The 57671-nt window shown below is 63.2% G+C and carries 51 protein-coding genes (2 of these 51 running past the window's edge); 28 read left to right on the top strand and 23 right to left on the bottom strand.

The window, feature by feature from the left end; genetic code table 11:
- Both BLV04_RS15975 and BLV04_RS15970 read right to left on the bottom strand, forming a co-directional pair.
- Window positions 1-569: the 5' end (the start) of an N-acetylglutaminylglutamine amidotransferase gene (locus BLV04_RS15975; RefSeq protein ID WP_093034307.1), read on the bottom strand. It extends 1216 nt beyond the left edge of the window; 569 of the gene's 1785 nt are visible here — the first part of the coding sequence; the start codon lies at window positions 567-569; the stop codon falls past the left edge of the window.
- Window positions 570-662: 93 nt separating this feature from the next.
- On the bottom strand, window positions 663-2222 hold the full coding sequence (locus BLV04_RS15970; protein ID WP_093034303.1) for a hydantoinase B/oxoprolinase family protein: 1560 nt from the start codon (window positions 2220-2222) through the stop codon (window positions 663-665).
- Between the two features lie 177 nt (window positions 2223-2399).
- Here BLV04_RS15970 and BLV04_RS15965 point away from each other — a divergent pair, with 177 nt between their 5' ends.
- Window positions 2400-2981, top strand: a complete 582-nt coding sequence (locus BLV04_RS15965) for a superoxide dismutase (protein WP_093034300.1) — start codon at window positions 2400-2402, stop codon at window positions 2979-2981.
- A gap of 290 nt (window positions 2982-3271) precedes the next feature.
- On the opposite strand, the gene BLV04_RS15960 is transcribed toward BLV04_RS15965, so the two are convergent.
- The 7 genes from BLV04_RS15960 to rpmH form a co-directional block, all read right to left on the bottom strand.
- Window positions 3272-3739, bottom strand: a complete 468-nt coding sequence (locus BLV04_RS15960; protein WP_093034296.1) for a type II toxin-antitoxin system VapC family toxin — start codon at window positions 3737-3739, stop codon at window positions 3272-3274.
- A complete protein-coding gene (locus BLV04_RS15955; RefSeq protein ID WP_093034293.1) occupies window positions 3736-3966 on the bottom strand; it encodes a hypothetical protein in 231 nt (76 codons plus the stop codon). Before BLV04_RS15955 ends, BLV04_RS15960 begins: the two co-directional genes overlap by 4 nt.
- A 313-nt stretch (window positions 3967-4279) precedes the next feature.
- Complete coding sequence (gene mnmE, locus BLV04_RS15950; protein WP_093034290.1) at window positions 4280-5617, bottom strand: tRNA uridine-5-carboxymethylaminomethyl(34) synthesis GTPase MnmE; 1338 nt, start codon at window positions 5615-5617, stop codon at window positions 4280-4282.
- Between the two features lie 19 nt (window positions 5618-5636).
- Entirely contained in the window at window positions 5637-7328 is a 1692-nt protein-coding gene (gene yidC / locus BLV04_RS15945; RefSeq protein WP_093034287.1) for a membrane protein insertase YidC, read from the bottom strand.
- Entirely contained in the window at window positions 7321-7557 is a 237-nt protein-coding gene (yidD, locus tag BLV04_RS15940) for a membrane protein insertion efficiency factor YidD (RefSeq protein ID WP_093034284.1), read from the bottom strand. The genes yidC and yidD overlap by 8 nt, the downstream gene beginning before the upstream one ends.
- The gene (rnpA, locus tag BLV04_RS15935; protein ID WP_093034281.1) at window positions 7542-7940 is read right to left on the bottom strand and encodes a ribonuclease P protein component; all 399 of its coding nucleotides are present in this window, start codon (window positions 7938-7940) and stop codon (window positions 7542-7544) included. The genes yidD and rnpA overlap by 16 nt, the downstream gene beginning before the upstream one ends.
- The gene (rpmH, locus tag BLV04_RS15930; RefSeq protein WP_093034278.1) at window positions 7937-8071 is read right to left on the bottom strand and encodes a 50S ribosomal protein L34; all 135 of its coding nucleotides are present in this window, start codon (window positions 8069-8071) and stop codon (window positions 7937-7939) included. The genes rnpA and rpmH overlap by 4 nt, the downstream gene beginning before the upstream one ends.
- 283 nt (window positions 8072-8354) lie before the next feature.
- On the opposite strand from rpmH, the gene dnaA reads away from it, so the two are divergent.
- The 4 genes from dnaA (at window position 8355) to gyrB (ending at window position 14768) form a co-directional block, all read left to right on the top strand.
- Entirely contained in the window at window positions 8355-9695 is a 1341-nt protein-coding gene (gene dnaA, locus BLV04_RS15925) for a chromosomal replication initiator protein DnaA (RefSeq protein WP_093034275.1), read from the top strand.
- Window positions 9696-9886: 191 nt separating this feature from the next.
- Window positions 9887-10987, top strand: coding sequence for a DNA polymerase III subunit beta (gene dnaN, locus BLV04_RS15920; protein ID WP_093034272.1), 1101 nt, complete (start codon window positions 9887-9889; stop codon window positions 10985-10987).
- A gap of 12 nt (window positions 10988-10999) precedes the next feature.
- Complete coding sequence (gene recF / locus BLV04_RS15915; RefSeq protein WP_093034268.1) at window positions 11000-12136, top strand: DNA replication/repair protein RecF; 1137 nt, start codon at window positions 11000-11002, stop codon at window positions 12134-12136.
- A gap of 226 nt (window positions 12137-12362) precedes the next feature.
- Window positions 12363-14768 carry a DNA topoisomerase (ATP-hydrolyzing) subunit B gene (gene gyrB / locus BLV04_RS15910; RefSeq protein WP_093034265.1) on the top strand — a complete coding sequence of 802 codons (2406 nt, stop codon included), beginning with the start codon at window positions 12363-12365 and terminating at the stop codon, window positions 14766-14768.
- Here gyrB and BLV04_RS15905 read toward each other — a convergent pair.
- The 4 genes from BLV04_RS15905 to glyQ are packed head-to-tail and all read right to left on the bottom strand — an operon-like array spanning window position 14765 to window position 19141.
- The gene (locus BLV04_RS15905; protein ID WP_093034262.1) at window positions 14765-15541 is read right to left on the bottom strand and encodes a lysophospholipid acyltransferase family protein; all 777 of its coding nucleotides are present in this window, start codon (window positions 15539-15541) and stop codon (window positions 14765-14767) included. The two genes, gyrB and BLV04_RS15905, sit on opposite strands and share 4 nt — an antisense overlap.
- Complete coding sequence (gmhB, locus tag BLV04_RS15900; RefSeq protein WP_093034259.1) at window positions 15534-16079, bottom strand: D-glycero-beta-D-manno-heptose 1,7-bisphosphate 7-phosphatase; 546 nt, start codon at window positions 16077-16079, stop codon at window positions 15534-15536. The genes BLV04_RS15905 and gmhB overlap by 8 nt, the downstream gene beginning before the upstream one ends.
- A gap of 53 nt (window positions 16080-16132) precedes the next feature.
- A complete protein-coding gene (gene glyS / locus BLV04_RS15895; protein WP_093034256.1) occupies window positions 16133-18223 on the bottom strand; it encodes a glycine--tRNA ligase subunit beta in 2091 nt (696 codons plus the stop codon).
- A gap of 12 nt (window positions 18224-18235) precedes the next feature.
- A complete protein-coding gene (glyQ, locus tag BLV04_RS15890) occupies window positions 18236-19141 on the bottom strand; it encodes a glycine--tRNA ligase subunit alpha (protein ID WP_093034253.1) in 906 nt (301 codons plus the stop codon).
- 253 nt (window positions 19142-19394) lie between these two features.
- On the opposite strand from glyQ, the gene BLV04_RS15885 reads away from it, so the two are divergent.
- From BLV04_RS15885 to BLV04_RS15860, 6 genes are all read left to right on the top strand, one after another.
- On the top strand, window positions 19395-20549 hold the full coding sequence (locus tag BLV04_RS15885; protein WP_093034250.1) for a cation diffusion facilitator family transporter: 1155 nt from the start codon (window positions 19395-19397) through the stop codon (window positions 20547-20549).
- A gap of 481 nt (window positions 20550-21030) precedes the next feature.
- On the top strand, window positions 21031-22434 hold the full coding sequence (glnA, locus tag BLV04_RS15880) for a glutamate--ammonia ligase (RefSeq protein ID WP_093034247.1): 1404 nt from the start codon (window positions 21031-21033) through the stop codon (window positions 22432-22434).
- Window positions 22435-22528: 94 nt separating this feature from the next.
- Complete coding sequence (locus BLV04_RS15875) at window positions 22529-23047, top strand: DUF4124 domain-containing protein (protein WP_093034244.1); 519 nt, start codon at window positions 22529-22531, stop codon at window positions 23045-23047.
- A 217-nt stretch (window positions 23048-23264) separates the two neighbouring features.
- Window positions 23265-24347, top strand: coding sequence for a nitrogen regulation protein NR(II) (gene glnL / locus BLV04_RS15870; protein ID WP_093034241.1), 1083 nt, complete (start codon window positions 23265-23267; stop codon window positions 24345-24347).
- A complete protein-coding gene (gene ntrC / locus BLV04_RS15865) occupies window positions 24340-25800 on the top strand; it encodes a nitrogen regulation protein NR(I) (protein ID WP_093034238.1) in 1461 nt (486 codons plus the stop codon). Before glnL ends, ntrC begins: the two co-directional genes overlap by 8 nt.
- Before the next feature lie 87 nt (window positions 25801-25887).
- Window positions 25888-26271 (top strand): hypothetical protein, encoded by a 384-nt coding sequence (locus tag BLV04_RS15860; protein ID WP_342721914.1) that lies wholly within the window; start codon window positions 25888-25890, stop codon window positions 26269-26271.
- Window positions 26272-26354: 83 nt separating this feature from the next.
- Here BLV04_RS15860 and BLV04_RS15855 read toward each other — a convergent pair whose 3' ends face one another.
- A complete protein-coding gene (locus BLV04_RS15855; RefSeq protein WP_093034232.1) occupies window positions 26355-26579 on the bottom strand; it encodes a hypothetical protein in 225 nt (74 codons plus the stop codon).
- A 174-nt stretch (window positions 26580-26753) separates the two neighbouring features.
- On the opposite strand from BLV04_RS15855, the gene BLV04_RS15850 reads away from it, so the two are divergent.
- Window positions 26754-27230 carry a tRNA (cytidine(34)-2'-O)-methyltransferase gene (locus BLV04_RS15850; RefSeq protein ID WP_093034229.1) on the top strand — a complete coding sequence of 159 codons (477 nt, stop codon included), beginning with the start codon at window positions 26754-26756 and terminating at the stop codon, window positions 27228-27230.
- 136 nt (window positions 27231-27366) lie between these two features.
- On the opposite strand, the gene BLV04_RS15845 is transcribed toward BLV04_RS15850, so the two are convergent.
- The 4 genes from BLV04_RS15845 to BLV04_RS15830 all read right to left on the bottom strand — a co-directional run bounded on the left by BLV04_RS15845 (window position 27367) and on the right by BLV04_RS15830 (window position 29956).
- Window positions 27367-28395, bottom strand: coding sequence for an NAD(P)H-dependent glycerol-3-phosphate dehydrogenase (locus BLV04_RS15845; protein WP_093034350.1), 1029 nt, complete (start codon window positions 28393-28395; stop codon window positions 27367-27369).
- Between the two features lie 8 nt (window positions 28396-28403).
- The gene (secB, locus tag BLV04_RS15840; protein ID WP_093034226.1) at window positions 28404-28904 is read right to left on the bottom strand and encodes a protein-export chaperone SecB; all 501 of its coding nucleotides are present in this window, start codon (window positions 28902-28904) and stop codon (window positions 28404-28406) included.
- 84 nt (window positions 28905-28988) lie between these two features.
- A complete protein-coding gene (locus BLV04_RS15835; protein ID WP_093034223.1) occupies window positions 28989-29417 on the bottom strand; it encodes a rhodanese-like domain-containing protein in 429 nt (142 codons plus the stop codon).
- A gap of 170 nt (window positions 29418-29587) precedes the next feature.
- Window positions 29588-29956 (bottom strand): ArsR/SmtB family transcription factor, encoded by a 369-nt coding sequence (locus BLV04_RS15830; RefSeq protein ID WP_093034347.1) that lies wholly within the window; start codon window positions 29954-29956, stop codon window positions 29588-29590.
- Between the two features lie 224 nt (window positions 29957-30180).
- On the opposite strand from BLV04_RS15830, the gene BLV04_RS15825 reads away from it, so the two are divergent.
- The 16 genes from BLV04_RS15825 (at window position 30181) to gspD (ending at window position 47869) form a co-directional block, all read left to right on the top strand.
- The gene (locus tag BLV04_RS15825; protein WP_245731922.1) at window positions 30181-31569 is read left to right on the top strand and encodes a murein hydrolase activator EnvC family protein; all 1389 of its coding nucleotides are present in this window, start codon (window positions 30181-30183) and stop codon (window positions 31567-31569) included.
- Window positions 31570-31690: 121 nt separating this feature from the next.
- Window positions 31691-33046: a S41 family peptidase gene (locus tag BLV04_RS15820; RefSeq protein ID WP_371828650.1), complete on the top strand. Its 1356-nt coding sequence runs from the start codon at window positions 31691-31693 to the stop codon at window positions 33044-33046.
- Window positions 33047-33103: 57 nt separating this feature from the next.
- Entirely contained in the window at window positions 33104-33658 is a 555-nt protein-coding gene (locus BLV04_RS15815; RefSeq protein ID WP_093034217.1) for a DJ-1 family glyoxalase III, read from the top strand.
- 54 nt (window positions 33659-33712) lie between these two features.
- Entirely contained in the window at window positions 33713-34759 is a 1047-nt protein-coding gene (locus BLV04_RS15810) for an MraY family glycosyltransferase (protein WP_093034214.1), read from the top strand.
- Entirely contained in the window at window positions 34756-36651 is a 1896-nt protein-coding gene (locus BLV04_RS15805) for a polysaccharide biosynthesis protein (RefSeq protein WP_093034212.1), read from the top strand. The genes BLV04_RS15810 and BLV04_RS15805 overlap by 4 nt, the downstream gene beginning before the upstream one ends.
- Window positions 36644-38527, top strand: a complete 1884-nt coding sequence (gspE, locus tag BLV04_RS15800) for a type II secretion system ATPase GspE (RefSeq protein ID WP_093034210.1) — start codon at window positions 36644-36646, stop codon at window positions 38525-38527. Before BLV04_RS15805 ends, gspE begins: the two co-directional genes overlap by 8 nt.
- A gap of 208 nt (window positions 38528-38735) precedes the next feature.
- Window positions 38736-39944 carry a type II secretion system F family protein gene (locus BLV04_RS15795; protein WP_093034207.1) on the top strand — a complete coding sequence of 403 codons (1209 nt, stop codon included), beginning with the start codon at window positions 38736-38738 and terminating at the stop codon, window positions 39942-39944.
- Window positions 39945-40045: 101 nt separating this feature from the next.
- Window positions 40046-40474, top strand: coding sequence for a type II secretion system major pseudopilin GspG (gene gspG, locus BLV04_RS15790; protein ID WP_093034204.1), 429 nt, complete (start codon window positions 40046-40048; stop codon window positions 40472-40474).
- Between the two features lie 37 nt (window positions 40475-40511).
- Window positions 40512-40979: a GspH/FimT family pseudopilin gene (locus tag BLV04_RS15785; RefSeq protein ID WP_093034201.1), complete on the top strand. Its 468-nt coding sequence runs from the start codon at window positions 40512-40514 to the stop codon at window positions 40977-40979.
- On the top strand, window positions 40976-41404 hold the full coding sequence (locus BLV04_RS15780; protein WP_245731920.1) for a type IV pilus modification PilV family protein: 429 nt from the start codon (window positions 40976-40978) through the stop codon (window positions 41402-41404). Before BLV04_RS15785 ends, BLV04_RS15780 begins: the two co-directional genes overlap by 4 nt.
- A 174-nt stretch (window positions 41405-41578) precedes the next feature.
- Complete coding sequence (locus BLV04_RS15775) at window positions 41579-42283, top strand: prepilin-type N-terminal cleavage/methylation domain-containing protein (protein WP_093034195.1); 705 nt, start codon at window positions 41579-41581, stop codon at window positions 42281-42283.
- 5 nt (window positions 42284-42288) lie between these two features.
- Window positions 42289-43215, top strand: coding sequence for a type II secretion system minor pseudopilin (locus tag BLV04_RS15770; RefSeq protein ID WP_245731924.1), 927 nt, complete (start codon window positions 42289-42291; stop codon window positions 43213-43215).
- Window positions 43216-43321: 106 nt separating this feature from the next.
- Window positions 43322-44419, top strand: a complete 1098-nt coding sequence (locus BLV04_RS15765; RefSeq protein WP_093034189.1) for a PilN domain-containing protein — start codon at window positions 43322-43324, stop codon at window positions 44417-44419.
- On the top strand, window positions 44416-45030 hold the full coding sequence (gene gspM / locus BLV04_RS15760) for a type II secretion system protein GspM (RefSeq protein WP_093034186.1): 615 nt from the start codon (window positions 44416-44418) through the stop codon (window positions 45028-45030). Before BLV04_RS15765 ends, gspM begins: the two co-directional genes overlap by 4 nt.
- On the top strand, window positions 45027-45605 hold the full coding sequence (locus BLV04_RS15755; protein ID WP_245731919.1) for a hypothetical protein: 579 nt from the start codon (window positions 45027-45029) through the stop codon (window positions 45603-45605). Before gspM ends, BLV04_RS15755 begins: the two co-directional genes overlap by 4 nt.
- On the top strand, window positions 45602-47869 hold the full coding sequence (gspD, locus tag BLV04_RS15750; RefSeq protein WP_093034183.1) for a type II secretion system secretin GspD: 2268 nt from the start codon (window positions 45602-45604) through the stop codon (window positions 47867-47869). Before BLV04_RS15755 ends, gspD begins: the two co-directional genes overlap by 4 nt.
- A 31-nt stretch (window positions 47870-47900) precedes the next feature.
- Here gspD and BLV04_RS15745 read toward each other — a convergent pair whose 3' ends face one another.
- The 5 genes from BLV04_RS15745 to aroB form a co-directional block, all read right to left on the bottom strand.
- Window positions 47901-48956 (bottom strand): PilT/PilU family type 4a pilus ATPase, encoded by a 1056-nt coding sequence (locus tag BLV04_RS15745; RefSeq protein WP_093034180.1) that lies wholly within the window; start codon window positions 48954-48956, stop codon window positions 47901-47903.
- 7 nt (window positions 48957-48963) lie between these two features.
- Window positions 48964-50202 carry a PilT/PilU family type 4a pilus ATPase gene (locus tag BLV04_RS15740; protein WP_093034177.1) on the bottom strand — a complete coding sequence of 413 codons (1239 nt, stop codon included), beginning with the start codon at window positions 50200-50202 and terminating at the stop codon, window positions 48964-48966.
- Window positions 50203-50398: 196 nt separating this feature from the next.
- Window positions 50399-51865 carry a glutamate synthase subunit beta gene (locus BLV04_RS15735; protein ID WP_093034174.1) on the bottom strand — a complete coding sequence of 489 codons (1467 nt, stop codon included), beginning with the start codon at window positions 51863-51865 and terminating at the stop codon, window positions 50399-50401.
- Window positions 51858-56513 (bottom strand): glutamate synthase large subunit, encoded by a 4656-nt coding sequence (gene gltB / locus BLV04_RS15730; protein ID WP_093034171.1) that lies wholly within the window; start codon window positions 56511-56513, stop codon window positions 51858-51860. The genes BLV04_RS15735 and gltB overlap by 8 nt, the downstream gene beginning before the upstream one ends.
- Window positions 56514-56943: 430 nt before the next feature.
- Window positions 56944-57671: the 3' portion of a 3-dehydroquinate synthase gene (gene aroB, locus BLV04_RS15725; protein ID WP_093034168.1), read on the bottom strand. It continues 355 nt past the right edge of the window; the window shows 728 of its 1083 coding nt (coding positions 356-1083); its start codon lies off the right edge, out of view; its stop codon occupies window positions 56944-56946.

The raw sequence follows: 57671 nt of genomic DNA, 5'->3' as shown, positions 1-57671 counted from the left end.
ACCACGGCATGCAGGGTAAAAAGATGATGCAGCGCGACCGGGTCGATGGCCGTATCCACCCCGCCGCCCGCCAGAAGCGCCTGCGTGCTGGAGGCAAAACGCAGCGTTGCGCCCTGCTCGGACCAATAGAGCGGCTTGATGCCGAAGCGGTCGCGCGCGAGAAAGAGCACCTGCTGATTGGCGTCCCAGACGGCGAAGGCGAACATCCCGTGCAGGCGCGCGCAGCAGTCGGTTCCCCAGGCGTGCCAGGCCTTGAGGATGACCTCGCTGTCGCCCTCGGAGAAGAAACGGTAGCCGCGCTCTTCGAGCTCACGACGCAGCGCCCGGTAGTTGTAGATGGTCCCGTTGAAGACCAGCGCGAGACCCAGCTCGGCATCCACCATCGGCTGATTGGAGCGCACCGAGAGGTCGATGATGGAAAGGCGCCGATGCCCAAACCCGAGCGCACCGTCGCTGTAGCTCCCGCCGTGGTCCGGCCCACGCCGCACCAGCTCGCCCATCATGGCCTGGATGGTCTCCAGGTCGGCCGGCGCGCCGTCGAATCTCAACTCACCGCAGATACCGCACATCGGACCGCTCCCGTCAGGTCGGGATCGCGCGTCGGCGATCCCGTTTTGTGACCCTGGATTTGAACCGCAAAGGCGCGAAGGACGCAAAGGAAATCAATCGCGACTTATACCTTCCGGCTCCGGCTCGCGCCCCCAACCGCCGCCGGGTGTCTCCACGGCGAGGCGATCTCCACGCTCGACATGAAGACTGACCTTGGGCTGCAGCTCTTCGCCATTGAGCCGATTCCGACCGGAGCGGGCGGGGCCGCCGCCCGCGATGCCCCAAGGCGCGATCCGACGTCGCTCGGTCAGCAGCGTCACCTCTGCCGGTGCGAGAAAGGTCAGCTCGCGGATCAAGCCCTCGCCGCCCGCGCGCACCCCTTGCCCGCCCGATTCGGACCGCAAGGCATACCGCGACACCCGCAACGGATAACGCGCCTCCAGCACCTCGATCGGCGTATTGAGCGTGTTGGTCATATGCGTCTGGACGCCCGACCAACCGCCGCCGGTCGCCCCCGCGCCCATTCCGCCGCCGATGGTCTCGTAATAATCCCAGGCCGCGCCGGTCTCGGTGCTGCCGAGGGCCAGGTTGTTCATGCTGCCCTGACTGGCCGCCGGGATCCGATCCGGGATCGCTCGGGCGAGTGCACCGAGCACGACATCCACGACACGGCTGCTGGTCTCGACATTGCCCGCCGCCACCGCTGCCGGGCGCTGCGCGTTGAGCAAGCAACCGAGCGGCGCGGAGAGGTCGATCGAGCGGAAGGTTCCCGCACAGGCGGGGGTCTGAGGCGGCATCAGACAACGAAAGACATAGACGACGGCGGCCGCGGCGACCGACAGCGGGCAATTGATGTTGCCCGCGACCTGCCCCGCGGTGCCCGCGAAATCGACATGGATCCGCTCGGGCGTCACATCGAGGCTGACCCGGATCGGGATCGCCTCGGTCCCCTGGCCGTCGTCGTCCATCAGATCCTCGAAGCTGTAGCGTCCCGGCGGGATCGTACCGAGCGCCGTGCGTGCAAGGCGTTCGGCATAGTCGTCGAGTGCGCGGATCGCCGACACATAGGCCGAGACGCCGAGGCCGTCGATCAGACCACGCAGTCGGGTCAGCCCGGCGCGATTGGCACCGATCTGGGCGAAAAAATCGCCGCGCGCGTCGTCCGGGTTGCGCGTCGCACCGAGGATCCGCGCCAGCCGCGGCTGGTCGATCTCGCCTTGCGCGACCAACCGACAGGGCGGGATGATCAGCCCCTCCTCGTCGAGTGTGCGCGAAACGGGCATCGACCCCGGCGCGCTCGCCCCGATGTCGGCATGATGTGCGCGATTGGCGACGAAGGCGACCAGCCGGCCCTCTGCGAAGAGCGGGGCCACCAGCGTCACGTCCGGCAGATGGGTGCCGCCGAGGAAGGGATCGTTGAGGACCACCATGTCGCCGTCGGCCCAGTCGAGCGCGCCGACGATGTCCCCCATCGCGTAGGCCATGCTCCCGAGGTGGACTGGGATATGAGCGGCTTGGGCGCAGAGGTTCCCGTCCCGATCGAAGACCGCGCACGAGAAGTCGAGCCGATCGCGGATGTTGGTGGAGAAGGCCGCTTGGCGCAGAACCACTCCCATCTCCTCGCACACCGACTCGAGCCGGCTGGCGAAAAGTCCCAATTCGACGGCATTCATGGTCTCGGAGCCTCCGGGGTCGCGTGCTCTGCGATGCGCCGAAGACCACATCGTGTCTCGAAAGTTTCGCATCTCGCGCTCGGGCACCGCATCCGCGGGTTGAGATACCCGAACGCGGGCCAACATTCCGGATGACTGTCGACCACTGCAGATTCCAACCTTCGAGGAGGCTTGACCATGGCCCATGAACTCCCGGCATTACCCTACGAAAAGAGTGCACTCGAGCCCGTGATCTCCGCCGAAACCATCGAGTACCACTACGGTAAGCATCACCAGACCTACGTCAACAACCTCAACAACCTGGTCCCGGGCACCGAGTACGAGACCATGAGCCTCGAAGAGATCATCATGAAATCCTCGGGCGGATTGTTCAACAACGCCGCCCAAGTCTGGAACCACACCTTCTACTGGAACTGTTTCAGCCCGGACGGCGGCGGCGCTCCGACCGGCGCACTCTCCGACGCCATCAGCGTCAAGTTCGGTTCGTTCGACGAATTCAAGAAGCAGTTCTCGCAGGCCGCCGCCACCAACTTCGGCTCCGGCTGGACCTGGCTGGTCAAGAACGCCGACGGCTCCATCGAGATCTTCAACACCTCCAACGCCGGCACCCCAATGACTGAGGGCAAGACCGCGCTGCTGACGGTCGACGTTTGGGAGCATGCCTACTACGTCGACTATCGCAATGCCCGTCCGAAGTATCTCGAAGCGATCTGGGACAAGATCAATTGGGAGTTTGTCGCGGCCAACTTTGGCGGCTGATCGAGTTGTGATTTCTTCATAATTAAGTCCCGAGCTTCGGCGACACCTGAAGAAGTAAAGATCTGAAATGGCCCAGCGCAATGCTGGGCCATCGTGCGTTTTGAACAGATTTTGAACAAGCGCGCGGCATCGCGGCATTACCTCCGTCTTCGCAAGCGCGTAAATCGCTCCTGCTCGTATCCCTGATAGGCTTGCGTTAGTCCCCAACCTTTTTCGCGGAGGTCAATCCGACGGAAACCCACAAGCCGGCGACCGTCGCCGACCTGCTCGGATAACCCCGGATTGCCTGATCAGCCCGCGTGCGCATCGTCTGCGCGAGCGTCGCCATCGATGGAATCCTCGGAGACATCCGTGTTCGCCAGATCGATCCAGAGCGGTGTCAAGAGCGAGAGCGAAATGAAGTGCGGGTCGGTCGTGACGAACCTGCCGCAGCCATAGTGATTTGCGATCGCGATATGCACCGCATCCATCGCCTTGATGCGCTCGCTTTCCGCGATCGATAGGGCATCGGTGAACACCGACTTGGGTGTTTTCAGGACAGGTGTAGTCTCCAGGATGGCACGGTAAGCCATCGCCAAGGGAGCTTGCTTCTTTCTCAACGGACCGATCAAGACCTCCAATCGCACTGCGTCGGATGTGCAGAGCACCCAATTGTCCAAGGCCAGACTCTTCAATGCAGCGCGGATCTTGGGTTGGTAGGTGGTGAGCCCCTCGACCAGACTGATCCAGACGCAGGCGTCGACGTAAGCTAGTTTCATGATCCCTCGCGAAACATTTTGAGCTCGTCGATGATTTGAAGATGGCTGCGACTATGCGTGCCGAGCTGATCGAGTCCGTCCAAGACGTCGGACAGTTTGCTCCATTGCGCAGAGGCTGCCTGCTCGTCGGCTTCTTGAATGCTGACGCGGATGCGCTTGCCGCGATATCGCTTCGGGACTTGTATCGTCACGTTGCCGTCTTCTGCGACGTCTGCCTCGATGTTCATGAATCGGCTCCTCGATGGGTGACCCTGTTCAGCTAGTTTAAAGTGCGGCCATGATCTTTCTCGATCGCGGCACCCGCAGGCCGGTAGCGTATAGGTAGAGACTTGAACACAGCCATAGCCTGCAAGGGGCCCTCCAACACAACCGCCGAGCAGACTCCCCATCCACCGGCGGGAGGGGACTGAGGCTCCTGCCCGTTCCCCTGAACACAATCATTGGCTACGTAACGCCTCAGAAACAAGTTGTTTAACTCGCAGGATGGGTGAGCAGCCCGGGAAGCCGATCATCTGGGCCTGGATCTGACGCTAGCAAGCGTTACTTTCCGATACAAAAGCTTGAGAAGATCCGCCCGAGCAAGTCTTCGGACGTGAAACGACCGGTGATCTCGCCGAAGGCGTGCTGGGCGTGAAGTAAATCCTCGGCCACAAGCTCTGGGCCTGCTGCCTGCGCAAGAGCGTCTCGGGCCGATCGTAAATGACCGTGGCCGCGGTGCAGGGCGTCGAGGTGGCGCCGGCGCGCGACAAAGGCCCCTTCGGTCAGGCCCCCGAGGCCCGCTCGGGCCTTCAGGTGCGACCGCAGCAGGTCGAGCCCATCTCCGGTCTTGGCGGAGAGGGCGATCTCCGTACCCGTCTCCACCTCGCTCGATCCGGGTGACATGCCGCAGAGGTCGATCTTGTTGCGGACGCGGGTGACCGGAACCCGTTCCGGAAGGCTCTCGCGGGTCAGCGGATCCGGGCCCTCGGCGGCGTCGTAGACCCAGAGGACGAGATCGGCTTGGTCGATCTGCGCTCGCGCTCGCCGCACGCCTTCGCGCTCCACGAGGTCTTCGCTGTGACGCAGCCCCGCGGTATCGACGATCCGAATGGGCAAACCGTCGACCTGGATGTCGAGCTTCAGCAGATCGCGCGTGGTGCCCGGGATCGGGGTGACGATGGCGGCATCCTGGCCTGATAACGCATTGAGTAAGCTTGACTTTCCGGCGTTCGGTGGACCCGCGATGACGACCGCGAGACCATCCCGGATCACCTGGCCCAGGCGTGCGGCGTCAATAACCTCGCTCGTGAGGTCGATAAGGCTCCGGAGATCGTCGGAGATGCCGAGATCCGCAGCGAGATCGAGCTCTTCGTCGGGAAAGTCGAGCGTGGCCTCGATGTATGTCCGCATGCGGATGAGGCGCTCGATGAGGCTGTCGATCTTTTGCGAGAAGACGCCTTGCAGGCTGCGTCCGGCGAGCCGGGCGGAGAGCGCGGTCGAGCTCTCGATCAGATCGGCGATGGCCTCGGCCTGAGCGAGATCGATCTTGCCGTTGAGAAAGGCGCGTTCGGAGAACTCGCCGGGGCGGGCAGGGCGGGCACCGAGCTCGAGGCAGCGCTGGACGAGGAGGTCCAACACGACCGGGCCGCCGTGGCCCTGAAGCTCGAGGACATGCTCGCCCGTGAAGGATGCAGGGGCGGGAAAGTAAAGGACGATGCCTTGGTCGATGAATCCGCCCGAGCCGTCGCGGAAGGTGGCAAAGGTGGCGGATCGCACAGCAGGAAGCCGGCCAAGCAAGCCTGCAGCAATTTGGGGAACACCGCTTCCGCTCACTCGCACGATGCCCACCCCGCCGAATCCGGGCGGGGTGGCTACGGCTGCGATGGTGTCGGTCGCCATCGCGCTCGACCAATTCGGTCTACTTCTTCCGTTTGGCCGCGGCCGCCTGCTTCTCGATCGTGCGGGTGATATGCCATTGCTGCGCGATGGACAGGAGGTTGTTGACGGTCCAGTAAAGCACCAGACCCGACGGGAAAAAGGCGAAGAAGACCGTGAAGACGAACGGCAAGGCCATCATGATCTTCGCCTGCATCGGATCCGGCGGCGGCGGATTCAGCTTCATCTGCACAAACATGGAAACACCCATGATCAGCGGCAGGATGAAGTAGGGGTCCGGGGCCGAGAGGTTGTCGAGCCAGAGGACGAATGGGGCATTGCGTAGCTCCACGCTCTCGAGCAACACCCAATAGAGTGCGATGAAGACCGGGATCTGAACCAGGATCGGCAGACAGCCGCCGAGCGGGTTGATCTTTTCGGTCTTGTACATCTCCATCATCGCCTGATTCAGGCGTTGCTTGTCGTCGCCGTAGCGATCCTTCAAGGCCTGAAGTCGAGGCGCGAGCTGCCGCATATTGGCCATCGACTTGTAGCTGGTCTCGGAGAGCTTGTAGAAGGCCAGCTTGATCAGAATGGTCAGGAAAATAATCGACCAACCCCAGTTTCCGACAACCCAGTAGATCTTGCTGAGCACCCAGAAGATCGGCTGTGCGATGACGGTGAGCCACCCGTAGTCGACCGCTAGCTCCAGCCCGGGGGCCACGCTTGCCAGTTTGTCTTGGAGCTTCGGACCCACGAAGAGCTCGTTCTCGAAGACGTGGGTTCCGCCGGGGGCAATGCTGACCGCGGGCGAGTATTTGCCGATGATGTAACGCGAGTCGGCGAGGACGTTCGTATAAAAGGTCTCGAGCACGCCCGCCGGCGGGATCCAAGCCGCCAGAAAGTAATGCTGCATCATCGCGATCCAGCCATCGGCAACGCTGCGGTCCAGCTTGCCTTTGCGCATGTCGTCGAACGACACCTTCTTATACTTGTCCTCGGGGCTGTAATAGACGGCACCGGTATAGGTGTGAACGAAGCGGGACTCGTTCGGATCGATGAGATCGGTGCGCTGCAGCTGGTTGTACTGGCGCGCAACGAGAGGCGAGTCGGTCGTATTGGTGACCGACTGGCTCGTGCGCACGACATAACTGCCGCGCACGAAGCTATAGCGTTTGCGGACCTCGATGCCGGTGTCGCCGACCCAGACCAGATCGACATCGAGTGTGTTGTCGTCCGGACCGAGCCGATAGAGTGACTGAGAAGCCGCGAAGATTGCCTCGTGCGTCGGCAGCGATGAAGCGTCTTCGCCCAGCAGCCCGGACTGGGCAACAAACATGTTCGGAGGGACGGGCTTGAGCAACTGGAATGGATCGTCCGGACGCTCGGCGAGGGTCGAATATTCCAACAGCCACGCCGCGGAAATGGTGCCGCCGCGCGGGGAGATCTCGATATGGAAGACGTCGGTCTCGATCCGTATCGGGGTCTGCGCGGGTAATGTCGGCGCTTCGGCGGCAGACATCCCTGCCGTGACGGCATCCGGGGTCGTCGCAACCTGAGGGACATCCGGCGCCGCGGAGGAAGAGGCGGCGGAGGAGGGTGCGTCGACCGTCAGACCGCGCTCCTGCGCCACCTGCGGCTGAACCGGGCGCCCGTAGTCTTCCATCCAGGCCGAGTAGATGAGAAACACCACGGCGGCCAGGGCGAAAAACAGGATTAAACGCTGGTTATCCATGAGAGCAGGTCTGCCTTTCGGTTGGAACTGGATCGAAGCCACCTTCGTGCCAGGGGTGACAGCGCGAAACCCGGCGAATCGCCAGATAGCCGCCGTGCAGAAGTCCGTGGCGCTCGATTGCCTCGACGGCGTAATGCGAGCAGGAGGGATGGAAACGGCAATGTGGCCCGAGGAGCGGACTGATGCCGTACTGATAGGCGCGGATCAGGGCGATCAAGATTCGACGCATGGTTGTTTCTCGATGGTATCCCAGGCGCGGGCGAGGGTGGCGAACAGGCGCTGATTCGGCATAGCCGGTGCGCCGGATGCGCACAGCACAACGATATCCCATCCGCCGAGGCGCGAACGATTGAGCCGGAAGCTTTCGCGAACGATCCGTTTCAAGCGGGTTCGGTCGACAGCGCGACGCGCGCACTTCTTCGCGATCGCGAGCCCGAGTCGTGGATGCCCCGATCGGTTCTCGCGGTACAACACGAGTAAACCGGCGCCGCCGTGTCGCCGCGGTTCGGCAAAGACGTCACGAAACTGTCGAGAAAGGGTGAGTCGACAGGTCCGCGGAAAGGTCTGATCCGGCTCCGCGGGCGGCTCGGCGCGATCCTTCGCGAGGTTCAGGGGATCAGGCGCACGCGACCCTTGGCGCGGCGGGCATTGAGGACCTTTCGGCCATTCTTGGTCGCGCTGCGAGCGCGAAAACCATGGGTCCGCGCGCGCTTGATGCGGCTGGGTTGGAAGGTGCGTTTCATGCTCGGTGCTCCGGAAATCTCGTCGTCCGGGACTCGACTGAGCCCCGCCTTAAAAGGCGCGGAAACATAAGCAATTTCCGCTCGAAAGTCAATGCCGATAGGGTTCGGGGCTTGGAGCCGCCGGTTGTGGATAAGTCTCGTCCGGGAGGCTAGACTGCCGCGACACCGGACCGACGAGAGGCCAGCGAGGGAAACCTCCCGACCGATTATCGGAGCCATCAGGACCGTCGGAGCGATCTACGGTCTTGCTCGACAACAACAAGCGGGTTTTTGGGAGTCCACCGTGGGAGTATGGGAGCAGTGTGTCAGACAATTGAAAGGAGAGTTGACCTCGGCTGAGTTCAATACCTGGATTCTCCCGTTGCAGGCGCGGGTCGACGAGGGTCGGTTGCGGTTGTTCGCGCCGAACCGGTTCGTCCTGGATTGGACGCGCCAGCATTACGAGGGGCGACTGCTCGACCTGTGCCGAGCCTACAGCGACGGGGCCATCGGGCGGCTAAGCTTCGAGGTCGGCGGTTTGGACTCCAAGTCGAGTGGTACGGCGGCACAAATCACCAGCGCAGCTCCCGTCGATGCGGATGGCGAGCTTGCCGCCCGACGGGCGAGTGCCAACTTGAACGCAGATTTCACGTTCGACAGCTTCGTCGAGGGTAAATCGAATCAGCTCGCCCGGGCGGCATCGATCCAGATCGGGCAGAACCCAGGCACCGCATATAACCCGCTCTTCATCTACGGCGGCGTGGGCCTCGGCAAAACGCATCTGATGCATGCCGTCGGCAATATCGTCCTCGCGACCAACCCGAACGCTCGAGTCGTCTATCTGCACTCGGAGCGGTTCGTGGCGGAGATGATCAAGGCGCTGCAGCACAACCGGATCGACGAGTTCAAGAAGACCTATCGCTCGGTGAACGCTTTGCTGATCGACGATGTTCAGTTCTTTGCGGGAAAGGAGCGTTCGCAGGAGGAGTTTTTTCACACCTTCAACGCGCTGTTCGAGTCGCGCCAACAGATCGTCCTTTCCAGCGACCGTTTTCCGAAGGAGGTGGTGGGCCTTGAAGAGCGGCTCAAATCCCGTTTCGGTTGGGGACTGACGGTCTCCATCGAGCCGCCGGACCTCGAAACCAGTGTCGCGATTCTGCACAGCAAAGCGAGCCTTTGGGGTGTGGATCTCCCGGAGGATGTCGCCTTTTTCGTCGGGCGCCGAATTCGCTCGAACATCCGCGAGCTCGAAGGAGCCCTTCGGCGACTGGTCGCAAACGCTCAGTTCACCGGCAAACCCATCAGCATGGAGCTGGCGAAACATGCACTTCGAGACATGCTGGCCGCACAAGACAAACAGGTCAGTATCGAGAACATCCAAAAAATCGTCGCCGAGTACTACAAGCTCAGAACCTCCGACATGATCTCGGCGAAACGCAGTCGCTCGATCGCTCGCCCACGTCAGGTCGCCATGGCGCTTGCGAAGGAGCTGACAAAGCACAGTCTTCCCGAGATCGGACGGGCTTTCGGAGGACGTGACCATACCACCGTCCTGCATGCGACCCGGACCATCAAGAACCTTCGCGACAGCGACGCATCGATCGAAGAAGACTACAAAAACCTGTTGAGAACTCTGACCTCATAGCTGTGGATAGGATGTTGACAGAAATCGAAGGCGGTTTGAGTCGAAACTTATGCACAAGCTGCCCAGAGGTTGTGCCTTCGGTCGATTGGGGCGATGTGGTTGATCCACCGTCAGTTGTGGACGCTGCTGCACTCATGCACAGCCCTTATTACTACAGGTTTTTTAAATTACTTAAGATTTAGGAGATCACGATGGAGCTCGTCGTCAACCGTGAACGGTTGTTGCCTGTACTCAGTAAAGTCGTCGGTGTGGTGGAACGACGTCAAACGCTCCCGATCCTCGGGAATCTGTTGTTGTCCGCGCGGGAAGACCGCCTCGATATTTGCGGAACGGATCTTGAGGTAGAGGTGAGGACGAGCTGCAGCGCTTCGGTGCCCGGTGAGGGGGAGACCACGCTGCCCGCCAGAAAGCTGATGGATATTTGCCGAAACCTGACGGAAGGGACGGAAATCCGGTTTCGGCTGAACAACGAGCGTTGTGTCGTGACCGCGGGACGTGGTCGGTTCACGCTCGGGGTGCTGCCGGCTGCGGACTTCCCGCTGATGGACGCCGACATCGAGGGTGTGGAGGTGAAGGTTCCCGAAGGCATCCTGCGTCAGATTCTCGACAAGACATCGTTCGCGATGGCGCAACAGGACGTGCGTTACTACCTGAACGGTCTACTGCTCGAGTGGGAGCGCTCCGGGATTACGGCGGTCGGCACGGACGGACATCGATTGGCCAAGTTTCATCGGAGCTTGGATTTGGATGTGCCGGAGCGAGTGCAGGTCATCGTGCCGAGCAAGACGATCCTGGAACTTCGGCGGCAATTGTCATCCACCGACGAGGAGGTCTCGGTGTCGGTCGGCCCGAGGAGCATTCGGCTTGCGGTCGGGGGCATGGTGATGACCTCGAAACTCGTCGACGGGCGTTACCCGGAATACGAGCGGGTCATCCCGCGCGAGCTCGAGAAGGTCGCCAGGGTCAGCAATGATGCCCTTAAGCGTGCGTTGGCACGGACGTCGATTCTGTCGAACGAGAAGTACCGTGGTGTTCGGTTGGCATTTGAGGAGGGCGTCTTGCGGCTGCAGGCTCACAATCCCGAGCAGGAGGAGGCGGAGGAGGAGATCGAGCTCGACTACAGTGGCGAATCCGTCGCGATCGGCTTTAATGTCGCCTATTTGTCCGACGTCTTAGGTGCGGTCGAGGGTACGGAGATCGAGGTCCGGTTCAGCGATGCAGGGAGTAGCTCGGTTTGGCGCGGTGTCGGCGCCGAGGACGAAACCTATGTCGTCATGCCCATGCGGTTGTGATTCTCCGAGCCGATGGACGGTTTAAATGGTTCTCGGCTTTTGACGCTTCGGATCAGGAATCTAAGAAACCTTCGGAGCGTGTATCTTGATCTTCGGGAGCAGTCGCCTCGGATCCTGATGAGTGGCGCTAATGGAGCCGGGAAGACAACGCTTCTGGAGGCGGTTTATCTTTTGGCCCGAGGCAGGAGCTTTCGGGGGCGCAAGGCGGGATCCCTGACGAGCGACGGTGAGTGCCGCACCCTGATCGAAGGGCGGTTTCGGGAGGCGGATTCCTCGAACGAATCGATGCTGGTCTTCGAACGAAGCGGTCGGGGGAGTCTGAGAAGATACAACAGTGTCGTGATGGGGTCGCTCCCGCCGAGTGACAGCCCTCTGCGGGTCAAACTTGTCGGAGAGAATCCTCAGGCTCTTTTGGAGGGGGAGCCCACGCTCAGACGCGGACTTTTGGACTGGAATGTGTTCCACGTGGAACATCAGCTTGGTCGGCTAAGGGCCGAACTCCGGCGCGTCCTTGCTCAGCGGAACGCGGCGCTTCGGCAAGGCGGTTCCCGCGCATCGTTCTGGGATCCGGCATTCGTTGACCTTTCCGACCAAATGACCGCGAAGCGCATGGACTTCGTGGAACTCTGGCGGAGTGAGTTTCGATCCTACGCGGACGCCTTTCCGTTCCTCCACGGTTCCGACCTTTTCTTCGAGCGCGGCTGGCCGAAGGATGGCGATTTGTCGGCTTCCCTAAAACGGGGGCAGAGCGCGGAGATTCTGCGCGGTCAAACGCTCGCGGGCGCACACCGAGCCGATATCAAGATCGGCCGCGATGGCTCTCCTTTGAGACTATCGCGCGGCCAGGCAAAGGTGGCCGTGTGCCTCCTTCAACTCGCCGCGGAACGGGTCCACCTTGGGAAGGGGTTGGCTCCGTCGCTATGGCTCCTCGACGACATCGATGCCGAGCTCGACGCGAGCACCGCCGAACGTCTATGGCGGTTGTTTGGAGATTCGGACGCACAGATGCTCATCGCTCGGTTGAGCTCCGAATCCGGCGGCATCGCCGAAGTGTCCGCCGGCGCAGCCACGATGTTCCACGTGGAACGTGGCACGCTGACCTCTCCTGCACTCGTCGGGCTTCCACCGCCGCCCTGGTCCTCGGCTTGACGGCAGCGGCCGTCAGGCCCCATAGCCTACCCTCCCGCCCCTGAAGCGCTTCGGCCCCGGTTCCCGTATAATGGGTCATGTTTAGGGGCAACCTTGCCCCGGCGTCGACCTACCCGACTGCGGTGCGCACCCTGCTTCCACGAAGGCGTGATGCCGCGATCGGCCAACGGTCGCGCTGCCTGCGTTTGCGAGCCCTCCCACCGATCCAGCATTTCGACCAGGCCACATGACCTACGATTCAACAAGCATCAAAGTCCTTCGCGGACTCGACGCGGTCCGTAAGCGGCCGGGCATGTATATCGGCGATACGGACGACGGTACCGGCCTCCACCACATGGTCTTCGAAGTCGTCGACAACTCCATCGATGAGGCCCTTGCCGGACATTGCGACAACATCCGCGTCATCCTTCACGGTGACGGCTCGGTGTCCGTGACCGACAACGGGCGAGGCATCCCGGTCGACATCCATTCCGAGGAACAAAGGTCTGCGGCCGAGGTGATCCTCACGGTTCTGCATGCCGGCGGGAAGTTCGACGACAACTCCTACAAGGTTTCGGGAGGGCTCCACGGTGTCGGGGTGTCGGTCGTCAACGCACTCTCCGATCGACTCTTCTTGAAGATATCGAGGGGCGGTCGCCTCTATCAGCAGGAGTACCACCTCGGGGAACCCCAGTACCCGCTTAAGCTCGTCGGAGACACCGATGCAACGGGAACGGAGATCCGCTTCTATCCATCGGACCAAACTTTTACCCATATCGAGTTCCATTACGACATCCTCGCAAAACGACTTCGCGAGCTCTCCTTCCTCAATTCCGGTGTGCGTATCGAGTTGTTCGAAGAGGCAACCGGTCGAGAGGACATCTTCGAGTATCAGGGCGGCATCCGGGCCTTCGTCGAGCACCTGAACCAAAACAAAGAGCCGATTCACCCCAGCGTGATCCACTTCACTGCCGAGCGCCAATCGGTCACGGTGGAGTTGGCGATTCAGTGGAACAATGGCTATCAAGAGACGATCTTCTGCTACACCAACACCATCCCGCAGAAAGACGGCGGCACCCACCTGGCTGGACTGCGTGCCGGGCTGACCCGGACCTTGAACGGCTATATCGAGCGAGAGGGCCTCGACCGCAACCAGAAGATCCGACCGGTCGGCGACGATGCTCGCGAAGGCTTGACCGCGGTCCTGTCCGTGAAGGTGCCGGACCCGAAGTTTTCGTCGCAGACGAAAGATAAGCTGGTCTCCTCCGAGGTGAAGGCCATCGTCGAATCGCTCGTGGTCGAGCAGTTGAATATCTTCCTCGAGGAGCAGCCGGCAGAGGCGAAGGCGGTCGCCAACAAGATGCTTGAGGCCGCGCGAGCCCGCGAGGCGGCCCGCAAGGCCCGCGAGATGACACGGCGCAAGGGCGTGCTCGATGTTGCGGGGCTGCCGGGCAAGCTTGCCGATTGCCAGGAAAAGGATCCGGCGAATTCAGAGCTGTATCTGGTCGAGGGTGACTCCGCTGGCGGTTCGGCCAAACAGGGGCGCGACCGAGCGTTTCAGGCAATTCTTCCGCTCAAGGGAAAGATCCTGAATGTCGAGAAGGCTCGTTTCGACAAGATGTTGTCCTCCGCCGAGGTCGGGACGCTGATCACCGCGTTGGGGTGCGGGATCGGGCGCGAAGAGTACAACCCGGACAATCTCCGCTATCACCGAATCATCATCATGACGGACGCCGACGTCGACGGCGCCCACATTCGAACGCTTCTGTTGACCTTCTTTTACCGTCAGATGCCGGAGCTGGTGGAACGCGGCCACATCTTTATCGCGCAGCCGCCGCTCTACAAAATCAAGAAGGGAAAGCAGGAGGAGTACCTGCTCGACGACGCGGCACTGAATCGTGCCATGCTCCAGGCCGCGCTGGACGGCGCCGATCTCCACGTCAATGCTGACACCGTGCCCTTGGCCCGTACAGCGCTCGAAACACTCGCGCGGGATTACCAGGTTTTTGTCGGGATCATCAAACGTCTATCGACTCGCTACGATGCGGTCTTTCTCGATGAACTGGCTAAGGCGCCACCGCTCGACGATGCGCTGTTGGCAGATGTCGGCGCATTCTCTGATTGGCGGCACGACATGGAGCGGCGTCTGAATCAGCTTGAGTCGCTGTCTTTGCACTACCAGCTCCGTCTGACCGATCCGACATCGCTTCGTCCGGGAGCGCTGGAATTGGTTCGTTTGATCCACGGGATTCCGGAGAGCCGCATCATCCCGTTGGATTTTTTCCACACGGCGGACTACGCGAAGATCCTGGATTACGGCCGAAAGGTCGCCGGCCTGATCGAGCCGGGCGCTTACATCGCTCGCGGCGAGCGCCGCAAGGACATCACCGAGTTGGGCGAGGGGATCCGCTGGCTGCTCGCCGAGGCGCAACGCGGGCACAGCATCCAGCGCTACAAAGGACTTGGCGAGATGAATCCCGACCAGCTCTGGGATACCACTATGAATCCGGAGACTCGGCGCCTGTTACGGGTAACCATCGAGGATGCCGTGGGTGCCGACCAGATCTTCACCACCCTGATGGGCGATCATGTCGAGCCGCGCCGGGAATTCATCGAGCGCAATGCGCTCAATGTCGAGAATCTGGACGTCTAAACTGCGCCCGGTCCGGGCAATGAGGCGACCGTCGATTCGATCCACTCTTCCGCCGCTGCGTTGATCTCGGCAGCGCTCCGACCCACGGTCGGGATGGTCGGCCCGATGACCAGGTCGATCGTCCCGGGTGTCTTGAGGATGCTGCGCCTTCCCCAGAAGAAGCCCGCATTGTGCGCGATCGGTACGACGGGCCTGCCGCTACGCTCGGCCAGGACCGCCCCGCCGATGGCGTACGGATGGCGCGAACCCGGTGCGGTACGCGTGCCTTCCGGAAAGACGATCACCCAGCGTCCGCCCTGCAGATTGCGCAGACCTTCGCGCACCAGCTCCACGATAGCTCGACGTCCCGCGGCCCGGTCGATCGGAATGCACTGCAGACGTCTCAAACCGGCTCCGAAGACGGGGATGCGCATCAACTCCTGTTTCAAGACCCAGCTCTGTCGAATCGGCAGTACTGCCCTCAGTGCGAGGATGTCCCATGCCGACTGATGCTTGCTCAGAACAATCGCGTTCTCCACAGGCAACCTTTCCAGTCCACTGACGCGGCAGCGCAGTCCGCAGATCCATTTCAATGCCGCTAGATTGAGCTTTGCCCAACTTTGCGCCAGACGATCGAGACTTTCGTCCGATGCTATGGGACCGACGACAAGAAGAAGGGTGGAGTAGACGAGGGCCGATCCGACCAGAACGACTTGGTACAACAGCGAACGGGCCAGGATCACCCCACGAATCAGACCCGCATTCAACCTCTCCCGAAATATGGTTCTATCCATGGAGGAGTGCGTCGGCGACCGACGCGAGGTCGGCATAGACGGGGACTCCGGCAAGGTCGGGGGATCCGCTCGCCAGCGTATCTTCCCCTTTCCCCGTGCAAACCATCCATGGATCGGCCCCGGCAGCCCTCGCTGCGACGATGTCGCCGAGCGAGTCGCCAACAAAGGGTACGCCAGCGAGATTCACCGAGAGTCGCCTCCCGATCTCCTCAAGCATGCCGGGTTTGGGTTTGCGGCAGCCGCAACCGTCATCGGGTCCATGCGGACAATAGACGATCATCTCGATCCTCCCTCCCTGCTCGGCCAAGAGATCCCGAAGCTTGCGGTGCATGGAATCGAGGTCCGCCGGTGTCAGCAGGCCGCGCGCCAACCCCGACTGATTCGTCGCGACGGCAACCCGATACCCTGCGTGGGAGAGGCGCACGATCGCATCGATACTGCCCGGCAAAGGGATCCACTCGTCGATGGATTTGATGAAATGCTCCGTATCCTCGTTGATGACACCGTCACGATCCAGAATTACGACCCGATCAACCATGACTTCCGCCCTCGCACACCAAGAAACATCCGCCTATCGAGTTGACCCATCGATCATTCTTGGAGACGGGAAATATCCGCAACCAGCAGGAACAGTCCAGCCAGGGAACGGAGCAGCCCGATGCGGTTCTTGCGGATATTCGGATCCTCCACCATCACCATGACCTGGTCGAAAAAGGCTTCGAGATCGGTTTCGAGGTCGGATAGAAGACTCAAGACCCCGACATAGTCACGGGCGTTGGCGAGGGGCATAACCCGCGAGGACAGTTCATCGACTTGAGCGGCAAGACGGATCTCGGCAGGCTCTTTGAGCAGCTCCCCATTGGCTTCGGGACACACCGAGCCAGCAACGATGTCGATCCCCGCCTTGCTCAAAATGTTGCGGATACGTTTGTTTGCCGCTGCAAGGGACGCGGATCCGCTCATCGATCTGAAGGCCGTCACGGCCGCCAGACGCGCATCGAGATCGGCCGGTATGGTCACTCCTGTCTGGAGGACCGCCTCGATCGTATCGGCGGAGACACCACGCTCATGGTAGTAGCCGCGCAAACGATCGAGCACATAGGCCAGGGCTGCAGCCTCGACATCCTTGCTCAAGAGTCCTGCCGGGTAGGCGGATGCCGCCAAAGCGATCAGCGCGCGCAGGTCGAGCTCCAACGGGGTCTCGATCAGGATACGCAGTACGCCGATCGACGCACGTCGCAGACCGTAAGGGTCCTTGGCGCCTGTGGGACGCAGCCCGATACCGAAGATCCCGACCAGCGTATCGATCCGATCAGCGATCGCCAAGACCCTTCCGCACGGACTTGAGGGAAGGATATCGCCTGCGAACCTCGGCAGATACTGCTCTTCCATTGCAGCACAGACACAGGGATCTTCTTTCGCGTGCACGGCGTAATAGCGCCCCATCGTCCCCTGAAGGCCGGGAAACTCGTAGACCATCGAGGTGACCAGGTCGCAGCGCGAGAGCCGCGCGGCGCGGGCAGCGAGATCCGGATCAACACCGATCGAAGACGCCAGATCGCCTGCCAGACTTGCCACTCTGGCGCTCTTCTCGGCGACGGTGCCGAGCCGATCCTGGAAGACGACGGTCTCGAGGCGCTCGGCGTATCCTTCCAACGGCTGCTTGAGATCCTGGGCCCAAAAAAAAGCTGCATCCGCGAAACGAGGACGGATCACGCGTTCGTTGCCGGCACGGACCTGATCCGGATCTCGGCTCTCGATGTTGGCGACCGTGATGAAGGATGCCTGCAAGGCCCCCGAGGCGTCTTCGACCGGGAAGTATTTCTGGTTCGAGCGCATCGTCTCGATCAGAACCTCGGGAGGAATGGCGAGATACGCCGCGTCGAAGCGGCCCAGGATCGCCTTTGGCCATTCCACCAAGGCCGTGACCTCGTCGAGCAGGGCGTCATCGACCCGTGCGCGCAGCCCATTCGCCGAAGCCAGCGCCTCGACCTGGCTGCGAACCAGGTCGCGCCGCCGCTTGAAATCCGGTTCGACGGACCCGCACGAACGCAGCAGCTCGGCGTATTCCGTCGCTTCGGGTACGTTGAGCGGCTCAGGGTGATGGAAGCGATGTCCGTGTGTGTGGCGACCGGCCTCGGTGCCCAGGATGCGGCCCGGTATCGCCTCGGTCCCCAGGAGCAAGCAGACCCAATGAACCGGACGCACGAACTCTTCCGAGCCCTCGCCCCAGCGCATCCGTTTTGGAATGGGAAGACGGGCCAGTGCGGCGTCGGTCAACTCCGGCACCAGCGAGGCCGTGAGCGCGCCGGGCACCGTGCTTCGAAATGCCAGCCATTCGCCCTTGTCCGTGACCTCGCGAGCAAGTGCATCGACCGGCACCCCGCAAGACCCGGCGAAACCCAAAGCAGCCTTGGTCGGCTGGCCGTCGGGTGCGAACGCGGACCCAACGGCAGGTCCGCGCCGCAGAATTTCCCGATCCGGTTGCCGGGTCAGGATGCCGCGTACCAAAAGGGCCAATCGACGTGGCGAGGCGAAGGGCTCGATCGTCTCGAAGCCGATGCCGGCGTCGTCGAGTCGCTCGCGAAAACCTGCGACAAAGGCGTGCGAGAGCGCGAGCAAGGCGGTCGGAGGGAGCTCTTCGGTTCCGATCTCGACCAGAAGGTTACTGGTTGCGTCCACAGTCGTCTCCCGTTAGCGGGTCAGCATCGGGAAGCCGAGGGCCTCCCGGCGGTCGTAATAAGCCTGGGCGACGGCTCGCGAAAGGGTGCGTACCCGCAGGATGAAGCGCTGCCGCTCGGTAACCGAGATCGCGCCGCGCGCATCGAGCAGGTTGAAGGTGTGCGATGCCTTCAAGACCTGCTCGTAGGCCGGCAGCGGAAGGCCCTTCTCGACCATGGCGGCACTGGCCGCCTCGCAGGTGTCGAACTGTCTGAACAAGGCATCGACGTCGGCATGCTCGAAGTTGTAGGCGGACTGCTCGACCTCGTTCTGATGATACACATCGCCGTAGGTGACGACGCCCGCCGGGGTCTGGCTCCAAATCAGGTCGTAGACGCTCTCGACACCTTGCAGGTACATGGCAATCCGTTCGAGGCCATAGGTGATCTCGCCGGTCACCGGACGACAATCGAGTCCACCCACCTGCTGGAAATAGGTGAACTGGGTCACCTCCATCCCGTTGAGCCAAACCTCCCAGCCGAGCCCCCAGGCACCCAAGGTCGGGGATTCCCAGTTGTCTTCGACGAATCGGATATCATGCACCAGCGGATCGATCCCGAGACGGCGCAGCGAGTCGAGGTAAAGATCCTGGATCTCGAGCGGCGAAGGTTTCAGGACGACCTGGTATTGGTAGTAATGCTGCAGGCGATTCGGATTCTCGCCGTACCGCCCGTCGGTCGGACGACGCGAGGGCTGGACATAGGCGCTGCGCCAAGGCTCGGGGCCGATGGATCGCAGAAAGGTCGCCGGATGGAAGGTTCCCGCGCCCACCTCCATGTCGAGTGGCTGAAGGATGACGCATCCCTGCTCGGCCCAGTAACGCTCGAGGGCAAAAACGAGGCCCTGAAAGGTCGAGACATCCTCGCGATCGAGACTCAAGATCGTACTCCTTCGGCCCAGTGTTGGCGGAAATCAGGCAGTATAGCGCCGATCGGCGACGATCGGCGAGGTCGCGGCAACGTTGCAAAGATCGCCGACGGGGTCCGATCGGCGCGGCCGATCCGGGGGGATCGTCTCGCCGCGGCCGCCGGTCCGCGCAAATCGCGGCATCGCCTGGTACCCTAGTGCGATCGACCCCGCGAAATCCTCGGCCCCGAGCCGGCCTCCAAACGCAACCTTGATTCTCCCCGCCATGCTCACGCCCAAAGACGCGTCAGCCGAACGCCGCCACGCCGTGACACATACGGCCGTCGTCGGGGCGGCGATCAATCTCGTGCTGTCAGTCGTGAAGATCATCGCAGGGGTCTTCGGACACTCTCAAGCGCTCGTTGCCGACGGGATCCATTCGCTCTCGGATCTGTTCTCCGACCTGTTGGTCCTGTTGGCCGGCCGCCGCGCCAGTCAAGGACCCGATCATGATCATCCGTACGGGCACGCCCGGTACGAAACGGTAGCAACCCTTCTTCTGGGTTTACTGCTGATCGCCGTGGCCTTCGGCATTGCCTGGGATTCCATCGAGCGGTTGTTTCAGCCGGCAGCCTTGCTCCAGCCGGAGCCGTTGACCCTGCTCGCGGCCTTGGCATCGATCCTGGTCAAGGAATGGCTTTACTGGTGGACGCTCGGCTATGCCAAGCGCGTCAAGTCGGATCTGCTGCGCGCCAATGCTTGGCACCATCGGACGGATGCCGTGTCCTCGGTGGTCGTCCTGGTCGGGATTGCCGGGACCATGGCCGGCCTAGCCTATCTGGACGCGATCGCGGCGGTCGTGGTCGCGATCATGATCGCAAAGATCGGTTGGGAGCTGGGTTGGGAGGCCATCAACGAATTGGTCGATACCGGGCTGGAAACCGAGCGGCTGAAAGAGGTCAAGGAGACCATTCGATCGGTCGGAGGCGTGCGTGACATTCACATGCTGCGTACGCGCCGCTATGCCGGGCTGGTCTCGGCCGACGTCCATGTCCTGGTCGATCCTCTCGTCAGCGTCTCCGAAGGGCACATGATCAGCCTTTTGGTGGAGCATCGACTCAAGCGCGAGATCGACGAGATCACCGATGTGACCGTGCATATCGATCCCGAAGACGACGATCGGTTTCCTCCTCCAGTCGGGCTCCCGTTGAGGGCCGAAGCGATGGCCCGCCTCGCTTCGCTCTGGTCGGCGATTCCGGAGGCGAACGAGCGTGAGCGGATCGTCTTCCATTACATCCGAGGTCAGATCGACGTCGAGGTCTATTTTCCGCTGGCCGCGTGCCGGCGACAGGGCGCGGATGCGGTCTCGCTGCGCGAGCGGCTCGCCGCAGCGATCACGGACGATCCGGTGTTCCGAGATGTGCGAATCCTGTTCGGGTAGTGGCCGCACCATCTCGGGGCATTGCTACCCGATGAGCCTCATTGAGGTGCAAACATGCCGGAGCAGGCGGCGGATCCTCTTGTCGCCTGTGTCTCATCGTCTGGTCTCGGGCTGCTGCGATCAACCAGCGGCCCTTGTCGCGCTTAAAATCCCCCCATTAAAACAAAGTATTGAGATCAATTCGGACCGATAGCTGCGCACCGATCCAGCCAGGGGGAGACCCCGAACGATGTTTTGGCTCGGTAGATGCTAGACGGCCCCGAGGTGATCGACAGCGCCGGTTGTCCCCGGTGTCGTCTTCGACGCGGAGGACATCCATCCAGACCGAATCACCGCGACGCGCCGACCCATCGCGAGTCGTGCAGCCTGAAGGGCGACCTGCTAGGCTCCGAGCCGCCTCGGTGCGCCCGAAGGCGACAGAACGACCATGACGTCGTCCGGCCATGTTTCCCCAGAACCTACAGCAGCGGAGAAATCCCAAATGACAGACGTGATCAAAATGATCAAGGACAACGACGTGAAGTTCGTCGACCTTCGCTTCACCGACACACGCGGCAAGGAGCAGCACGTCTCCATGCCATCCCGGGTGGTTGACGAAGACCTTTTCCGGGACGGCAAGATGTTCGACGGCTCCTCGATCGCGGGCTGGAAGGGAATCGAGGCGTCGGACATGGTCCTGATGCCGGAACCCTCCACCGCCGTCATGGATCCCTTCACGGACGAGAACACCCTGATCATCCGCTGCGATATCTTGGAGCCCGACACCATGACCGGGTACGAGCGCGACCCGCGCTCCCTGGGCAAGCGTGCCGAGGCCTACCTGAAGTCGACGGGAATCGCCGACACGGCTTACTTCGGTCCGGAGCCCGAGTTCTTCATCCTGGACGATGTGCGCTGGGGTGCGGACATGAGCGGCGCCTTCTACAAGATCGATTCCGAAGAGGCCGGCTGGAACTCGGAGCGCGTCTTCGCCGACGGCAACATGGGGCATCGCCCGAGCACGAAAGGCGGCTACTTCCCTGTTCAGCCGGTTGATTCGCTCAACGATATTCGCGCAGCCATGTGCCTGACGCTCGAAGAAATGGGTGTGCCGGTCGAGGTGCATCACCATGAGGTCGCAACCGCGGGCCAATGCGAGATCGGCACCCAGTTCGATACGCTTGTTGCGCGCGCAGACAAAAACCAGATCACCAAGTACGTCGTTCAAAACGTTGCTCATGCCTACGGCAAGACGGCGACCTTCATGCCCAAGCCCCTGGTCGGCGACAACGGCAGCGGCATGCACGTCCATCAGTCGCTGAGCAAAGACGGCCAGAACATCTTCGCCGGCGACAAATACGCTGGCTTGTCCGACACCGCACTCTATTACATCGGCGGTATCATCAAGCACGCCCGCTCTCTCAATGCTTTGACCAACCCCTCCACCAACTCGTACAAGCGTTTGGTGCCCGGCTTCGAAGCCCCCGTGATGCTCGCCTATTCGGCGCGCAACCGCTCCGCCTCCGTGCGAATTCCCTATGTCGCCAGTCCCAAGGGCCGCCGTATCGAGGTCCGTTTCCCGGATTCGACCTGCAACCCCTATCTGGCTTTCGCTGCGATGATGATGGCGGGTCTGGACGGCATCCAGAACAAGATCCATCCGGGCGATGCCATGGATAAGGATCTCTACGATTTACCGCGCGAAGAGGCCAAATCCATCCCGACGGTCTGCCACTCGCTGGATATGGCCTTGGAATACTTGGACAATGATAGGGAATACCTCACCGCCGGCGGCGTCTTCACCGACGATCTGATCGATGCGTACATCGCTCTGAAGATGGGAGAAGTCACTCGCATCCGTATGACCACGCATCCGGTCGAGTTCGACATGTATTACAGTCTCTAAACCCGAGCTGTTTTCGGGCGCGTAGACGAGGCCCCGCAAGGGGCTTCTTTCGTTTCCGGTTGAGCCCGAAATCCGGGTCGACTATTCTTCTGGCATGATCAAATACTTGTTCGTCGTCCTCGTTTTTTTCGCGCCCCAGGGGTCTAGCGCGGAGATCTTTCGGTGGGTCGACGCCGACGGACGCACCCATTTCTCGGATCGACGACCTCCGGATGCGGCGGTACAGCGCGTTGTTCCCGATACCGGTCCAGCTGGCGATTCCGCCCCGAAGGGTGCCGCCCCGGCGGGCGATGAGCCGTTTCTCGGACCCTACGCGGCCTTCGATATCCTGGCACCGACCACGGGAGCTGTCCTGATTCAGCCGACCGATATACTCGACGTCCAGCTGCTGTTGGAGCCGCCGTTGCTCGACGGGCATCGTCTCGATCTCGTACTCGACGACCGTGCGGTCGCCATCGAGGCGGGATCGACAGGATTTCAAATCCAGGGCGTCGGCTTCCAAGCGCACCGCATCCAAGCGCGCGTGCTGAATGCGCTCGGCACTGTCGTCGCGTCGACCCAGTTGCTCGATGTCGAGCTGCGCCAATCCGCTCCCCCCGGGGCTTTGCCCTAAGCTCGCGTTATTGCACGGGCTTTCCCGATCGGCTCAGGCCGATCTGCGATGGTATGAGTTTCGCATGTCGTCGGTGTCGATATGCCGGCCCGAGTCCGCGTATCGCGCCGTTCGTCTGCGTAAAGCCTCGCGCAGCCCGATCGTCGACGTCAAACCCTCCGTCTTCGCGTGCGCCCTCGGTCACGCGCGAGCTTGTCAGCCGTTCGGATGAGAAATCATGAGTATTCAGCCAGCCCCGAAGCCGGCCCTAGAGCGGACGATTCTCGATCACCTGAACACGGCTGTCCTCTTGTTCGACAAGGACTTACGTCTCCTTTACCTCAATCCGGCGGCCGAGATGCTCTTCGAGATCAGTGCCAGACATATGATCGGACACCATGCTCTAAACCTGCTTCCCTGCCCCGACCACCAAGTTGAGGAACGTCTGAAAGCTGCCTTGGAGTCGCGCCATCCCTTCACTGAGCGAGAGATCAATGTCGTTGCGGGTGACGGGCGCACCAAGACGGTGAACTGCACCGTCCTACCGCTGCACCATTTCGATGCGCACGATCAAGTGCTCGTAGAGCTCGCGCAGGTCGACCGTCAACTTCGGATCACCCGCGAGGAACATCTGCTTTCTCAGCACCAGGCAACCCAGGCATTGATCCGCGGTTTAGCGCACGAAATCAAGAACCCTCTCGGCGGACTGCGCGGTGCCGCGCAGTTGCTTGAGCAGGAGCTTCCCGACCCGGGTTTGCGTGAATACACGCGAATCATCATCGACGAGGCCGACCGGCTCCAGGACCTCGTCAACCGTATGGTCGGCCCCAGTCGCTTACCGCGCCGTGCCTCGGTCAATATCCACAATGTCCTCGAGCATGTCCGTGGGCTTATCCTCGCGGAGTCGCCGACGGGTCCGCGCGTGCAGCGTGACTATGACCCGAGTATCCCGGATTTCATGGCCGATCAGGACCGCTTGATTCAGGCCTTCCTAAACCTGGCTCGCAACGCCGCCGCCGCCGCAGGAGTGACCGGACGCATCGAGCTGCGCACGCGCGTCCTACGGCAATTCACGATCGGAAACCGACGTCATCGCCTTGTGCTGCAGGCCCAAATCCGTGATAACGGACCCGGAATCCCGCAGGAGATCGAGGATCGAATCTTCTTTCCGATGGTATCGGGCCACCAAGGCGGTACCGGGCTGGGCCTACCCATTGCCCAGGAGCTCATCAATCAACATGGAGGCCTCATCGAGTGCGAGAGTCGGCCCGGCGAGACCACGTTTTACGTCTATCTGCCGTTGGAGACGGCCTATGAATAATCGCGAGCCCAAGGTCTGGGTCATCGACGACGACAGGTCGATCCGGTGGGTGCTCGAGCGGGCGTTGCGCAAGGCCGAAATGCATGTGACCTGTTTCTCAAACGGGGTCGGGGTCATGGAGGCGCTTCAGCGCGAGCAGCCCGATGTCATCCTGACAGATATCCGCATGCCCGGGATCGACGGGTTGGATCTTCTGCGACAGGTCTCGGCCCGCTATCCCGGGCTACCCGTGATCATCATGACCGCACATTCCGACCTGGACAGCGCAGTGTCGGCCTTCCATGGCGGTGCCTTCGAATATCTGCCCAAACCATTCGACCTCGACGAGGCTGTCGGACAGGTCAACCGGGCTTGCCGGCGCGGTCGCGACGAGCGGCCCGAAGAGATCGTGATGACCAAGGCGCCGGATATCATCGGCGAGGCCCCTGCCATGCAGGAGGTCTTTCGGGCGATCGGCCGACTTGCGCGCTCCAACATCACGGTTCTGATCAACGGCGAATCCGGAACCGGGAAAGAGTTGGTTGCACGCGCCCTGCACCGCCACAGTCCGCGCAGCGATCGACCCTTCATCGCCCTGAACATGGCCGCAATCCCGAGGGATCTCCTGGAATCGGAGCTGTTCGGTCACGAGCGCGGCTCCTTTACGGGGGCCCAGAGTCGCCGTGAGGGGCGATTCGAGCAGGCCGACGGGGGAACCTTGTTCCTCGACGAGATCGGCGATATGCCCGCCGAGCTTCAAACTCGACTCCTGCGTGTACTCGCCGACGGCGAGTTCTACCGTGTCGGCGGCGTTGCCCCGACGCGGGTGGACGTGCGGATCATCGCGGCGACACACCAAAACCTCGAAGACTTGGTTCGGCACGGCCGTTTTCGCGAAGACTTGTTCCATCGTCTCAACGTCATCCGGATTCATCTCCCCGCGCTGCGCAATCGGCGCGAAGACGTCCCCGTATTGATGCGGCACTTCCTTGCCCAAGCGGCCCTGGAGCTGACGTGCGAGCCGAAGGTGCTCGCGCCGAGCGCGATCGAGCATCTGAAACGGCTCGATTGGCCCGGTAATGTTCGCCAGCTCGAAAACACCGCCCGCTGGGTCACGGTCATGGCCTCGGGCAAAGAGATTCACGCTGAGGATCTCCCGCCCGAGCTCAACGCCTCGTTTTCCGAGCCGGTTCGCGACGAGCCGTGGGAGACCGTGTTTCGCCGCTGGGTGCGTCAGAGCCTCAAACAGGGCCAGGGTGCCTTGCTGGACACGGCCATGCCGGTGTTCGAGCAAATTCTTATCCAGACCGCCTTGGAGCATACCGGCGGGCGTCGCCAGGAGGCCGCGCGGCTCCTCGGCTGGGGACGCAACACCCTGACCCGCAAGATCAAGGAGCTGCAGCTGGACATCGAGATCGACCCGGAGGAGCCCTCGGCGGATGAGGATTCGGTACGGAGCCCCCAAATCGGATAGGCGGAACGAGGACACGCCCGGCGGTCATCGCTCCGCTGAATCCACTGTTGGTAGCGAATGACAGATTCGGAGAATGACTTGGACAGTATGAGTATCGACCTGAAGGGCTCGGAGATCTCGTCGATCGATCTGGAGGGCGGACGCCTGAGCCTACGTTTCTCGCGGGCCTATCTCGTCAAGACGATGACTGGGTCGAGCGAACGGACACGCTGGCAGCAGGCAGGGGATTTAGTGATCGACGGGGTCGAGGAAACCTCGACGATTCCGAGCGGCCCGCTTGTCTGCGGAGGAGGCGACATCGAAGAAAACATCTTCACCTATCGCGACATGATCCCGATCCCGCTCGAGAGTCGAGGACACGCGCGGTGTGTGCTGAAGTTCGAGGGGGTTGCGGATCCGTTTGTTGCTCAGGGAAGGGCGATCAGGCTGGATATGCGCGAAACACCCAAATACATCGAGCACTTACGCTGATCTGCGTTTCGCGGAGAGCCTTTTCGTTGTGAGCCGCGTCCGAGATTCCGGACGCGAGCTCCAGCACTGCCGTGCGGACCTGATCAGTTGCGCGCCGAGCCGACGATCTCATGGGCAATGTCTACGACACGGTTTGCCATATCCTGGTATTCCTGCCGATAGTTGACGAGCAAGCCGTCCGTCGCCGCCCAGTAATCCTTGCCCGAAACGCCGTGCTCATGCTCGTAGTCGATGAACTGCTTCTGCATCCCGAGCATCTTCTCGATCAACTCCTGCTTTTCCTTCTTCAGCGCGGCGATATCGCTCATGTCGGTGTCCTCATAGGGTTTTTGGCCGCCCTGGAGCGGCGGAGTTAGAACTTTCACAAACCTTAATATAGCATGCAGCGAGATGTCTCGGTCAACCGCCGAACCTGTTCATGGGTCGATCGATTCCGACCGCGGCCAACCTGCTCGCCCACACCCGACCCACCTGGATCAGCGATGTTCGATGTCATCCTCTACGAGCCCGAGATCCCGCCCAATACCGGCAATGTCATGCGGCTCTGTGCGAACAGCGGTATGCGACTCAATCTGATCGAGCCTCTCGGGTTCGTGCTGGAGGATCGTCTGCTCAGGCGTGCCGGGCTCGATTATCGCGAATGGGCGGAGGTTCAGGTTCATCCCACGATGGAAGCCTGCCTTGGGGCGATCCGACCGCGGCGGCTCTTCGCACTCACGACCCGAGGCTCGACCGCCTATACGACGCCGCACTACGAAGCCGGCGACGCCTTTCTGTTCGGTCCGGAGACGCGAGGTCTACCGCAAGCCCTGCTCGACACCCTCCCGCCCGAGCGATGCCTTTACATTCCGATGCGTCCGGGAAATCGCAGCCTCAATCTCTCCAACGCCGTTGCGGTCGTCGCTTTCGAGGCTTGGCGTCAAACCGGGTTCGAAGGGGTTGTCGCGCGGCGGGAGTAAGCCGCGCCCGGGCAGGCGCGGTTGAAACGATCGATCAAGGATGTCGTTCTTGCATCCAATGCGCACCTGGCGATGGCCGTTTATCGAGACGACGCCTGTCACTCCTCGCAACAAAGCCGATCACGCCGAACGCGGTTCAGCCGAACTCCGCCTTCGGCTCGCGCTCTAGCAAGGCTCGCGTCGCGCCTTCGGGCGAGACGCCTTCGTAGAGAACTCGGTAGACCTGCTCGCTGATCGGCATCTCGATGCCCAAACGGGATGCGAGCCGATACATGGCGAGCGCGGTCACGACACCTTCGACCTCTTGGCCGATTTTGGCCTGTGCATCCGCCAAGCTTGCCCCGGCAGCGAGCGCAAGGCCCATCCGCCGATTTCGCGACTGGTTGTCCGTGCAGGTCAGGACCAGATCGCCGATGCCTGCGAGACCCATGAAGGTCTCCTTGCGGCCGCCCAAGGCGGTGCCGACCCGAATCAGCTCGGCAAGCCCTCGCGTAATAAGTGCGGCGCGGGTATTGGCGCCGAACCCGAGACCGTCCGCGATCCCGGTGGCGATCGCGAGCACGTTCTTGGCGGCTCCGCACACCTCGACACCGATCATGTCCGAGCTCGTATAGGCGCGAAACCGCTCCCCGTGCAGAAGCCATGCAATCCGCTCGGCAAACGCGGCATCGGCCGAGGCGACCGTCACGGCGGTCGGGAGTCCGTGCGCGACCTCCTGAGCAAAGCTGGGTCCGGACACCACCGCGAGTGCGCGGGTGCCGAGGCTCTCCTGCGCAACGGCGTGGAGCAGCTCCCCGCTTGCCGGATCGAGGCCCTTGGTCGCCCAAGCGACGCCGATCGCAGCGGGAAGTTGCCGCGCGATTTGTTCCGCCACGCGCCGAAACGCGTGACTCGGAACCACGATCAGGCAGTCGCTTGCCCCGGCAAGCGCCTCGTCGAGGGACGCAGTCGCAGACAGACTGTCGGGCAGCGGGACCCCCGGCAGGAAGAGGCGGTTCTCGCCGTCGCGACGCAAGGCATCGATCTGCTCGATCTCGTGACCCCACAGCCGCACGCGGTGCCCGTTACGGCACAGCAGGATGGCGAGCGCCGTTCCCCAGGATCCGGCACCCAGAACCGCGATTGCGGCCTTCGTGGAATCGGCCTGTAGGGTATCGGCCGGCATGGTCGCGCTCAATGCTGACTCGGCTGCTCTGTCGCTTCGCCCTTGGCGCGCTGCATCGCCTCCTGTTGATGCTGCGCAAAGAGCGCGTCGAAATTGACATGTTGGAGTACGAGCTGCGGGAAGCTGCCCTTGGACACGAGATCGGAGACGACCTCGCGGGCGTAAGGGAAGAGCAGATTGGGACAGTAGGCACCGACCATGGCGCCCATTTCCTGCTCGGCAAAACCGGCGATGCCGAAGATCCCCGCTTGCTGGACCTCGACGATAAAGGCCGTCTTATCCCCGAGCTGTGCAGAGACGGTCACGGAGAGCACGACCTCGAAAAGGTCATCTTGGATCCGATTGACCTTGGTGCTGACATTGAGCTCGTGCGTGGGCTTCCACTCGCCGCGGAAGATGTCCGGAGCATTGGGAGATTCGAATGACGCGTCTTTGACGTAGACTCGTTGGACGGAGAACTGTCGCTCCGATTGGGTGCGGGGGTCGTTGCTTTGCGCGTTCTCGGCCATGTTGTGGTTCCTTATCGAAGACTGGATCGAAGGTCAGGGGGGAGGACCGGCGCCGGTGATCCGGGCACCGGAACGGCGTGCAGCTCAGCGTTTCTTGCGTGTGAGCGGAAGGCTCGCGGCTTCCCACGCCATGATTCCGCCGTGCAGGTTGAAGACCTGTTCGAACCCTTCCTTTCTTAGCTGGCTGCAGGCCATCGCCGACTGGGCACCGGACCGGCAGTTGATGATGATCGGCTTGGCCTTGTGTTTGGTCAGCGTGGCGATCTGGTTCTTGAACCCGTTCATCGGGATATTGATCGCGTTGATGATGTGGCCCTTTGCAAAATCGGCCGCCGGGCGAACATCGATGACCACCGCGTCCTGGTGGTTGATCATCTCGGTCGCCGCCAAAGGCTCGACGCTGCCTTTACCACCCACGATGATGTTGTGGGTCAGCAAGCCCAAGATGACGAACAAGGCCACGAAGAGGTACCAGTGGCTTCCGACGAACTCCACGATTTGGTCTAACAGCATCGCTCTGCGATCTCGTTGATTGGGCAGGACTTCGGGAACGCCGCGACCGGGGCGCCTCGACCCTCGGTCGAGCGCACCGGGGCCGCAGTTGCCCGCGACTGCCCTTGGAATGATTAAGTTGCCGAATTATAGGGAGACGGGACGCAGGCGTCATCCCGCAGTGCGGCGACTCAGTGGGTATGCTGGCAGAAGACCTCGCGCATCATCCCGATCAGCTGGAGGGTCCTTCCGTCGCTCACCCGGTAATACACGCGGTTGGCATCCTTGCGCGAGGCAAGAATGCCCTTGTCCCGCAGAATCGCCAGATGTTGAGAGATGTTGCTCTGCGAAGTCCCGACGTGGTCCACGATCTCCTGGACGCTGACTTCCTGGTCGCCCAGGGTACAGAGGATCTTTAGGCGCAAGGGATGCGACATGGCTTTCAGCGACCGGGATGCCCGCTCGATGTCGGCATCGTCCGCGAATAGGTCGATCGCGTCGCGGTCGTCGACCGGGTCGTTCAGGACCGGGCGGGAAGGCTGGCTCAGATTGCTCACCATCGGATCCTGTCTCATCAATTATTAACAATACAATAATAAACTCTTTCCGGCAGCGTGCGAAGCGCATCGACTCCGCCGCCGGGACTTGCCCGACGACGGCGGTTGCGCTGCCGAAGGCCGAGGGTCCTTACGATCGGTTGTCGGTTCGTTCCGGGGTTTCCGATCGGGCCTCCGACGATGCGTATAATCAGGCGACCGATTCGCACCACGATCCCCTCACCGCCGTGCCCAGGACCGTCGCAACAGGACATCCCGAGCGGCTTCGCCGCAAGCTGCTCGATCACAGGCGTTACCGAGCGCTGGATTGGATCGGTCACCGCTTTACGCGCCTGGCGCTGGCATGCGTTCTGGTGACGACGCCGGCGGCTGCGCTGGAGACGGCGTCCGACGAGACCTTGGATACGCGCACGAAGGACCTTCAGGAGATTCAGCGGCAGGTCGAGTCGGTCGGTCGCGAGCTCATCGAGCAGCATGCGGACCGCCGCGCCTTGATCGCGGAGCTTGAGGTGCGGGAGCGTGAGGTTGCCGAGGCGGCCGTCAGCGGCAGAGAGTTGGCGCAAACCGTTGCCGAGCAGACCCGCGTCGCGGAGGCGCTGCGGGTGCGTCATCTCGAGGAGTACGCCGCACTCGAGCAGGAGCTTGCGCTCTGGGCGGACCTGGTTCGCACCGCTTATGTTATGGGTCGGGCAGATCGCCTGCGGCTGCTTTTGAATCAAGAAGATACGGCTCAAGCGAGCCGCATCCTATCGTATTTCGCGTACTTGAACCGAGAACAGCTCCGTAGGATTACCGCCATCCAGGCGCGGGTCGAGCGGCTCACGCGCTTGGCCCACGACGCCGAGCGGGAGGCGGAGCGCCTGATCGATCTCGCACGCCGGCAAGAGGCGGCGCGGCTCCGCTTGGAGACCGCACGGGAAGAACGCGCCGCTGTCTTGAGTCGATTGGAAGCCAGCATCGCCGGCCGAACGGAGAATCTCGAGGTCCTCGAGCGGGATGCCGAGGCGCTGCGGCTCTTGGTCGAGCACCTGCGTCAGCGTGCTCAGATCCGTGCCGAGCTCGATATCCGGCGCGATCCGTTTCCGGAGCGCCGAGGGCGTTTGTCATGGCCCCTGTTGCAAGGGGAGGTCGTTGCCGAGTTCGGAACGCTCAAACCCGATTCCGAGCTGCGCTGGGACGGCGTGCTGCTGGCGGCGCGACAAGGCGAAGAGGTGCGCGCCGTGCATGACGGGCGGGTGATCCACGCCGATTGGCTACGTGGGTTCGGACTGCTCTTGGTGATCGATCACGGAGAGGGCTACATGTCGATCTACGGCCACAACGAGGCGCTTCTGAAGGAGACCGGCGAGTGGGTGGCCACCGGCGAGGTCATCTCCCTGAGCGGCGACAGCGGCGGTCGGGAGGAGCCCGTGCTCTACTTTGCCATCCGTCACAACGGCAAGCCGCAGGATCCCTCGGGCTGGTGCCGCGGAGCGGACGGGCAGGGAGCCCTCTCCGAAGCGGGCCGGGGCGATCTTTACGGGCTGCGGGAACGCGTCGGCGCGGAACCGATCAAACCACAACGCAGGCCGTCTCTCGGCGCGGCCGCCTGCAACCAAGCGTCGGGATCAACCTGACGAAGGCAGCGAAAACATGCGATGCTAGGTCATCGTTCCGCAATCGCGGATCGGACGTGTCCGGCCGCGCGATGCACGCCCCGCCGAGCGGCGTGTCGACCCCAACCGACGTGATTCCATGATGCATGCCATGACCAGACGCCTACCCTTTGCCTCGACCTTGATCCTCGGGACTTGTCTCGTCTGGCTCGGCGCGCCGGGTGATCGCGCATTTGCCGAGACGATCGAGAGCCCGGATATCCCCGAACCCATGGCCACAACGGCCGAGACGGCGAGCGAGCTCCCGCTCGGCGATCTGCGAACATTTGCCGAGGTCTTCGGGCGCATCAAAGAGGAATACGTCGAGGGGGTCCAGGACAAGTTCCTCCTCGAGGGCGCAATCCGCGGCATGCTCGCGGGCCTCGACCCGCATTCGGCTTATCTCGACAACGATGAGTTCCAGGATCTGCAGGTCGGCACTCGCGGCGAGTTCGGCGGCCTCGGGATCGAGGTCGGAATGGAAGATGGCTTCGTAAAGGTGATCGCGCCGATCGACGACACCCCTGCACAACGCGCCGGCCTTCAGACCGGCGATACCATCGTGCGCATCGACCAGAAGCCGGTGAAGGGGATGAGCCTGAACGATGCGGTGACCTTGATGCGGGGCGAGCCCGGCACGGTCATCGAGCTGACCATCATGCGCTCCGGCGACGAGTCTCCGTTCGACGTCACGCTCGAGCGGGCGGTCATTCAGGTTGCCAGCGTGCGCAGCCGCACGCTCGCGCCCGGCTTCGGCTACATCCGGGTTTCCCATTTCCAATCACGGACCACCGAAGACGTGCTCGCGGCGGTCGACGCCCTCAAGGGCGAAAACGACGGCACAATGAAGGGTCTCGTGCTCGATCTGCGCAACAATCCCGGCGGCGTGCTCAACAGCGCGGTCGGGGTGAGCGACGCCTTTCTGACCGGCGGTCTCATTGTCTACACCGAGGGTCGGCAGGAAGACAGCAAGCTCCAGTTCCAGGCCGGACCCGACGATATCCTGTCCGGTGCTCCGATCGTCGTCCTGGTCAACGGCGGCAGCGCCTCGGCGTCCGAGATCGTCGCCGGTGCCCTGCAGGACCACAAACGCGCCATCGTCATGGGCAACCAGACGTTCGGCAAGGGCTCGGTCCAGACCATCGTGCCGATCGACGACACGACTGCGCTCAAGCTCACGACCGCCCGCTACTTCACCCCCTCGGGACGGTCGATCCAGGCCCAGGGCATCACCCCGGACATCGAGCTCGAGCGCGGCGAGTTCAAACCCTTGGAGGCGAGCGGCGTGCAGGATCTAAAGGAATCCGATCTGGCGCGCCATCTCAAGGAGAATGCCCCGGAGGACACCTCGGAGGAGGATGCGGCGAAGAGCTCGCTTGTCGCCGAAGATTTTCAGCTGGCTGAAGCGCTCAACGTTCTGAGAGGATTGAATATTTTGGGTCGGATAGGCAATCCCTAGCCGGCGTGTTCGAGCGACGCACGCCGAGGCGTCCTCGATCCATATCGGAGTCGACACATGCCCAGCGTACTTGTCCCGCTCGCTCAGGGATGCGAAGAGCTCGAGGCCGTGACCATCATCGATCTGCTGCGCCGTGCCGGGCTCGATGTGGTGACGGCCGGGCTGGATAACCGGCCGGTGACCGCGAGCCGGGGAACCCTCTTGATCGCGGACACCAGACTCGAGGATGTCGTGGAGCGGACCTTCGACATGATCGTCCTGCCGGGCGGATTGCCGGGCGCCGACCATCTCGCGGAGGATCCCCGCATCGTCGCCTTGCTTCGGAGTCAGCATGCGGCGGGCCGTTTTTCCGCGGCGATCTGCGCCGCGCCGAAGGTCCTCGCATGTGCGGGACTGCTCGACGGGCGATCGGCGACCGTCTACCCTGGAGCCGTCGATCCCGCGGCATATCCTAAGGTCGAGTTCACCGACGCCGCGGTCGTTGTCGACGGCACCATCGTGACCTCGCGCGGCCCCGGCACCGCAATGGACTTCGCTTTGCAACTGATCGAGCTTCTGCTCGGACGCGAATCGCGCGACCAGGTCGAGCGCGGACTGGTCCGAACCCTCTGACGGGAGACCGAAGTCGCCGGCCCGGATACCCGTGAGACCAGGACATCAAGGACCATGCCCCTCGACACGCCGATTTCGGCTGCCGCAACCCTCGCCTCGTTTTTGTTGAGTGTCGCCGCAACCCGCTGGCTGGCCTCGCACGGCGCTGCCGGTCGCGGACCGCTCGATTACCCCAACGCGCGCTCGCTGCACAGCACGCCGGTGCCGCGCAGTGGCGGCCTCGCTGTTCTGCTCGGCTCGAGCGCACCGCTCCTGGTACTGGCCGCTCTCGGGATCTCCACGTCCGAGCTGGGCTGGATCGCGGCGGCCGTGCTGCCGGTTGCGGGCATCGCTTATCTCGACGACCTCGGGGAGGTGTCGCGTCGTCTGAGGCTCGTCGCCCAGATCGGCGCGGCCCTGCTGTTGATGAGCGGCGGTTTGCGCTGGACCCTGCTCGATCTGCCGGGATGGGTCCTGGTCTTTCCGGGGTGGGTCGCCGTCGTGCTGACTCTTGTCTATATCGTCTGGCTCATCAATCTCTACAATTTCATGGACGGGATGGACGGCTTCGCCGCAGGGATGGCGCTTTTCGGATTCTCTGCGTTCGCGACCCTGGGCTGGACCGGAGGCGAACCCCTCTTTGCGCTGGCTTCGGCTTGCGTCGCCGTCGCGAGCGCCGGGTTTCTGACAGGCAATTTTCCGCCGGCACGGATCTTTTTGGGTGACGCGGGTTCGTCGAGTCTAGGGTTGTTCGTGGCCGCCTTCTCGCTGTGGGGCGCCCATCTCGGACTCTTTCCGCTGTGGAGCGCCTGGCTCGCCTTCTCGCCCTTCATCCTGGACGCGACCTGGACCCTGTTGGCCCGAGCGGCGCGGCGCGAGCGCATCTGGGAGCCGCATCGCTCGCATCACTATCAGCGATTGGTTCTGGCAGGATGGAGCCATCGGCAAACCCTGTTGCGGGCCTATCCCGTCATGGCCGCCGCGGCCGCCTGCGCCGCGGCCTCGCCGCGCCTCCCGCCGCATGAGCAGTGGCTGCTGATCGGGGCTTGGGTGATGATCTATGCCTTGATCCATCTGAAGGTACGCTTGGTCGAGCGCACCTCCTCGACGGAGCGCTCATGAATCCGCTGCTCGACCGTCTGCGCTCGCGTACCGCCGCCTTCTCCCACGATCTCCTCATGATCCCGGTGGCCTGGATCGCCGCCTATTGGCTGCGTTTCAACCTCGGTAGGATCCCGCCGGAATTCCTCGACAGCGCGCTCAACTCGTTACCCTGGGTCCTGGTGATTCAAGGCACCGTCTTCTGGTTGTTCGGGCTCTATCGCGGGGTGTGGCGTTTTGCCTCGCTCCCCGATCTGGTGCGCATCGTCAAGGCCGCCGTCGCCGGGACGGTCCTGGTCGTGGTCGCGCTCTTCATTCTGAACCGCACCGAACTCATCCCGCGCTCCGTGCCCGTCCTCTTCCTGGGTCTTCAGGTGATCCTGTTGGCCGGACCCCGGCTCCTCTATCGCTGGCTCAAGGACCATCGGCTCAATTTGAGCTCGGGACAGCGCGTCCTGATCGTGGGTGCCGGGCGCGCCGGGGAGATGCTGGTGCGCGACATGCTCCGCGATGCGAGCCGCGCCTATTTCCCGGCGGGCTTCGTCGACGACAAGCCGCGTCGGCAGGGCAGCGAGGTCCACGGCGTCCCGGTACTGGGGCAGACCGAGGCGATCCCCGAGATCGTCGTGCGCGAGGACATCGACTTGCTGATGCTGGCCGTGCCGAGCGCGACGGCCAAGGAGATGCGGCGGCTGGTGGAGTTGTGCGAAGGCACCGGCCGGCCTTTCCGCACCGTGCCGGAGCTGCGTAATCTCATGACCGGACAGGTCAGCATCAGTCAGTTGCGGCCCGTCTCGATCGAGGATCTTCTCGGTCGCGACCCGGTTAGCCTGGACTGGGAGGGGATCCGCGCAGGACTCTCCGCACGCGCCGTTTTGGTGACCGGTGCCGGCGGCTCCATCGGGTCCGAGCTGGCCCGCCAGATCGCGGCGGCCGGTCCGACTCGGCTGATCCTGATCGACAACGGCGAGTACAACCTCTACCGCATCGAGATGGAGCTGCTCGAGCGCCACCCGAACCTCTGCTTTAGGCGTCACCTGGTGGACGTCGCGGACGCTGCGGGTCTGGATGCGGTCTTTGCCGCGGAGCGCCCGCAGATCATCTTCCATGCGGCCGCCTACAAGCATGTCCCGATGCTCGAGGATCAGATTCGGGCCGCGGTGCGCAACAACGTGACCGGGACGCGTGTCGTCGCCGAGGCGGCGTCGCGCTGGGGATGCGAGCGTTTCGTCCTGATCTCGACCGACAAGGCCGTGCATCCCGCCAATGTCATGGGCGCGACCAAACGGGTCGCCGAGGCGATCTGTCAGACCCTTGAGCAGAGGTCGGCGTGTCGCTACATCACGGTGCGATTCGGCAATGTCCTCGGATCCGCGGGCAGCGTGGTGCCTTTATTCAGCCGCCAGATCGAGCAAGGCGGACCGGTTACTGTGACCCACCCGGAGATCGAGCGTTTCTTCATGACCATCCCCGAGGCGTGCCAGCTCATCATGCAGGCCGCCGTGATCGGGGATGGCGGCGAGATCTTCGTGCTGGACATGGGCGAGCCGATCAAGATCCGATATCTTGCAGAACAGATGATCCGTCTGTCCGGACGCGAGCCCGGCGAGGAGATTTCCATCCACTATGTCGGCTTGCGCCCCGGGGAGAAGCTTTACGAGGAGCTTTTCTACGACTCCGAAGACCTCGTCGCGACACGCCATCCGAAGATTCGTGTGGCTCGCGGAAGCGACGGCCTGATCGCTGCAGCACCCGACGAGAGCGTCGCGGAACTTGAGCATGCCGCTGCCCTCGACGATCGCTCCACGATGATCGCGCTCTTGCGGGCGATGCTCCCGGGATGGCAGCCTGCGTCCAGCGGTACACTCGTATCGACCGAGGCCGTCCAAGACCGGAGGAATGCCGATGCATGACGACGCCGTCCTCGAAGAAGCACCGAGCATCAGCGCGACGCGCGATGATCTCGACGAGTTGTTTTCCGGTTCGCAAACGCTCGCTGAAACCCCCGACTACGCTGTTGCCTCGGCGGCAGACATGTCCCCGGAACCGGACAGCGATCGCACCCCGAAGGCCGCAGTCTCCCCCTATGCGGAGCCGCCTCCGGAAGGACGCGTCGTCGCACACCTGCACGCGTCCGGGAAGCTCTCGCCCGGCGATCTCGGGCGGGCGAGGCGTCTCGCCGACGAGGCCGGCGACCCCCTCTTGCCGATGCTCGTCCGTCTGGGACTCATCTCCGAGCGCGACATGGCGCAGGCGATGTCCGATGTGCTCGAGCTCCCCCTGGCCGACGCGAGCACCTTCCCGTCCGAGCCGGTGCGCGACGATCTCTTCAGTCTGCGATTTCTCAAGGACGCTAAGGTGCTTCCCTTGTTCGAGGACGAGGACTGTATCCAGATCGCTTTCGCCCATCCGATCGATCGGTTCGCGGTCGAGGCCATGCAGATGGCGGCGGGCAAGCCCGTGAAGGCGCTTGTGGGGTTGCCGAGCGAGATCGAGCTGGCACTGGAGCGCCTCTACGAGAAGGTCGAAGAGGCTCCTGAAAGCGCCGAGGGGGCGCTCGGCGATTTCGACGAAGAGGACATCGAGCATCTCAAGGATCTGGCCAGCGAGGCCCCGGTCATCCGCATGGTCAACCAGCTGATCCAAAAGGCGCTCGAATCGCGCGCATCGGATATCCATATCGAGCCCTTCGCCGACCAGCTGAAGGTGCGTTACCGCGTCGACGGGATCCTCAAGGAGGTCGACGCACCGCCCGTGCGCTCGACCGCGGCCGTCATCTCGCGCGTGAAGATCATGGCGAAGCTCAACATTGCCGAGCGGCGCCTACCTCAGGACGGGCGCATCCCGATCCGAATCCAGGGTCGCGAGCTGGATCTGCGTGTCTCCACCGTTCCGACCATGTTCGGCGAGAGCGTGGTCATGCGTCTGCTCGACAAGGAGAGCGTGCGCTTCGACCTGGACGCGCTCGGCTTCGATGGCTCGCCGCGCGAGCGCCTCAGGCTCATCCTCGAGAAACCCTACGGCATCCTGCTGGTGACCGGGCCGACCGGCTCCGGCAAGAGCACCACGCTCTACACGGCGCTCAGCCGCATGAACACCGAGGAGCGCAAGATCATCACGGTCGAGGATCCGGTGGAGTACCAGCTGGCCGGGATCAACCAGATCCAGGTCAAGAGCGCGATCGGGATGACCTTCGCCAGCGCCTTGCGCGCCATCGTCCGTCAGGACCCGGACGTGATCATGGTCGGCGAGATGCGCGACCTCGAGACCGCCCGGATCGCCGTCCAGTCGGCGCTCACCGGGCATGTCGTGCTCTCGACCCTGCACACCAACGACGCGGCCAGCGGTGTGACCCGCCTGCTTGAAATGGGTGTCGAGGACTATCTGCTCACCTCCACGATCAACGGGATCCTCGCCCAACGCCTGGTGCGCAAGCTGTGCCCGTATTGCCAGGTGTCCTATCCGGCGATCCCCGAGCTGGCGGTGCGTTTCGCGGCCATCGGGGCCGCGCCCGAGGATGTCGAGCTGCACCGGGCCGCCGGTTGCGACGCCTGCAACGGGACCGGCTATCGCGGACGTTTGGTCATCACCGAAGTCCTCTTGATGACCGATCACATCCGCAAGGCGGTGCTCAATCATGCGACTGCGACCGAGATCCGCCGTATCGCGGTCGCCGAGGGGATGGAGACCATGTACCTGGATGGCCTGCGCAAGGCGCTCGACGGTCGCACGACGATCGAGGAGGTGCTGCGTGTCGCCGAGGCAGGCGAAGAGCCGAGCGCGGACTGAGCTGCGTCCCGGGCGACTCCTCATGTCGTGTCTCGAAGCAGCGCCCGGTCGCACCCGAAGGCTCCGAGCTGGACGCGGCTCAGGAAAACACGATTGGATCTTCAAACACTTGAATCGCGTCCCTGGCAACGTCGAATGAGTCATTCGACCTCAATACAGTATGCACACGGTGCCTATTGCGCCGGACGCGGTTCAACCGAGGACTGAAGTGCCGAAATACTTTTACAAGGCGGTCAAGCTCGACGGGGAGTCGGTCGAGGGCGAGCAGGAGGCGGTCGACGAGGCCGCGCTGGTGCGCCAGCTCCAGTCCGAAGGACTGATCCCGATCGAAACCCGTTCCTCGGCGGGCCTGCGCGCCCGCTTCGTGCGGACACGACGTCGGCGCATCAATCAAAAGGAGATCGGCATCCTGACCCGCGAGCTGGCGACGCTTCTCGAGGCCGGGATGACCCTCGACCGATCGCTCCAGATCCTGGTGGATCTCACCGAGGAGGAGCACCTGATCCAGGTCCTGTCGGACCTACAGGAACGCGTCCGCGGCGGGGCAACCTTCTCCAGCGCGCTCGACCTACAGGACGGGCAGTTCCCGCGGCTCTATATCAATATGGTACGGGCGGGCGAGGCCAGCGGCGCGCTGGATCAGGTCCTGAATCGGCTCGCCGATTATCTCGAACGCCTGGCCGAGCTGCGCCAGACAATAACCTCGGCGTTGGTCTACCCCTCCATCCTCTTGGTGGTCGCAGCCTTGTCGGTGATTATGCTGCTGGTCTTTGTCGTACCCCAGTTCACCGTGCTCTTCGACGACATGGGCGAGGCCCTGCCGCTGCCGACCCGGATCGTGGTCGCGACCGGCGATCTCTTCCGCAACTATTGGTGGGCCATGCTGGTCGGTATCGCCTTGATCGCGGTGGTGTTGGAGCGCTGGTTTCAGGATCCGGCGGTGCGCGACCGGTTCGACCATAAGGTGCTGGGCGTGCCCCTCTTCGGAGATCTGATCTGGAAGATGGAGACGGCCCGACTCTGCCATACCCTGGCCACCCTTCTGAAGAACGGCTTACCTCTGCTCAGTGCGCTGACGCTCGCCAAGGAGGTGGTCTCCAACCGCAAGCTCTCGGGTCTGCTCAACGAGGCCGGCGATGACCTCAAGCACGGCCGAGGTCTTGCCGGACCTTTGGCACGTCTCGAAGTCTTACCGGACCTCGCGCTGCAGATGATCCGTGTCGGGGAGGAGTCAGGCAGTCTGGACGCGATGCTCGCGAAGGTGGCGAGCATTTACGATCGGGAGACCCGCAACAGCGTCCAGAGTATGTTGACGTTGCTCGAGCCGATTCTCATCATCGGGCTCGGCGTCGTCGTCGCCGGCATCATCATCTCGATCCTGATGGCCATTCTCGGTGCCAACGAGCTGGTGTTCTGACCCGCTCGACCAACGCCCGTGCGCGCGAGCGGATCGCCTTGGCCCCGCACCATCGGCCCCATACAATGACCATAAATTTTCAAAGTCATCCGAGCCTATTTATGCACCCGAATCAATCAAAGCGTCTTCGCGGTTTCACGCTCGTCGAGCTGCTCGTGGTCCTCGCGATCCTCGGCCTGTTGGCGGGGCTCGTCGGTCCCCAGGTCATGAGCTTCCTCGGCTCATCCAAGAGCAAGACGGCCAAGCTCCAGATCGAAAACCTTGCCGCGACTTTGGATATGTACCGATTGGAGGTCGGCCGCTATCCGACCCAGTCCGAGGGTCTGCAGGCCCTCGTGGAGCGCCCCGCCAATGTCCAAAGCTGGAACGGTCCCTATCTGAGAAAGGGCGACGTTCCGAAAGACCCTTGGGGCTTCGACTATCAGTACCGTTTCCCGGGGGAGAACGGAGCCTTCGATATCTGGACGCTCGGCGCGGACAACCGCGAGGGCGGCGACGGCGAGAACGCTGATCTCCGCAGTTGGGATTGAGCTCGGCACGACATCGGCGTCCAGCGAAGACGCCGTGATGAGTCCTTCCGCCCGGCGCGGGCGCCGCGGCGGCTTCACCCTCGTGGAGCTGCTTGTGGTCCTGGCGATCGCCGCTTTGGCCATGTCGGCCGTTCCGCCGCTCTTCTCGGCGGCGATGCCGGGCGTGGAGATGAAGGCCGCCGCGCGCAGAACCGTCAGCAGCCTCCGTCTCGCGCGCGAGCTTGCCATCCGTCAGGGTGCCGAGGTCGCGTTGATCGTGGACGTCGAGCAACACCGCCTGGAGCTTCCGGGGCACCGTAGCCTGACGCTCCCCAAGCGTTTGGATGTCACGCTCGAGGCCGCCGATCGCGAAATGCTCGGCGAGCAGCGCGGGGCGATTCGTTTCTTTCCCGACGGGAGCTCGACCGGGGGCCGCATCATCCTGGCGAGCGACGACTCCGGCTACCAGGTCGGTGTCGTTTGGTTGACGGGGCGTATCCGCATGGCGCCTTGGAGCGCGCGTTGAAGATCCTGCGACATCAAAGAAGACGTCAGTCCGGCTTCTCGCTTCTCGAGGTCTTGGTCGCCTTCGCCATCCTCTCCGTGTCGCTCGGGGTGCTGATGCAGATCTTCTCGCAAGCCTCGCGGACCACCCTGCTGTCTTCCCAGTACAGCCGCGCTGCTTCCCTGGCCGAGTCCAAACTGAACGCGGTCGGGACGGCGATCCCCTTGGAGGAAGGTGCCGTCTCGGGCGACCCCGAGGGCGGCATCGCATGGGAGATCACCATCCTCCCGGTCACGCTGGGCGAGGAGTTCGGTGCCGAGCCGCCGGCCACGCCCTACCGGGTCAACGCCACCGCGCTCTGGCAGGACGGGAGCCAAGTGCGCAGCGTGACACTTTCGACCTTGCGCCTCGGGGAGCGGTTCGAAACCGCGTCCGCCACGCCATGAGCCGTTTTCAACCGCGATCGGCTTCGCGTCAGTCGATCGTCGCAGCAGACGCGATTTAGAAGTATGCATCTCATTGCTGTTGGATGTGTCGGCTCCGATTCGCCCGGTTTCCCGGCGAAGACGGGCCTCTGTCGAATCCCGGTTTTTGCGCCGGTGCGCCCGAGGATCCGGACAATGAGTATCCGACGCCGTGTGCGCAGCGACAGGGGCTTCACCTTAATCGAGCTGCTCATCGCCCTCGCGATCGTCAGCCTCATCACGCTCATGCTTTTCTCCGGATTGAGCCTCGGCTCACGCGCCTGGGAAGGCGTGGACGCGGTCTCCGAGCGGGTCTCCGAGGTTCGGGTCGCGCGCGATTTTCTGATGTCGACCCTGAGTCAGGCGCGGGCCACGACCTTGACCCTCGACGCCGAGATGATCAGCGTCTTCGCCGGCGACAGCGAGCGATTGGAGTTCGTCGCACCGCTGTCCACGCAGGTCGGCGTGCCCGGACTTTACATCCTGCGTCTGGAGCTTGTACCGATCGATCAAGACGTGAGCCTGGTCCTGACGCGCTGGCTGGTTCATCCGGAGGTGCTGGAGGGAACCGACGAGATCCCGACCTGGGAGCCGCTGGAGGCCGACTCGGGCTCCACGCTGGACTCGACTCCGCTCGACATGGACGCCGCGGCGGGCGCCTTCGGCCGGACCCTGCTCCTGGACCGCGTTGCCGAGTTCCAGATCGCCTATTTCGGTACCGCCGACGGGGAGATCGAGCCCGATTGGCATGAGGAGTGGATCGGACAATCGACCATGCCGACCCTGCTGCAGATCCGTATGGCCACGCCCGCTCAGTCCTGGCCGGCTCTCCTGGTCAGCCTGCCGGTGCGCCTCTTTTGACCGGGGTGCGACCGATCGCCTCGCGTCAGCGGGGCATCGCCTTGGTCCTGGTGCTCTGGGTGCTGACCCTGCTCACCGTCATGGCGGTCGGCATGACCGCGGCGCAGCGTACCGAGACGGCGCTGAGCGACAATCATGTCTCGGGCGCGCGCTTTCGGGCCGCCGCGGATGCCGCTATCGCCTTCACGGTCCTGGTTTTTGCGATGCCGCCGCCCGATGCGACCGATCCGGACGTTTCCGCCTGGTTGCCCAACGGTGTGGCCGTGCCTTGGCGGTTCGGCGGGGTCGATCTCGCGATCCGGGTCTTCAACGAGGGATCGCGGATCGATCTGAATCAGGCGCCGCCCGAGCTGCTCTCGGCGCTCCTCGTGACGCTCGGCATGGAGGAGGATCCGGCAACCTCGCTCGCTGCTGCGATCGTCGATTGGCGCGACGAGGACGATCTGTCGCTTCTGAACGGTGCGGAGGATCGCGACTATCGCGATGCCGGCCTGACCCTCGGGGCGAAGGATGCGCCCTTCGTTGCCGTGGAGGAGCTGATGCAGGTCCTCGGAATGACGCCCGAGATCTACACACGCTTCGCCCCGGAGGTCAGTGTCGATCTCGATGGGGCTGAGCTCGATGAACGCTTCGCCTCCGCAACGGCAATTGCCGCCACCCAGGGGATCCCGTTTGAAGACGCACAGCTTCGCGTTGTCCAGCGCGATTCGCCCTTGTTCGAGGACAGCAGCGGACCTCGGGTCGTAGACCGTGCAGGCCCCCTCTACCGGATCGAGGTCGCGGAAGCCGGTGCGGGCCTCGGCGGACGCAGGATGGAGGCGCTGATCGAGGCGACGCCCGGACAGCAACCTCCTTATCAGGTACGTTGGCGCCGTTTCGGTCTGCCCGGTGCGCCGCCGGCGCCGATCGACATCGAAGCCGATGCCGGTTGACTGGCGTCGCGGCGACGGGTGGACGTACACTCAAGGGGTCGGCTGACCGCGAGCGCAGGCATGCGGCATCCGACGCGGATCGACAACCCCATTCCGACTGGCACTCATGTCCCTCAGCGATCGACTCAAACTCCTCGGACAGCTCCCGAGCGCCCCCGCGTCGGGCCTCGACGATATCTACCGTATCGTCCGGCGCTTGCTCGTAGTCTGTCTGCCGGTTCCGGTCCGACGTTTTCTTGCGCGCCGCGACCGTCGTTTGATCATCGAGCCCGACGCATCGACCGCACATCTTTTCCTGATGACCGGCGAGGATCGCGAGCCGGTCGGGGAGCTCGGGCTGGATGCGGCCATTCCCCTGCCCGAGATTGCACGATCCGGACATGAGCGCGCCCCGACGCGGGTCTTGATCATTCCTCGCGAGGACATCCTGACCCGCAGCGTCTCGCTGCCGGCACAGGTGCGTGCCAATCTTCCTCAGGTGATTCGCTACGAGCTCGACCGCCTCTCGCCGTTCCAACCCGGCGATGTCCTTTACGATTTCCTCGCCAAGCCCGGCCCGAAGGGTGCTCCGCGCCTGCGGGTCGAGCTCGCGTTGTGCCGCCGCGATCTCGCCTCGGTTTGGGTCCAGCGCATGCGCGATGCGGGAGCACCGATCGATCGGATCGCCTGGGAAGGAGCTTGGCCCTCGGCCAACCTCTTGCCGACGGCAGAGCGCCCGAAGCGCCGTCTCGACCCCTTCAGTGCCGACAAGCTACTCTGGGCAGCGGTGGTGCTGCTCCTGGCCGTCGCTCTGGTCGGACCGATTTGGCAGCAGAAGCGGACCGCCGACGCACTCGATGCCGAGGTGCGGCGTGCACGCGTCGAGGCGGTCGCCGTCGACGATCTGCGCCAGGAGCTCGAGCGGGCGCGCTTGGGCAGCACGGCGGTGCTTCAACAGAAACGTGACGAGCCGAACATCCTCGTCCTGTTGCGCGAGCTGAGCGACCGTATCCCGGACGACACCTGGATCCAGACCCTCGACTACAACAACGGGCAGGTCGAGCTGCGCGGCGAATCCGGACAAGCGACCGCCTTGATCGCGCTGCTCGAGGAGGCTCCCGGCATCGACGAGGTGTCGTTCCGCTCGCCCGTAACGCAGGTCCCGCAGACCGGCAAGGAGCGCTTCAATATTTCACTTCGGTTCACGCGAGCGAGGGGAGAATGAAGGCCCCATCGCGTCCTAAGATCATCTGCGTACTCGGATGGATTCTGCTTTTGTCGGTTCCGCTTCTGGTTATCGGCGGTCTGGCGGCGGCATGGAGCAGCGAGATGAGCAGTCTTTCCGTACGGATCGCCGACAGCGAGGATCAGCTCGTGCGCTATCGGCGCATGATCCGCAGCCTACCCGAGCTGCGCGCGGAGCTCGAGCGGGTACGCGCCAACGAGAGCTTCAAGGCGTTCTACTTCGATGCACCCACACCCGCGCTGGCGGGTGCGGAGCTGCAGCGCCAGGTCCAGGATATCGTCACCGCGGCCAGTGGCCGTCTGATCAGTACCCAGATCCTGCCCGGACCGCCGGAGGAAAGTCCCCCACGGGTGCGGGTGCGCACCCAGATCCAAGGGTCGACCGAAACCCTCCTGGATGTGCTCTACAATTTCGAGCAAGCGCGGCCTTTTCTGTTCGTCGATCAGGTCTCGGTGCGCTCCTCGGCCCGCCCTCAACAGCCTGCTGCCGATCCGCGCGGCCGCGCCATTCGTCGCCCGCCCGTCAATCCGGCAGGCGAGCTGACGATTCGGCTCGACATCTTCGGATTTACCCTCGGAGGTGACACTTGATCAAGTGGCTCCCCGGATTCGTCGTGCTCACCCTGATTCTGTTGCTTGCCCTGCAATGGAAGGATTGGCCGCCTGGTCCGTCGCGCGCCGGCCTCGATGCGTCATCTTCGGCGGTCCCCAATGCACCTGTCGGCAGCGAACCGGACGCCGCGGCGCAATTACCGCCCCCCGATCCGAAAGACGCCTACGCGAGCGTGACCGACCGCCCGCTGTTTCGTCCCCAGCGTCGGCCGGACGAGGAGGTCGATCCGGACGCGCAGGCGACGCTCGAGCCGGACGTGCTCACTTCGCTTGAAGGCATGAACCTGAGCGCGGTGATCATCACGCCGACCCTGGTCTCGGCCTGGATACAGGATCCGAACGAGCCGAGACTCAGACGTCTGCGCATCGGTGATGATCTGGAGGGCTGGTCCGTTCAGACCATCCTCCCGGATCGGATCCTGCTGGAGCGACAAGGGGAGCAGGATGCGCTAATATTGCGCGATTACGGAAAAACACCCAGCCCGGCTGCCCCGATGCCGGTCCCGCGGCGCCCGCCCCGGGTGCTTCAACCCGCGGATCCCCCGGACCAATGATCTCCAGGAATTCTGATTTCATCGGCCTGCCGAGCCGAGACGACTCGAACACGACATCGATGGATCCATCGCGCTATTTCGGTGCCCGTTCCATCGCCGGTCACCTGCCCCGGCTAGCAGCCATCCTGGTCGTCGCGTTCGTCTCCACGGCGTGCGAGCGTGCCTACTGGGATCCGACCGTCCGAATCGACGATATGGGGGACGACGGAACCCGCGCCCTGCAGGGCGGGGACCGCGGCATCGTCTCGCCGGGCACGACCGAAGCAATGAGTATCGCCCTCGGCGAAGAGGACGAGCCCGGTGGCGCTGTCGAGTCACTCCAGCGCGGCACCGGGACTTTTGTCCGCGAGATATCCCCGCCCAGCGTAGACACGACCCCGGGCGACGTCACCCTGAACTTCGACGGGACGGACATCCGCGAGGTCGTCAAGGTCATCCTCGGCGACCTCCTGCAGGTAAACTATGTCCTGCATCCCGCGGTGCAGGGTGTCACCTCGTTGCAGACCGGTCGCCCGTTGCGTCGCGACCATCTGATCCCGACCCTCGAAACACTCCTGCGCATGAACAACGCCGCCATCGTTTACTCGGGCGGCACCTACGAGGTGGTTCCGCTCGCGAATGCCGTTCAGGGTCGCGTGGTTCCCCAGCTCGGCGAGTCGGGTCGAGCGCTCCCCGAAGGCTACAGCGTTCAGGTCGTGCCCCTGCAATACATCGGCGCCGAGGAGATGAGCAATATCCTCCAGCCGCTGGCGCCCGAAGGAAGCGTGATTCGCGTCGACAACCTCCGCAACCTGGTGGTGATCGCCGGGACCAGTCCGGACATGGGCAACCTGCTCGATACCATCCGGGTCTTCGATGTCGATTGGATGGCGGGACTCTCCGTCGGCTTCTTCGTCCTGGAGTACGCCAAGGCCAACGAGGTCGTGACCCAGCTTCAAACCCTTCTTGGCGACGAAGGCAGCAACCCCCTCAAGGGTGTCTTCAGGTTCGTCCCGGTCGAGAGCGCCAACGCCGTGCTCGTGGTCTCTCCCCAGGCCAGTTACCTCCAACAGGCCAGCAACTGGATCGAACGCCTCGACATGGCCGAGGCGACCGGCGACGCCGCCGAGCGCCTCTTCGTCTATCGGGTGCGCCACGGAGATGCGGAGAATCTGGCCGACACCCTCTCCCAACTCTTCGGCGGGGAAGGGTCCCAGCGAACGACGGACGTCGGCGGCGTCGCGCCCGGTTTGGGCGGCTCCTCGATCGGCTCGACCGGCGACAGCGACAGTACCGGCGGCTTAGGCGGAACGGACGGCGGGGGCGTCGGTGGGCAGTCGGCACCGCGGCGCAGCTCCTCTCGAGAGATCGAGCTGTCCTCGGCCGTGAGTATCGTTGCGGACCCGACCAACAACTCCCTGATGGTCAGGTCCAGCCCAAGGGACTACAAGAAGATCCTCGACGCACTCAAACAGCTCGATATCCTGCCCCTTCAGGTCTTGGTCGAGGCCACGATCGTGGAGATCAGCCTGGAGGGTAATCTCAAGTACGGGGTTCAATGGAATCTCTTCGGACTCGCGACCAAGGACCAGCGCAGCCAGTTCACCTTGGGCTCCGGGGATTCGCTCGCCAATAGCGTCGGTCTGAGCTTCCCCGGCTTCAACTGGGCCGTCATCAGTCGCCCCGATACCATCCGCGCGACCCTGAGCGCTTTGGCGCAGGACAACCTGGTCAACGTCTTGTCGTCCCCCTCCGTGATGGTCCTGGACAATCAGACCGCGAAGATCCAGGTGGGCAAAGAGGTCCCGATCGCGACCACCCAACAGCAGGGCCTCGCGACCACGGACCGCGTCGTCAACACCATCGAGTATCGGCCCACCGGCGTCATGCTGTCGGTCAAGCCACGGGTGACCCCGGGCGGTCTGGTGCAGATGGAGATCGAGCAGGAGGTGAGCACGGTCGACGAGGTCGGCAGCGGCGGCTCGGCGCTCGACTCGCCGACATTCTCCACCCGCAACATCACCAGCTCGGTTGCTGTGCGCTCGAACCAAGCCGTCGTTCTCGGCGGCCTCATTCAAAACGAGCGAAGCGACGGCAATCAAGGCGTCCCCGGCCTCTACAACCTCCCGTTCGCCGGACCGCTCTTCGGGCAGCGATCCAAGGCATCCAGACGGACGGAGCTCGTGGTTGTTTTGACGCCTAAGGTCATCGCTAGCGACCAGGACGCAGAGACGGTCACGCGCGACTTCCGCAATAAGGTCCGCGGTCTTCAGATGAAGTTCTGATCGGCTCCGCTCGCGTTGGGCAGCGCCCTAATCATCCGAAGTTGATCTTGGCCTCGAGGTTCGGTGCCGAGTCCGCGTTGGCGAGCGCCTCTTCCAACGTGATGGTGCCCTTGTGGTAGAGCTTCAAAAGCGCCTCGTCGAAGGTGGTTGTTCCCTCCTCGCCGTGTCCCTGCATCGCCTCCTCGATCGCCTCGATGTGCCCGTCGCGAATGAGATCGGCGATGTGCGGCGTGTTGACCAGGATCTCGATGGCCGCACAGCGCCCGCCTGTGTTGGTTCGGACCAGGCGTTGCGACACGATCGCTCGCATATAGGCCGAGAGATCGGTGAAGAGCGTCTTGTGCATCTCCTGCGGGAACATGTTGACGATCCGCTCCATCGCCTGATAAGCATTGTTGGCATGCAGTGTCGAGATGGCCAAATGGCCCGTCCCCGCCAGTTCGATCGCCGCCTCCATGGTTTCACGGGTCCGGATCTCGCCGATCAGGATGACATCCGGCGCCTCGCGCAAGGCACTTTTCAACGCCCGCCGGTAGTCCTTGGTATCCAGCCCGAGCTCGCGTTGGCTGACGATGCACTGCTGGTGGGGATGCACGAACTCGATCGGGTCTTCGATGGTGATGATGTGGCCCGGTGCGGTGCGATTGCGATGGCCGATCATCGCAGCAAGGGTCGTCGACTTGCCCGAGCCCGTCGCGCCGACCATCAGGATGATCCCCCGCTTGTGCATCACCAATTGGCTCAACACCGGAGGTAGGTCCAACTCCTCGAGGGTCGGGATGCTGCTGCGGATGTAGCGCAGGACCATCGCCCGTTGGCCGCGCTGATGGTAGGCGTTGACCCGAAAGCGTCCGCGATCCTCCAAGGCGACTGCGAAATCGAGCTCGAGCGACTCCGCGAGCTCGCGCTCCTGATCCGCGTCGAGCAGGGAGGCAATCGCCTCCCGACAAAAGGTCGGCGTCAAAGGGGTCTCGCCGATCGAGCGGATCACGCCTTCGATCTTGATCTTGGCCGGTGCTCCGGGGACGAAGAAGAGATCCGACGCCTTGTGTCGAATCATCATCTCGAGATAAGGGTTGATATCCATTGCGGGGCTAAGATTTTCGACCGCGGTCCGATCCGGGCAGTCCGTCGATCATGGTGGAATTCGTCAGGGTCTCGCTGAATAGGGTCGAGTCGAACGAATCGCCATCGCCGTCCCCGAGGATGCTCAAACCGTCGGTCTCGGCAAAGGGATCCCTGCCCTGGGCTTCGTGGCCCTCCAACTTGATCGCCAAGCGCAGCTCGTTCATGGAATCGGCACTGCGCAACGCATCCTCGTAACTGATCTTACCCGCTTCGTAAAGAGCGAAGAGCGACATGTCGAAGGTCTGCATGCCCTGCTCGCGCGAGCGTTTCATGATCGCCTTGATGGATCCGACATCGCCCTTGAAGATCAGATCCTGAATCAAGGGCGAGTTGATCAAGACCTCGACCGCGGCGATGCGACCACCGTCGGTGCAGGGCAGCAGACGTTGCGAGATCACCGCCTTGAGGTTTAGGGAAAGATCCATCAGCAACTGGGCACGCCGCTCCTCGGGAAACAGGTTGATGATGCGGTCGAGGGCTTGGTTGGCGTTGTTGGCATGGAGCGTGGACAGGCAGAGATGGCCGGTCTCGGAGAAGTTGATGGCATGCTCCATGGTCTCTCGGCTGCGGATCTCGCCGATCAAGATGACGTCCGGTGCCTGGCGCAGCGTATTCATGAGCGCGATTTCCCAGCTCTCGGTATCGACGCCGACCTCGCGCTGGGTGATGAGACAATGACGGTGGGGATGAACGTATTCGACCGGGTCCTCGATCGTGATGATGTGGCCGTAGCTGTGTTCGTTGCGATGACCCAGCATGGCCGCGAGCGACGTCGACTTCCCGGAGCCCGTACCGCCGACGACCAACACCAGGCCGCGCTCGCCCATCACGATGTCCTTCAACACCGGGGGAAGCGCGAGCCCGTCGAGCTCCGGGATGGTCGCATTGATGGTGCGCAGGACCGCGCCACAATGACCTTGCTGGATGAAGGCGTTGACCCGAAACCGACCGATCGACTGCGGACTGATCGCGAAATTGCACTCTTTCGTGGCGTCGAAGTCGCGAATCTGCCGGTCGTTCATGATGGAGCGCACCAGCACGTTGGTCTGGGCGGACGTAAGCGCCTGCTCGCTGATGGGCGTCATCCGCCCGTCGATCTTACAGGCAGGCGGAAAACCCGCGGAGATGAAGAGGTCGGAGCCCTTCTTGGCCATCATCTTGCGCAGGCAATCGAGCATGAAATGGGCGGCTTGCTGACGATCCATCTCTAATCCCGACCTCTCGACTCGATGTAGCCTTCATGAGGCGCCGAAGAGCGGCCCGAGCGGATCCGAGCCGCGCCATGATCTATAGAGCGTACCTCGGAACGTCCGACCGCGTCAGCGACGCTGCTTGGGGGATCCGGCGCAGCTAGGCTACGCGAACACACCCCAAGCAGCGCACGAGGCGTCCCGACCCGGCTCAACGCGCCAGATCGGAGCGGCCCATCAACCACTCATCCACGGCCCTCGCGCACTGGCGTCCCTCGCGGATGGCCCACACCACGAGCGACTGACCGCGTCGCATGTCCCCGGCGCAGAAGACGCCGTCGACCGAGGTGTGATAGGCGCCGGGTCCGTCCGTGGCACCCTTGATGTTGCCGCGCGGGTCCAGCTCGAGCCCAGCGTTCTCGCGAAGCTCGGCGATCATGCCTTCGTGAACCGGATGCACGAATCCCATCGCCAAGAGCACCAGGTCTGCCTTGAGCTCGCCGATGCTGTCCGGGACCGTCTGCATCTGCCAGCGACCTCCGTCGGTGCGCTCCCAGCGCACCAGCTCGAAGCGCAACGCCTTGACGCGGCCGTTCTCGTCGCCGACGAACGCCTTGGATGCGACATTCCACAGCCGCTCGCAGCCCTCTTCCTGTGAGCTGGATGTCCGCAGTCGGTTCGGCCAATCCGGCCAGGTCAGCCCCTTGTCTTCCTTCTCCGGCGGCTTGTCCAGGATCTCGATCTGGGTGACCGATTTGGCGCCGTGTCGGTTGGAGGTCCCGATACAGTCCGAGCCGGTATCCCCGCCCCCGATCACGACGACATGTTTGCCATGAGCGCTGATGAAGTCGTCCTCGGGGACGTACGAGCCCTGCACGCGCTTGCTGTTGCGCGTCAGGAAGTCCATCGCGAAGTGGATCCCGGACAACTCCCGCCCGGGCACCTCAAGATCACGAGGCTTCTCCGACCCGCCGGCGAGGACCACGGCGTCGTACTCCTCGCGCAAACGGGCGACCGGGATATCCACTCCGATATGTGCGTTGGTGTGGAACTCGACGCCTTCGGTCCGCATCTGCGCCATCCGACGGTCGATCAGCGATTTGCTCAGCTTGAAATCGGGGATGCCGTAGCGCAACAAGCCGCCGATGCGATCCGCCTTCTCGAACAGGTGAACCTGGTGCCCCGCGCGCGCAAGCTGCTGGGCGGTTGCCAGACCGGCGGGGCCGGAGCCGACCACGGCGACACGCTTGCCGGTGCGTCGCTCCGGGACCAGCGGCTTGATCCAGCCCTCCTGCCAGGCCTTGTCGACGATGGCGCATTCGATCGTCTTGATGGCGACCGGCGTGTCGTTCAGATTCAGCGTGCAGGCGGCCTCGCAGGGTGCGGGACAGATGCGTCCGGTGAATTCCGGAAAATTGTTGGTTGAGTGCAGGACATCGATCGCGGCTTGCCAATCACCCCGATAAACCAGGTCGTTCCAGTCCGGGATGATGTTGTCGACAGGACAACCCTGATGACAAAAGGGAATGCCGCAGTCCATGCAGCGGGCACCTTGCTCGCTGACCTCGCGATCCGTCATCGGGATCACGAACTCTCTGTAATGCACGACGCGATCGGCGGCCGGCTGATAGCGCCGGTCGCGTCGGTCGAACTCGATGAATCCGGTCGGCTTACCCATGATCCACAATCCCCTTCGACTGCTTGATCGTCTGTGGCGGACGGCTTTGGCGCGTCTGCATCGTTTCGAGCGCACGGCGATAGTCGACGGGCATGACCTTGACGAACCGCGTTCGATAGCCATCCCAATCGTCGAGGATCCGGCGCGCCACGTCGGAATTGGTGTAGTGCAGATGGTTCAGGACGAGCTGCTTGAGCCGCGCGGCATCGTAACGGCTCATATCTTGACTGAGATCCACGAGACCGTGGGTCTCGAGGTCGCCGCCCTGGTGGTCAAGTGCCTCGAGGATGTCGTCTTCGCGGGCGATCGGCTCAAGCTCGACCATCGCGAGATTGCAGCGCTCGGCAAAGGTCCCGTCCTCGTCCAGGACATAGGCGACGCCGCCGGACATCCCTGCCGCGAAGTTTCGCCCCGTCGGACCAAGCACGACGGCGATACCGCCCGTCATGTACTCGCAGCCGTGGTCACCGACACCCTCGACCACGGCAATGGCCCCTGAGTTGCGCACACAGAAGCGCTCGCCCGCCACGCCCCGGAAGAAGCACTCGCCGCTGATCGCGCCGTACAGTACGGTATTACCGACGATGATGTTGTCTTCGGCGCGCTCGATCGCGCTTTCGGCCGGAGGATAGATGATAAGCCGTCCGCCCGAAAGGCCCTTGCCGACATAGTCATTGGCCTCGCCCTCGAGCTCGATCGTGACACCCGCGGCCACCCAGGCGCCGAACGACTGACCGCCCGTGCCCTTGGCCTTGATATGGATGGTGTCCTCGGGCAAGCCAGCATGGCCGAAGCGCTCGGCAACGCGACCCGACAGCATGGCGCCGAAACAGCGGTTGTAGTTCCTGATCTCGGTCTCGATCCGCACGGGCTCACGGCGCTCGAGCGCCGGCTCGGCCTGGCTGATCAGTTGGTGATCGAGCGCCTTGTCGATACCGTGGTCCTGGCTCTCGCTGTTGTAGATCGCCACGTCCGCCCCGACGTTCGGGCGCGCGAGCAAACGCGAGAAATCAAGCCCTCTGGCCTTCCAGTGCAAGATCGCGCGCCGCATCTCCAGACGCTCGGAATGACCGATCATCTCGTTCACGGTGCGGAAGCCGAGCTTCGCCATCAACTGACGGACCTCTTCGGCCACGAAGAAGAAGAAATTGATCACATGCTCGGGCTGTCCGGTGAAGCGTCGGCGCAGCTCCGGATCCTGGGTCGCAACACCGACCGGACAGGTATTCAGATGACACTTGCGCATCATGATGCAGCCCTCGACGATCAAGGGCGCGGTCGCGAAACCGAACTCGTCGGCCCCGAGCAGGGCGCCGATCACCACGTCCCGCCCGGTGCGCATGCCCCCGTCGACCTGAACCGCGATGCGTCCGCGCAACCGGTTGAGCACCAGGGTCTGATGGGTCTCGGCCAGACCGATCTCCCAAGGCGAGCCAGCGTGCTTGATGGATGTCAGCGGGCTGGCGCCCGTGCCTCCGTCATAGCCGGCTATGGTGACGTGGTCCGCATGGGCCTTGGAGACGCCCGCGGCAACCGTTCCGACGCCCACTTCGGAGACCAGCTTGACCGAGATACGGGCCTTCGGGTTCACGTTTTTCAGATCGTGGATGAGCTGCGCGAGATCCTCGATCGAGTAGATATCGTGATGCGGCGGAGGCGAGATGAGACCCACTCCGGGCGTGGAATGACGGACCCTGGCGATCTGCGGGCTCACCTTGTGGCCCGGCAGCTGGCCGCCCTCGCCCGGCTTGGCACCCTGCGCAATCTTGATCTGGATATCGTCCGCGCTCACCAGGTACTCGGTGGTGACGCCGAAACGGCCCGAAGCAACCTGCTTGATGGCCGAGCGTTCCGGGTTCGGCGAGCCGTCGGCCAACGGCTGGAAGCGCTCGGGCTCTTCGCCGCCTTCACCCGTATTGGACTTGCCGCCGATGGCGTTCATCGCCTTGGCGAGCGTGGAATGCGCCTCGGGCGAGATGGAGCCGAAGGACATGGCACCGGTCGCGAAGCGTTTGACGATGGCGCTGGCCGGCTCGACCTCCTCGATCGGGATCGGCTCGGGCGCAAACGTCAGCTCCATGAGGCCGCGCAAGGTCAGAAGCCGCTCGGACTGGTCGTTGATCAGGCGGGAGTATTCGCCGAAGGTCTCGAAGCTCTTCGCACGGGTCGCATGCTGCAGCTTCGAGATGGTCTCGGGGGTCCAGACATGATCCTCGCCGCGCAGTCGATAGGCGTAGTCCCCGCCGACGTCCAGGTGTTTGCGGTAGATCTGCTCGCGGCCGTAGGCTTGCGCGTGCCAGCGCACCGCCTCCTCGGCAACCTCCTTCAGACCGATCCCTTCCACCTTCGATTGGGTGCCGGAGAAGTATTGCTGGATGAAGGGCGTGTTGAGCCCGATCGCATCGAAGATCTGTGCCCCGCAATAGGACTCGAGCATCGAGATGCCCATCTTCGACATGACCTTGAGCAACCCCTTGCCGACCGCCTTGATGTAGCGCTTCTGGGCCTCTTCGAAGGTCAGCGGCTCGGGAAGATGCGGCAGCAGCGACTGGATGGTGTCGAAGGCGAGATAGGGGTTGATCGCCTCGGCGCCATAGCCGGCCAGCGTGGCGAAGTGATGAACCTCCAAGGCCGCGCCGGTTTCGACCACGATGCCCGAGCTGGTGCGCAAGCCGCGTCGGATGAGATGGTGGTGCACCGACGAGGTGGCGAGCAGCGCCGGGATCGGGATGTGGTCGAGATTGGTGTTGCGATCCGAGAGGATCAGGATGTTGTAGCCGGCCAAGACCGCCTGCTCTGCTTGCTCGCAGAGGCGATCCAAGGCCGAGCCCATGCCTTCGGCGCCCTCGGACGCCGGGTACACCATGTCGAGCGTGCTGGTCCGAAAGGCTGCCCCGGCGCTGTACTCGATGTGCCGAATCCGCTCCAGGTCTTGATTGGTCAGAACGGGCTGCGGGGTCTCCAAACGCCAGTGCTTGCCGGCCTCGTTGATCCCCAGCAGGTTCGGACGCGGCCCGATCATGCACACCAGCGACATCACCAGCTCTTCGCGGATCGGGTCGATCGGCGGATTGGTGACCTGCGCGAAGTTCTGCTTGAAATAGGTCGAGAGATGCTTGGGTCGGCTTGAAAGTACCGACGGCGGGTTATCCGCACCCATCGAGCCGACCGCCTCCTGACCCGTGAGGATCATCGGGCTCAGCAGGAACTTGACGTCTTCCTGGGTGTAGCCGAAGGCCTGTTGGGCATCCAACAAGGTGGCATCGTCCGGAGACATGGGCCCGACACTCGTCGGCAGCTCGTCGAGCCGGATCTGCGTCTTCTTGAGCCATTCGCCGTAGGGCTTGGCCTCGGCGAGCTGGGTCTTGATCTCGGCATCGTCGATGATACGGCCCTGCTCCAGGTCGATCAGGAGCATCTTGCCGGGCTGCAGACGCCATTTCTTGACGATGCGCTCCTCGGCGATGTCGAGCACGCCCATCTCGGAGGCCATCACGACCATGTCGTCTTTGGTCACTAGGTAGCGTGCGGGACGCAGACCGTTGCGATCAAGCGTCGCGCCGATCTGGCGCCCGTCCGTGAAGGCGACTGCAGCGGGACCGTCCCAGGGCTCCATCAAGGCCGTGTGGTACTCGTAGAAGGCGCGGCGCTTCTCGTCCATCAAGCGGTTGCCGGTCCAGGCTTCGGGGATCAGCACCATCATGGCGTGAGCGAGCGAGTAACCGCCCATCACCAGCAGCTCAAGCGCGTTGTCGAAGCAGGCGGAGTCCGACTGACCTTCCGGGATCAGGGGCCAGATGGTGTCGAGATCATCGCCGAGGATGTCGGAGCGCATGGTGTGTCGGCGCGCGGCCATCCAGTTGACGTTTCCGCGCAGGGTGTTGATCTCGCCGTTGTGGCAGATCATGCGGAACGGCTGCGCCAGATCCCAGGTCGGGAAGGTATTGGTCGAGAAGCGTTGATGGACCAGCGCAATGGCGGATTCGAAGCGCTCGTCGGAGAGATCCAGATAATAGTTGCCGACCTGGTCGGCCAGCAGCATGCCCTTGTAGTTGAGCGTGCGCGAGGACAGCGAGGCGGTGTAGTAGGAGGTCTGACCGTATCCGGAGCCGCGGATCTCGTTGTCCATCCGCTTGCGGATGACGAAGAGCTTGCGCTCGAAGGCGTCCTGATCGGCACAGTTCTCGCCTCGGGCGATGAACAGCTGTTGGACCAGTGGCTCGGTCGGGAGCACGCTCTTGCCCAGATCGCTGTTGTCGACCGGAACATCGCGCCAACCCAGCACCTGCTGTCCGCCTTCCCGCACGTGGCGATCGATGATGTCCTGCATCAAGCCGCGCGCATCCGAGTCGCGGGGCAGAAACACCATGCCGACGCCGTATTCGCCGACCGGCGGGAGGTCGAACGAGACCTGTGCGCGTAGAAAAGCGTCCGGGATCTGCACCAGGATGCCGGCACCGTCGCCGGCCTTGGGATCCGCGCCGACCGCACCGCGGTGGGCAAGACGCTCCAGGATCTCCAGCCCCTGCCGGACGATCGCGTGGCTCTTCGTATTCTTGATGTTGCAGACGAAGCCGACCCCGCAGGAATCGCGTTCGTTGGTCGGGTCATAGAGACCCTGTGCGGGCGGATAGGCACGAAGGCTCATGATTGACCTCGCTGATACGAAAAACTTGTTGCTGGGGATTGTGCAGTCGCGACCCGCGCGCCTACACCTTCAAATCTGTGTGTGATTGTCGCAACCGAGGCCCGACATCACAATCGTGTCGTCATTTCGAACGGGGAAGTCGTTTTACATCGACCGGGAGAGACGACGATCTCGGCCGGGTCACCGCAAAACCCCAAAGCATACCGGCTCAGCAGATGCTGTGCCACATCTCCCGAAATCAATCAGGCCCTCGCCGAGTGCGCTCGGTCCGGGCGGAGTCGGTCTATGCGTGCCGAAACCGCGGACGTTCGACCCTCTCCGGGGGCCTGCTCGTACAGAGGATCGGGCGAGCACGACCGGACGCAGCAGCGCCCCGCCGTCGTGCGCGAGGCGTTCGGCCTGCACCAAATTAGTGCTAACGAGCGCGATCTCAGGAAGCCGCGGCGTCGAGGGTCGCTCGCAGAAGGTTCGGGTCGACGTCACCCGTGACCAGAGCGTCTCCGGGCTGTTGCAGGAGAACCAGGCGCAGTCGACCGTCCTGCACCTTTTTGTCGACCGCCATGAGCTCGAGAAAGCGATCGGCGGAAAGATCGTTCGGGGCCGCAACAGGAAGGCCCGCGCTTGCCACCAGCCGGCGGACGCGCTCGACGTCCACGTCGGTGAGCCAGCCCATGCGGGCGGATAGATCGGCTGCCATGCAGATTCCGACCCCGACCGCCTCGCCGTGCAGCCAGGTGCCGTAACCGGTCGCGGTCTCGATGGCGTGCCCGAAAGTGTGTCCGAGGTTGAGCAGCGCGCGCTGCCCTGCCTCGAGCTCGTCTTCCGCGACGATCTCCGCCTTGATCTCGCAGGAGCGGCGGATGATGTAGGCCAAGGCGTCGGCATCGCGCGCAAGCAGCTCGGCCATGTGCGTTTCCAGCCAAGAGAGGAAGGTCGCGTCGCGGATGAGCCCGTATTTCAGAACCTCGGCCAATCCGGCCGAGAGCTCGCGCTGCGGCAATGTCGCCAAGGTCGAGGTGTCCGCGATCACCGCTCGGGGCTGGTGGAAGGCCCCGATCATGTTCTTCCCGGCCGGATGGTTGATGCCTGTCTTGCCCCCGACCGAGGAGTCGACCTGCGCGAGCAGGGTCGTGGGCACCTGGATGAAGCCGACCCCGC

Source organism: Thiocapsa roseopersicina (assembly GCF_900106925.1).
GTDB classification, from domain to species: domain Bacteria; phylum Pseudomonadota; class Gammaproteobacteria; order Chromatiales; family Chromatiaceae; genus Thiocapsa; species Thiocapsa roseopersicina.
Note: the sequence above shows the minus strand (reverse complement) of the source record. Positions and strands in the feature narration are given on the sequence as shown.

Excerpts from the sequence above, each read along its gene's own strand:
- BLV04_RS15970 (WP_093034303.1), bottom strand. The coding sequence starts at position 2,222 with ATGAATGCCGTCGAATTGGGACTTTTCGCCAGCCGGCTCGAGTCGGTG.
- BLV04_RS15965 (WP_093034300.1), top strand. The coding sequence starts at position 2,400 with ATGGCCCATGAACTCCCGGCATTACCCTACGAAAAGAGTGCACTCGAG.
- BLV04_RS15960 (WP_093034296.1), bottom strand. The coding sequence starts at position 3,739 with ATGAAACTAGCTTACGTCGACGCCTGCGTCTGGATCAGTCTGGTCGAG.
- BLV04_RS15955 (WP_093034293.1), bottom strand. The coding sequence starts at position 3,966 with ATGAACATCGAGGCAGACGTCGCAGAAGACGGCAACGTGACGATACAA.
- mnmE (WP_093034290.1), bottom strand. The coding sequence starts at position 5,617 with ATGGCGACCGACACCATCGCAGCCGTAGCCACCCCGCCCGGATTCGGC.
- yidC (WP_093034287.1), bottom strand. The coding sequence starts at position 7,328 with ATGGATAACCAGCGTTTAATCCTGTTTTTCGCCCTGGCCGCCGTGGTG.
- yidD (WP_093034284.1), bottom strand. The coding sequence starts at position 7,557 with ATGCGTCGAATCTTGATCGCCCTGATCCGCGCCTATCAGTACGGCATC.
- rpmH (WP_093034278.1), bottom strand. The coding sequence starts at position 8,071 with ATGAAACGCACCTTCCAACCCAGCCGCATCAAGCGCGCGCGGACCCAT.
- dnaN (WP_093034272.1), top strand. The coding sequence starts at position 9,887 with ATGGAGCTCGTCGTCAACCGTGAACGGTTGTTGCCTGTACTCAGTAAA.
- recF (WP_093034268.1), top strand. The coding sequence starts at position 11,000 with ATGGACGGTTTAAATGGTTCTCGGCTTTTGACGCTTCGGATCAGGAAT.
- gyrB (WP_093034265.1), top strand. The coding sequence starts at position 12,363 with ATGACCTACGATTCAACAAGCATCAAAGTCCTTCGCGGACTCGACGCG.
- BLV04_RS15905 (WP_093034262.1), bottom strand. The coding sequence starts at position 15,541 with ATGGATAGAACCATATTTCGGGAGAGGTTGAATGCGGGTCTGATTCGT.
- gmhB (WP_093034259.1), bottom strand. The coding sequence starts at position 16,079 with ATGGTTGATCGGGTCGTAATTCTGGATCGTGACGGTGTCATCAACGAG.
- BLV04_RS15885 (WP_093034250.1), top strand. The coding sequence starts at position 19,395 with ATGCTCACGCCCAAAGACGCGTCAGCCGAACGCCGCCACGCCGTGACA.
- glnA (WP_093034247.1), top strand. The coding sequence starts at position 21,031 with ATGACAGACGTGATCAAAATGATCAAGGACAACGACGTGAAGTTCGTC.
- BLV04_RS15875 (WP_093034244.1), top strand. The coding sequence starts at position 22,529 with ATGATCAAATACTTGTTCGTCGTCCTCGTTTTTTTCGCGCCCCAGGGG.
- glnL (WP_093034241.1), top strand. The coding sequence starts at position 23,265 with ATGAGTATTCAGCCAGCCCCGAAGCCGGCCCTAGAGCGGACGATTCTC.
- ntrC (WP_093034238.1), top strand. The coding sequence starts at position 24,340 with ATGAATAATCGCGAGCCCAAGGTCTGGGTCATCGACGACGACAGGTCG.
- BLV04_RS15860 (WP_342721914.1), top strand. The coding sequence starts at position 25,888 with ATGAGTATCGACCTGAAGGGCTCGGAGATCTCGTCGATCGATCTGGAG.
- BLV04_RS15855 (WP_093034232.1), bottom strand. The coding sequence starts at position 26,579 with ATGAGCGATATCGCCGCGCTGAAGAAGGAAAAGCAGGAGTTGATCGAG.
- BLV04_RS15850 (WP_093034229.1), top strand. The coding sequence starts at position 26,754 with ATGTTCGATGTCATCCTCTACGAGCCCGAGATCCCGCCCAATACCGGC.
- BLV04_RS15845 (WP_093034350.1), bottom strand. The coding sequence starts at position 28,395 with ATGCCGGCCGATACCCTACAGGCCGATTCCACGAAGGCCGCAATCGCG.
- secB (WP_093034226.1), bottom strand. The coding sequence starts at position 28,904 with ATGGCCGAGAACGCGCAAAGCAACGACCCCCGCACCCAATCGGAGCGA.
- BLV04_RS15835 (WP_093034223.1), bottom strand. The coding sequence starts at position 29,417 with ATGCTGTTAGACCAAATCGTGGAGTTCGTCGGAAGCCACTGGTACCTC.
- BLV04_RS15830 (WP_093034347.1), bottom strand. The coding sequence starts at position 29,956 with ATGGTGAGCAATCTGAGCCAGCCTTCCCGCCCGGTCCTGAACGACCCG.
- BLV04_RS15820 (WP_371828650.1), top strand. The coding sequence starts at position 31,691 with ATGCATGCCATGACCAGACGCCTACCCTTTGCCTCGACCTTGATCCTC.
- BLV04_RS15815 (WP_093034217.1), top strand. The coding sequence starts at position 33,104 with ATGCCCAGCGTACTTGTCCCGCTCGCTCAGGGATGCGAAGAGCTCGAG.
- BLV04_RS15810 (WP_093034214.1), top strand. The coding sequence starts at position 33,713 with ATGCCCCTCGACACGCCGATTTCGGCTGCCGCAACCCTCGCCTCGTTT.
- BLV04_RS15805 (WP_093034212.1), top strand. The coding sequence starts at position 34,756 with ATGAATCCGCTGCTCGACCGTCTGCGCTCGCGTACCGCCGCCTTCTCC.
- gspE (WP_093034210.1), top strand. The coding sequence starts at position 36,644 with ATGCATGACGACGCCGTCCTCGAAGAAGCACCGAGCATCAGCGCGACG.
- gspG (WP_093034204.1), top strand. The coding sequence starts at position 40,046 with ATGCACCCGAATCAATCAAAGCGTCTTCGCGGTTTCACGCTCGTCGAG.
- BLV04_RS15785 (WP_093034201.1), top strand. The coding sequence starts at position 40,512 with ATGAGTCCTTCCGCCCGGCGCGGGCGCCGCGGCGGCTTCACCCTCGTG.
- BLV04_RS15775 (WP_093034195.1), top strand. The coding sequence starts at position 41,579 with ATGAGTATCCGACGCCGTGTGCGCAGCGACAGGGGCTTCACCTTAATC.
- BLV04_RS15765 (WP_093034189.1), top strand. The coding sequence starts at position 43,322 with ATGTCCCTCAGCGATCGACTCAAACTCCTCGGACAGCTCCCGAGCGCC.
- gspM (WP_093034186.1), top strand. The coding sequence starts at position 44,416 with ATGAAGGCCCCATCGCGTCCTAAGATCATCTGCGTACTCGGATGGATT.
- gspD (WP_093034183.1), top strand. The coding sequence starts at position 45,602 with ATGATCTCCAGGAATTCTGATTTCATCGGCCTGCCGAGCCGAGACGAC.
- BLV04_RS15745 (WP_093034180.1), bottom strand. The coding sequence starts at position 48,956 with ATGGATATCAACCCTTATCTCGAGATGATGATTCGACACAAGGCGTCG.
- BLV04_RS15740 (WP_093034177.1), bottom strand. The coding sequence starts at position 50,202 with ATGGATCGTCAGCAAGCCGCCCATTTCATGCTCGATTGCCTGCGCAAG.
- BLV04_RS15735 (WP_093034174.1), bottom strand. The coding sequence starts at position 51,865 with ATGGGTAAGCCGACCGGATTCATCGAGTTCGACCGACGCGACCGGCGC.
- gltB (WP_093034171.1), bottom strand. The coding sequence starts at position 56,513 with ATGAGCCTTCGTGCCTATCCGCCCGCACAGGGTCTCTATGACCCGACC.